The organism is Mesotoga sp. UBA5825 (assembly GCF_002432955.1).
Lineage (GTDB): Bacteria > Thermotogota > Thermotogae > Petrotogales > Kosmotogaceae > Mesotoga.
This window is the reverse complement of record NZ_DJHG01000111.1, coordinates 18488-76158: the sequence shown is the minus strand read 5'-3', so window position 1 is coordinate 76158 and position 57671 is coordinate 18488. Positions and strand designations below refer to the sequence as shown.

At 44.9% G+C, this 57671-nt stretch carries 48 protein-coding genes and 3 pseudogenes (1 of these 51 cut by a window edge); 21 read left to right on the top strand and 30 right to left on the bottom strand.

From position 1 onward, the window contains the following. The 5 genes from B3N33_RS11130 to B3N33_RS11110 all read right to left on the bottom strand — a co-directional run. Positions 1-118: the 5' portion of a hypothetical protein gene (locus tag B3N33_RS11130; RefSeq protein ID WP_214061441.1), read on the bottom strand. It extends 86 nt beyond the left edge of the window; only the first 118 of its 204 coding nucleotides appear in the window; the start codon lies at positions 116-118; the stop codon falls past the left edge of the window. Positions 119-605: 487 nt separating this feature from the next. Continuing rightward, complete coding sequence (locus tag B3N33_RS11125) at positions 606-2453, bottom strand: CehA/McbA family metallohydrolase (RefSeq protein ID WP_292590613.1); 1848 nt, start codon at positions 2451-2453, stop codon at positions 606-608. A gap of 93 nt (positions 2454-2546) precedes the next feature. Further along, entirely contained in the window at positions 2547-3584 is a 1038-nt protein-coding gene (locus tag B3N33_RS11120) for a 3'-5' exoribonuclease YhaM family protein (protein WP_214061443.1), read from the bottom strand. A 73-nt stretch (positions 3585-3657) separates the two neighbouring features. Then, complete coding sequence (locus B3N33_RS11115; protein WP_292590614.1) at positions 3658-3789, bottom strand: hypothetical protein; 132 nt, start codon at positions 3787-3789, stop codon at positions 3658-3660. Between the two features lie 14 nt (positions 3790-3803). Next, entirely contained in the window at positions 3804-4901 is a 1098-nt protein-coding gene (locus B3N33_RS11110; protein WP_099829849.1) for a sodium ion-translocating decarboxylase subunit beta, read from the bottom strand. A 216-nt stretch (positions 4902-5117) separates the two neighbouring features. Between B3N33_RS11110 and B3N33_RS11105 the strand changes: the two genes are divergently transcribed. The 7 genes from B3N33_RS11105 to B3N33_RS11075 all read left to right on the top strand — a co-directional run bounded on the left by B3N33_RS11105 (position 5118) and on the right by B3N33_RS11075 (position 15174). Next, positions 5118-6449 (top strand): GH1 family beta-glucosidase, encoded by a 1332-nt coding sequence (locus tag B3N33_RS11105; protein ID WP_214061444.1) that lies wholly within the window; start codon positions 5118-5120, stop codon positions 6447-6449. Between the two features lie 136 nt (positions 6450-6585). After that, positions 6586-7446 (top strand): DegV family protein, encoded by an 861-nt coding sequence (locus B3N33_RS11100; RefSeq protein ID WP_214061445.1) that lies wholly within the window; start codon positions 6586-6588, stop codon positions 7444-7446. A 392-nt stretch (positions 7447-7838) separates the two neighbouring features. Then, entirely contained in the window at positions 7839-9200 is a 1362-nt protein-coding gene (locus B3N33_RS11095; protein WP_214061446.1) for an MFS transporter, read from the top strand. Beyond that, positions 9184-10422 carry a peptidase T gene (pepT, locus tag B3N33_RS11090; RefSeq protein ID WP_214061447.1) on the top strand — a complete coding sequence of 413 codons (1239 nt, stop codon included), beginning with the start codon at positions 9184-9186 and terminating at the stop codon, positions 10420-10422. The genes B3N33_RS11095 and pepT overlap by 17 nt, the downstream gene beginning before the upstream one ends. 806 nt (positions 10423-11228) lie before the next feature. Beyond that, positions 11229-12881 (top strand): phosphoenolpyruvate carboxykinase (ATP), encoded by a 1653-nt coding sequence (locus tag B3N33_RS11085; protein WP_214061448.1) that lies wholly within the window; start codon positions 11229-11231, stop codon positions 12879-12881. Between the two features lie 455 nt (positions 12882-13336). Next, a complete protein-coding gene (locus B3N33_RS11080; protein WP_292590622.1) occupies positions 13337-14539 on the top strand; it encodes an ATP-utilizing protein in 1203 nt (400 codons plus the stop codon). A 200-nt stretch (positions 14540-14739) separates the two neighbouring features. Further along, complete coding sequence (locus B3N33_RS11075; RefSeq protein WP_214060520.1) at positions 14740-15174, top strand: hypothetical protein; 435 nt, start codon at positions 14740-14742, stop codon at positions 15172-15174. On the opposite strand, the gene abc-f is transcribed toward B3N33_RS11075, so the two are convergent. Then, positions 15169-16986 carry a ribosomal protection-like ABC-F family protein gene (abc-f, locus tag B3N33_RS11070; RefSeq protein ID WP_214060521.1) on the bottom strand — a complete coding sequence of 606 codons (1818 nt, stop codon included), beginning with the start codon at positions 16984-16986 and terminating at the stop codon, positions 15169-15171. The genes B3N33_RS11075 and abc-f overlap by 6 nt on opposite strands. A 141-nt stretch (positions 16987-17127) precedes the next feature. Between abc-f and B3N33_RS11065 the strand changes: the two genes are divergently transcribed. From B3N33_RS11065 to B3N33_RS11040, 6 genes and pseudogenes are all read left to right on the top strand, one after another. Next, the gene (locus B3N33_RS11065; protein WP_099829857.1) at positions 17128-17712 is read left to right on the top strand and encodes a hypothetical protein; all 585 of its coding nucleotides are present in this window, start codon (positions 17128-17130) and stop codon (positions 17710-17712) included. A 142-nt stretch (positions 17713-17854) separates the two neighbouring features. Continuing rightward, positions 17855-19144 carry a hypothetical protein gene (locus B3N33_RS11060; protein ID WP_214060522.1) on the top strand — a complete coding sequence of 430 codons (1290 nt, stop codon included), beginning with the start codon at positions 17855-17857 and terminating at the stop codon, positions 19142-19144. Between the two features lie 40 nt (positions 19145-19184). Further along, positions 19185-19549, top strand: a pseudogene (locus B3N33_RS11055) (SDR family NAD(P)-dependent oxidoreductase). After that, positions 19546-19958 (top strand): annotated as a pseudogene (locus tag B3N33_RS13080) (SDR family oxidoreductase). Before B3N33_RS11055 ends, B3N33_RS13080 begins: the two co-directional pseudogenes overlap by 4 nt. Before the next feature lie 3 nt (positions 19959-19961). Further along, positions 19962-21659, top strand: coding sequence for a DUF4910 domain-containing protein (locus tag B3N33_RS11045; protein WP_292593378.1), 1698 nt, complete (start codon positions 19962-19964; stop codon positions 21657-21659). After that, complete coding sequence (locus tag B3N33_RS11040; RefSeq protein WP_214060816.1) at positions 21656-22351, top strand: hypothetical protein; 696 nt, start codon at positions 21656-21658, stop codon at positions 22349-22351. The genes B3N33_RS11045 and B3N33_RS11040 overlap by 4 nt, the downstream gene beginning before the upstream one ends. Here the strand turns inward: B3N33_RS11040 and xpt are convergent. Continuing rightward, positions 22348-22953, bottom strand: a complete 606-nt coding sequence (gene xpt, locus B3N33_RS11035) for a xanthine phosphoribosyltransferase (protein WP_214060817.1) — start codon at positions 22951-22953, stop codon at positions 22348-22350. The genes B3N33_RS11040 and xpt overlap by 4 nt on opposite strands. 279 nt (positions 22954-23232) lie before the next feature. Here xpt and B3N33_RS11030 point away from each other — a divergent pair, with 279 nt between their 5' ends. Next, complete coding sequence (locus tag B3N33_RS11030; protein WP_214060818.1) at positions 23233-23538, top strand: hypothetical protein; 306 nt, start codon at positions 23233-23235, stop codon at positions 23536-23538. A 64-nt stretch (positions 23539-23602) separates the two neighbouring features. Next, the gene (locus B3N33_RS11025) at positions 23603-23755 is read left to right on the top strand and encodes a hypothetical protein (protein ID WP_214060819.1); all 153 of its coding nucleotides are present in this window, start codon (positions 23603-23605) and stop codon (positions 23753-23755) included. A 26-nt stretch (positions 23756-23781) separates the two neighbouring features. On the opposite strand, the gene B3N33_RS11020 is transcribed toward B3N33_RS11025, so the two are convergent. Continuing rightward, on the bottom strand, positions 23782-23907 hold the full coding sequence (locus tag B3N33_RS11020) for a desulfoferrodoxin FeS4 iron-binding domain-containing protein (protein WP_099829869.1): 126 nt from the start codon (positions 23905-23907) through the stop codon (positions 23782-23784). Between the two features lie 72 nt (positions 23908-23979). Here B3N33_RS11020 and B3N33_RS11015 point away from each other — a divergent pair, with 72 nt between their 5' ends. Beyond that, positions 23980-24414, top strand: coding sequence for a hypothetical protein (locus B3N33_RS11015; RefSeq protein WP_214060820.1), 435 nt, complete (start codon positions 23980-23982; stop codon positions 24412-24414). On the opposite strand, the gene B3N33_RS11010 is transcribed toward B3N33_RS11015, so the two are convergent. The 7 genes and pseudogenes from B3N33_RS11010 to B3N33_RS10980 all read right to left on the bottom strand — a co-directional run bounded on the left by B3N33_RS11010 (position 24415) and on the right by B3N33_RS10980 (position 32468). After that, the gene (locus B3N33_RS11010) at positions 24415-25368 is read right to left on the bottom strand and encodes a 2-hydroxyacid dehydrogenase (RefSeq protein WP_214060821.1); all 954 of its coding nucleotides are present in this window, start codon (positions 25366-25368) and stop codon (positions 24415-24417) included. A gap of 60 nt (positions 25369-25428) precedes the next feature. Next, positions 25429-27816, bottom strand: coding sequence for an ATP-dependent Clp protease ATP-binding subunit (locus B3N33_RS11005; protein WP_292590616.1), 2388 nt, complete (start codon positions 27814-27816; stop codon positions 25429-25431). 56 nt (positions 27817-27872) lie between these two features. Further along, on the bottom strand, positions 27873-28322 hold the full coding sequence (locus B3N33_RS11000) for an Hsp20/alpha crystallin family protein (RefSeq protein WP_099829875.1): 450 nt from the start codon (positions 28320-28322) through the stop codon (positions 27873-27875). 37 nt (positions 28323-28359) lie between these two features. Next, on the bottom strand, positions 28360-30204 hold the full coding sequence (gene dnaK / locus B3N33_RS10995) for a molecular chaperone DnaK (protein WP_214060822.1): 1845 nt from the start codon (positions 30202-30204) through the stop codon (positions 28360-28362). A gap of 241 nt (positions 30205-30445) precedes the next feature. Further along, positions 30446-31645, bottom strand: a complete 1200-nt coding sequence (locus B3N33_RS10990; protein WP_292590617.1) for a threonine synthase — start codon at positions 31643-31645, stop codon at positions 30446-30448. 76 nt (positions 31646-31721) lie between these two features. Then, positions 31722-31952: pseudogene (locus B3N33_RS10985) on the bottom strand (GNAT family N-acetyltransferase); the annotation flags it as partial. Positions 31953-32108: 156 nt separating this feature from the next. Then, positions 32109-32468 carry a hypothetical protein gene (locus tag B3N33_RS10980; RefSeq protein WP_214060825.1) on the bottom strand — a complete coding sequence of 120 codons (360 nt, stop codon included), beginning with the start codon at positions 32466-32468 and terminating at the stop codon, positions 32109-32111. A gap of 119 nt (positions 32469-32587) precedes the next feature. On the opposite strand from B3N33_RS10980, the gene B3N33_RS10975 reads away from it, so the two are divergent. From B3N33_RS10975 to B3N33_RS10955, 5 genes are all read left to right on the top strand, one after another. Further along, positions 32588-32815, top strand: coding sequence for a hypothetical protein (locus tag B3N33_RS10975; RefSeq protein ID WP_099829884.1), 228 nt, complete (start codon positions 32588-32590; stop codon positions 32813-32815). Further along, the gene (locus tag B3N33_RS10970; protein ID WP_292593376.1) at positions 32808-34058 is read left to right on the top strand and encodes a M24 family metallopeptidase; all 1251 of its coding nucleotides are present in this window, start codon (positions 32808-32810) and stop codon (positions 34056-34058) included. Before B3N33_RS10975 ends, B3N33_RS10970 begins: the two co-directional genes overlap by 8 nt. Positions 34059-34071: 13 nt before the next feature. Beyond that, positions 34072-34752: a protease inhibitor I42 family protein gene (locus B3N33_RS10965; protein WP_292590618.1), complete on the top strand. Its 681-nt coding sequence runs from the start codon at positions 34072-34074 to the stop codon at positions 34750-34752. A 59-nt stretch (positions 34753-34811) separates the two neighbouring features. Beyond that, complete coding sequence (locus B3N33_RS10960; protein WP_292593374.1) at positions 34812-36578, top strand: bifunctional diguanylate cyclase/phosphodiesterase; 1767 nt, start codon at positions 34812-34814, stop codon at positions 36576-36578. Positions 36579-36767: 189 nt separating this feature from the next. Then, complete coding sequence (locus B3N33_RS10955) at positions 36768-39929, top strand: S8 family peptidase (RefSeq protein WP_422655910.1); 3162 nt, start codon at positions 36768-36770, stop codon at positions 39927-39929. A gap of 505 nt (positions 39930-40434) precedes the next feature. On the opposite strand, the gene B3N33_RS10950 is transcribed toward B3N33_RS10955, so the two are convergent. From B3N33_RS10950 to B3N33_RS10880, 15 genes are all read right to left on the bottom strand, one after another. After that, positions 40435-42543: a VIT domain-containing protein gene (locus B3N33_RS10950; RefSeq protein ID WP_292593369.1), complete on the bottom strand. Its 2109-nt coding sequence runs from the start codon at positions 42541-42543 to the stop codon at positions 40435-40437. Between the two features lie 200 nt (positions 42544-42743). Next, positions 42744-43706 (bottom strand): ABC transporter substrate-binding protein, encoded by a 963-nt coding sequence (locus B3N33_RS10945; protein ID WP_099829892.1) that lies wholly within the window; start codon positions 43704-43706, stop codon positions 42744-42746. Between the two features lie 36 nt (positions 43707-43742). After that, a complete protein-coding gene (locus B3N33_RS10940; RefSeq protein ID WP_214078519.1) occupies positions 43743-44717 on the bottom strand; it encodes an ABC transporter permease in 975 nt (324 codons plus the stop codon). Further along, a complete protein-coding gene (locus B3N33_RS10935) occupies positions 44718-46211 on the bottom strand; it encodes a sugar ABC transporter ATP-binding protein (protein ID WP_214078520.1) in 1494 nt (497 codons plus the stop codon). It abuts the gene before it with no gap. Positions 46212-46222: 11 nt separating this feature from the next. Then, entirely contained in the window at positions 46223-47215 is a 993-nt protein-coding gene (locus B3N33_RS10930; protein ID WP_103134710.1) for a sugar phosphate isomerase/epimerase family protein, read from the bottom strand. Positions 47216-47230: 15 nt separating this feature from the next. Next, positions 47231-48394: a Gfo/Idh/MocA family protein gene (locus B3N33_RS10925; RefSeq protein WP_292593366.1), complete on the bottom strand. Its 1164-nt coding sequence runs from the start codon at positions 48392-48394 to the stop codon at positions 47231-47233. A 323-nt stretch (positions 48395-48717) separates the two neighbouring features. Further along, a complete protein-coding gene (locus tag B3N33_RS10920) occupies positions 48718-49728 on the bottom strand; it encodes an ABC transporter permease (RefSeq protein ID WP_214078523.1) in 1011 nt (336 codons plus the stop codon). 11 nt (positions 49729-49739) lie between these two features. After that, positions 49740-50777, bottom strand: coding sequence for an ABC transporter permease (locus B3N33_RS10915; RefSeq protein WP_292593363.1), 1038 nt, complete (start codon positions 50775-50777; stop codon positions 49740-49742). Continuing rightward, a complete protein-coding gene (locus tag B3N33_RS10910; RefSeq protein WP_214078525.1) occupies positions 50777-51631 on the bottom strand; it encodes an ABC transporter ATP-binding protein in 855 nt (284 codons plus the stop codon). Before B3N33_RS10910 ends, B3N33_RS10915 begins: the two co-directional genes overlap by 1 nt. Then, positions 51624-52250, bottom strand: a complete 627-nt coding sequence (locus B3N33_RS10905) for a TetR/AcrR family transcriptional regulator (RefSeq protein WP_214078526.1) — start codon at positions 52248-52250, stop codon at positions 51624-51626. The genes B3N33_RS10910 and B3N33_RS10905 overlap by 8 nt, the downstream gene beginning before the upstream one ends. 326 nt (positions 52251-52576) lie before the next feature. Further along, positions 52577-53467, bottom strand: a complete 891-nt coding sequence (locus B3N33_RS10900; RefSeq protein ID WP_292593360.1) for a substrate-binding domain-containing protein — start codon at positions 53465-53467, stop codon at positions 52577-52579. Between the two features lie 27 nt (positions 53468-53494). Further along, positions 53495-54460, bottom strand: a complete 966-nt coding sequence (locus B3N33_RS10895) for an ABC transporter permease (RefSeq protein ID WP_292593358.1) — start codon at positions 54458-54460, stop codon at positions 53495-53497. Positions 54461-54465: 5 nt separating this feature from the next. Beyond that, positions 54466-55959, bottom strand: coding sequence for a sugar ABC transporter ATP-binding protein (locus B3N33_RS10890; protein ID WP_292593356.1), 1494 nt, complete (start codon positions 55957-55959; stop codon positions 54466-54468). Between the two features lie 3 nt (positions 55960-55962). Beyond that, positions 55963-56907 carry a ribokinase gene (gene rbsK / locus B3N33_RS10885; protein WP_214061080.1) on the bottom strand — a complete coding sequence of 315 codons (945 nt, stop codon included), beginning with the start codon at positions 56905-56907 and terminating at the stop codon, positions 55963-55965. After that, positions 56900-57671, bottom strand: a 772-nt coding sequence (locus tag B3N33_RS10880) for a BtpA/SgcQ family protein (RefSeq protein ID WP_292593354.1), incomplete at its 5' end; no start/stop codon positions are given. The genes B3N33_RS10880 and rbsK, both read right to left, overlap by 8 nt.

The following is a 57671-nucleotide window of genomic DNA, read 5'->3' as shown; positions in this document are numbered from 1 at the left end:
GAACGATTACTATTGACATATTTACCCCCTTGGCCTTTAGGAGAACCTGTCCCGTTTCCGGCGGGCGAGGCTGACTGTAACTAATGACGGGCTCTCCTCTCTTCGTTCTTGCATCCATTTGCTTCTCCGTAAAATCCTGCTAACTCACTGACCGCAATTTACTATGACATTTGATCACCTCCGATAGTCAAAAAAAAAAGACCGTGGCTCTTACTTGCCACGGTCCTTCATTATTCCTTTTCGTTATACGATCTTATACCCCGAACGATGGAAGAAGGCGTGGCATAGCGTGGCATCACCGGAAACCCGGTTGAGGAAAACGGTTGCCTGAACTCTGAATCTAATTAACATCAAACTATGCCTCCTTCCATAAGCTGTTTTTTGCTGGCAAGTTATAGCACAACAAGTAAGTATTCTCAACTTCAAAGTCAAAGATTCTCTAAAGCGTATTTTAACTTTAATGACCTTGCTCTGTCATGAGGTAAATAATTCTAGTTCTGCCTAAGATTTCTGAATTAGGAGGATAACGGAATAAGCGGTACGACCGAGAGCAAAGTGAGCCAAATTATTCACTGCAGCTGAGCATTAGACGTCCCGCCCTTCTGTTATTTGAACAGCTGATCAATCAGCTCTCCGTTACTATCAATAACATCGTCTGTAAAAGGGTCGCCAGGAAGTAAAATCACCTCGCCTCGACCCAGGGGGTATCTTCCTGATTCTCCGACCAACCGAGACAGCCCATCAAAGAAGACTCCATCAATCTCTCTTACTTCTTCGGTTATGCGTCCTTCATAGCTGCATGCAATACCCATATCTTCCAATAGCATGTTGTATGTGGACAGAACCTCCTCACTGATCTCTTCACCAGTTCCGGTAATTATTAGTGTCCCCCCATCTTCGACAAACTCTTTAATGATCAGTGCCTGTTGCGGCATGAGCATCTTCAGTCGTTCAAAACTTCCACCAGCACCTGGTAGAGGGAGAAGAAGAACGTTTATAGTATCGAGCTCTCCTGCCTTGAAAATCCTATCGGCAGCAAGAAGCTTATGACCCATATCTTCGAGTGACGTCTGCAACTTGGTTCGTTCGTTACTGGCGAAGTTGACGTGGCTCCTATCCAGTAGAATGTTCAATGAAGATGCGCTCCTGATATTGAGTTTCAAAACTGAATATAGAATTGAGTCGAGAAAGAATGATAACTCTCCATCGTATTCCTCTACTTCCCTTCTTAAGTTAATTATTTTGGATTCAAATCCTTGGAGTGTGACGATTTCGCTGTGTATCTCTCCGCGGGAATTGGTAATCTGCAACAATGAAGAAGCCTCTCCTTGCTCAACATTGGAGAGCTGAAAGGAAAGTGTAACGCTCTCTCTCGGCTTCACGCTCTCAGGATAAGCGCTCGGGTTGTGAAGATGGATCGGGTGAGACCTCTGAATCCAGATTGGTGAAGATACCGCTTCCTCACCGTCTTTTCCCCTTGCGTATATGAAGAAGTACTGGAAACCCGTTTTTATATCAACGGCGAGCTCAAGAACACATTCATTGCCGTCAACCAGAAACTCTGCAAACAATCCTTCCAGAGAATAAATCCTGACTATTTCCAGCGGATCGTCTGCTGTATCCTTTATGGAGATACACAAATTAACTTGATCTGTATCATACACGATATCTCCCATGAAGGCTTCTTCGGTCGAGAAGTGAATCAAGATGTCCTTGTCTTCAGTCGCGTAGGTCCTTCGATTGATGAATGCCTCTAAAATTGCTTCTTCTGTCAGCTCGCGTGCATATACGGCTGTTCTGGAATCGTTTGCTCCGCCCCAGTTAGGTTTGTGGTTGTCTTGACCAAGAGTTGCTCCGAGATGCCAACCCTTGCCAAGTGCCTGAAGGTAAGCTTCGAACATCTCGTCTACAATTGTATCGTTTTCCCACCAGTTTCCGTTTCCTACTTCTATCAGGTTCATATGGAGATCTGCTTCCGGAGAGTACTGAAAATCTTTGAAGTTGTCTCCGAAGACTCTCACCGGGTGGTTGAACTGCCCAACTGCGTTACGTTCGATAATCCAGTCGTACAAATGCCATAGATCAGACTTGACTCTATCAGTCCAATCGCTGGTGCCGTAGACGTTGATGTGTCCGGTGCCAGTAGCCGTCCACTCGAATCCGGCAAGTGCCAGGAAATCGGCAGATGATGCTTGCCGGGCTGCCTCTATAGTCGCTGCCAGCTTATCTCTTCCGTCGGGGAGGTCCTGAACGAAGTAATAAGCGTGATCAGTTATAGCAAGAAAGTCAAGATTGGGTACACCCTTTGCATACGAATACGCTTCTTCAGGGAATCCAGTGCCATCAGAATAAGAAGTGTGAGAATGAGGATTTCCAAAGAAAAGCGTTAACTCCCCGCCAACGAGAATTATATAAGCAAAGACCAGGAGAAACACCAGGATAAAATTCTTCATCAAATCACCCTTTCGCAGTTTGATTGTATGTTGATACGGAAAAAGACAACGATCAGTTGTTAATACAATCTATCTAGGCGGAAGCCTGATTTATCAGAATTCAGACTCCTTTTCGTTCTCTCGTTCACCTAAGTATAGTCTGCTTTGAAACATCTTTGAAAAAGCAGTCCATTTGCTTCCCTTTGAAGCTGTGGAAGCGTTGGTCTCGAAGCTATCAAGCTTCGAATCGAGATTGTCACAAAGCCATATGAGAATTGCTTCGCGGGTCTTTGGAGTAACGGGAGAACCGAACTGCAGTTCCCCATGATGACTCAGAACTATGTGGATCAGTGTCTTTCTTTTTTCTTCAGGAAAACCCTTGATCTTTGAAATCTCAATCTCAATGATTCTTGCGCCGATCGCTATGTGTTCCTCAAGGTAACCCTCATCTGAGTAGTCGAATTCGAATGATTCTGTGGTATATGATATTGTCTTTCCAATATCGTGGAAGAGTCCCCCGGTGATTATGAGGTCCCTGTCGATATTTGCTCTTGATCCAGAAACCTCAGTCAGAGCAAGTGCGTACTTGACTACCGAAAGGCTGTGTTCCGCAAGTCCTCCTATTCTGGCGTGATGATACATTTTGGCTGCCGGCGCTTCGAAGAAGTCTGGGCAAGGCCCGTCCTCTGAAATAAGCTTTTCTGCAAGGGCCTTCAGATAGTCGTCTTTGACAGATTCGATAAGTTCGCGTACTTCCGATACGATTCTCTCAGGATCTTCGACAACCGGAAGTAACTGTGAAATCGAACCGGAACTGTAGTTTTCCATCTCATCTACCGAGAACAGCCTTCTTATTTTAATACTCAACCCGTATCTATCATCCATAAGATAGTCAGCAAGGCCCACATTACCTATCACAGGTTCCAAACAGCCCTGTTCGCTTATCCATGCCTTTGCATCGATTCTGTTTCTGGAGTCTCCGACAATGCAGTCGTAGTAAGGACCTCTACTTCCTTCAACCCTTTTTGAACTGAAAATGAAGAAAAAGCCCTGCTTCGAGTTGACGAAATTCTCTATTCTGTCGAAGGATGTATCGTATTTTCTAAGGATTTCGGTAAGCACAGGGTAAGTGCCGTTTTTTCCATCAATCATGGCAACTCTCCTTTTCGTGCTTTTTGAAGTCCCCAGGCGAGGTCTATTGATAAAAGAAACGTGCTGCAGCGACCTATTTCTCATTCCTTCTTGAGGTAGACTTCATTAGCAATTTTATCATTATGAAGAAGGCAATCGTAGCGACAAATATCGTAGGATAACCTTCAAGAAAAATCGCGATGCTACTAGAGACTGCTTCACTCATTGTCTATGCTCCTTTCATCTTAAAAAGATCGCCAAAACTATGCTGCCGGCTAGAACGGAGCCGATCTGCCCGGCTACGTTCGCGCCTGTTGCGTACATTATTAAGAAGTTGTTCGGGTCTTCTTCGAGTCCCATCTTATGCACAACCCTTGCCGACATAGGAAAAGCCGATATTCCTGCTGCGCCAATCATAGGGTTAATCTTCTGTTTTCTAAATAGGTTGAAAACCTTTGCGAAAATGATTCCACCCATAGTGTCAAGTACGAAAGCAACTAATCCCATTAGAAGAATCAACAGTGTTCTGGAGTTCAGGAATGCGCTGGCCGTCATAGTAGAACCGATGGCGATTCCAAGAAACAAAGTGATGATGTTTGAGAGCTCGTTCTGAGCAGCATTACTCAACTTGTTCAGAACTCCCGATTCTCTTATCAGATTCCCAAACATGAGCATTCCGATCAGAGCTACACTTACAGGGGCGATGATACCGGCAAGAAGCGTAACAAGAATCGGGAAGAGGATTTTAACGTACTTGGGGACTTTTTCGGTTCTATTATCCATTCTTATTCTTCTCTCTTCCTTGGTAGTAAGAAGCTTAATAATGGGTGGTTGAACTACCGGAACAAGAGCCATATAGGAATACGCGGCGACTGAAATCGGCCCAAGCATGTGAATGGCCAATCTGCTTGCGACATAGATTGATGTCGGACCATCCGCGGTCCCGATTATCCCGATAGCGATCGCTTCTCTTATATCAAATCCCAGCAGAGCAGCCACAATTATCGTCAGAAAGATCCCCAATTGGGCAGCTGCTCCATAGAAGAACATGACCGGTTTTTGAAGAAGAGGTCCGAAATCGATCATCGCTCCAATCCCGATGAAGATCAAGGCAGGAAAGAGCTCATTTGCAATTCCAGCTTCGTATAGGATAGTTAGCACTCCATGTTCTCCAATAGCCGATGATCCCGGAATGTTTGTGAGTATTGCTCCGAAACCGATTGGAAGAAGCAACATCGGCTCGTATTCTTTCTTTATCGCTAGATAGATCAGAACTCCGCCAATAGCAAACATTATCAAGTTTTGCGCGGGAATAACGAAATTCGACAGTAGATTCATCAGTGCTGCCTCCCAGAAATGAATTCAACTCCTAGCATGGAGAAATCAAGAACCGACAAATTCGGAACTGCTTTCTTTATCAATACTAATACAAGCCGAAGGCTTTTGATCAGATGGGACAGATTTCCTGGTTCTTACCGACCTCTGATTCTACATGTTGGAAAGAGTAATGTGGTAGGATTTGTAAAGTGAGAAGTTGGCTAGGAGGGGATCTCTTTGCGAGCAAGTTTTCCTGAGGACTTTCTTTGGGGTGTTGCAACGGCTTCTTATCAGATTGAGGGCGCAGACCTGCAAGAAGGTAAAGGGCCTTCGATATGGTCAGATTTCACCCATGAACCAGGACGAATAGATTCCGGGGAAAATGGCGATATTGCCTGCGATCACTACCACAGGTACTTGGAAGACATTGAGCTTATGACTAGGCTCGGAGTGAACTCCTACAGATTTTCCATATCCTGGCCAAGAGTGTTTCCTGAAGGTAGAGGACAGATAAACCAGACGGGAATCGACTTCTACGATAGACTGATTGATGAACTTCTTAAGAGGAGTATTCGGCCTGTTGTTACTCTTTACCACTGGGATCTCCCTCTTAAACTGCAGGAAAGATTTAATGGATGGGAGTCCCGAGAAATAAGGCATTACTTTGGCGATTACTCCAGCAGTATGTTCAGCAAATTCGGTGACAGGGTGAAGCTCTGGATAACTATGAACGAACCGTATTGCTCATCCCACGTCAGTTACCTCTGGGGGGAACACGCACCCGGAAAGAGAGATTTGAGGATTTCACTTTCCGTTGCTCACAACCTTTTGCTTTCTCATGGTGAAGCGGTAAAGCGTTTTAGGGAAGAAGTGAGAGACGGCATGATTGGTCTAACCAATGTATCTGCTTTTGTTGAGCCTGCCAGCGATTCCAGAGCTGATCTTCGAGCGGCAAGACTCTATGATCAATTCGTAAACGGGTGGTTCTTTGAAACCCCAATCACTGGCGAGTATCCTTCCGAACTCTTCTCAAGGTTCGAGATTGCAGGAGTGAGCCCAACTATCGAAGATGAAGATATGGAACTAATATCCACGCCGTTCGACTTTTGGGGTGTGAATTACTATACAAGAAACCTTGTTAGAAGCCAAGAATCAAGCGTGCTTGGCAGCGAAGTTGTTCAGGGAGACCTCCCGAAGACCGAGATGGGATGGGAGATCTACCCAGAAGGTCTAGAAGGTTTTCTATTCAAGGTCTTCAAAGAATACGGAAGGAAACCGATCTATGTTACTGAGAACGGTATCGCAAGCAAAGATGCTTTGGTTGATGGCAACGTTGACGATGGCCCGAGAATTGATTACCTTAGAAAGCACTTTTCAGCTGCTCTTAACGCGATCAAGGGAGGAGTGGATCTTAGGGGCTTCTTTGTCTGGACTATGATGGACAATTTCGAATGGGCACGAGGTTACTCCAAGAGGTTTGGTTTGGTATACGTGGACTTCAAAAACGATCTGAAACGAGTTCCAAAGAAGAGTTTCAACTATTACAGGGATTTCCTTCGGTCTTTGTGAATCAGATTTTGGTAGACATAACTGACTTAGAAACGGTCGTTTCAACGTTTAACTCTTCGAACTGTGAACGCAGCAATCTAGACGCCGGTCTTAAAGAGAGGTATGTAATTAGCTTGTATGACAGGGGGTTTGCCAGATGATTGGATTTATTGTCGATTCAGGTTGTGATCTTCCTGAACAGATGAAAGCAAGAGATAACGTTAGAGTTGTACCTTTGAAGATAGTTCTGGATGGTAAGGAGTACAGAGACAACATCGACATATCCACACCCGATCTGCTTCACTATATGGAAGATAAGTTTCCCAAGACATCTCTTCCAAGACAGTCGGAAATCGGTGAGGCTTTTGACAGCCTTTATGAAAAGGGATTCAAGGAGATGCTTTATATTGGAATATCCAGCGGTCTGAGCGGAACGCTTGGTCAAGTGAAGACTTTTGTCAGAGACTTCTCCGAAAAGCACTCCGATGTGAAGGTCGAGGTAGTCGACTCAATGAATATTTCGATTGGCTCGGGGCTGCTCGCTATGAAGGGGATAGATATGGTTAAGAGTGGTCTTGCCTTTGAAAAGGTTGTGAGCGAAATTCACGCTTCTGTAAAGAAATCTAAGGTTTTTTTCTGCATACCTGTTCTGAAGTTTTTAAAGGCTGGAGGACGAATAGGAAAAGTTACTGCAACTATAGGTGATATTCTTGACCTGAAACCCGTAATAACCGTTGGAGAAGATGGAGTCTATCACAGTGTTTCAAAAGAGAGAGGCATGAAGAGAGCCGTCAGGGCTTCTGTGAAGAATCTCTTGAATTTCATTGAAGGCAAGAGGCTTCTGAACATTGCCGCATATACTTCAGATAAGAGTGAAAAGACAATGGAATTCTTTAGAATGGCAATAGAAGAGATTAAGGCTGCAGGAATAGATGATGTGATAACAGGTCAAATTTCTCAGTCTCTTGTGTGTCATACAGGTCCTGGTCTCGTAGGTGTTGCAGCGATTATTGAGTAGTAAAAAAGAAAGCCGCCAATTGGCGGCTTAAAAGTCGGGATATTCCAGGGGGTTTCAACATGCACGTCCATTCAACAATATGGGGGGTAATTGGGACTTGCATATTGCTTTCAGGTGCTTTGTCTTTTTTAATGACCGGTTGAGCTTTTGGGGTTGCAAGGTTTCTTATCTATTTGAATTAATTGTACCCAAATCGATCGGGTTTGTCAAGATAGTAGAGTGGAATTATCGGCTTTTAGTTTGTAAACATTTCGTTAATAGGCATCTTCGCGGGTCTTCTAAAGATTTTTTAGTAGACAAAGTGATCTCTCTCGTAGTTGTTTTGCCAGTAAATTGCGATAATATGCAGTAGCACTGTTTGTATTACTCTACGTCGTCCGGAGATGTATTGATTGGATAAGAATCGGCAGACTAGGATTCTCTCGGTTTTTGAGGGTGCAATATACAACGGGTTCTTCTTGATAACTCAGGGTTTTCTTGGTACAGGGCTTGCACTCGAATTTGGGGCATCTGAACCGGTGATAGCCTTGATTGGCGTTCTTCCTTCGGTTTCCCAGTTCATTCAGCTGCTGGCTCCATCCTTCTTGAGAATTGTCAAGAGCCGAAAGCGGGCGATGATGATCTGCGCTTCCGCAAGCAGGCTGTCTACGGCTTTTATTCCTATCACGCTTGCTCTTGGAATAAACAGGCAGTCACTTCTGCTGACTATTCTTGCCTTCTTCTCGCTTGCGGCGAGTCTTACCGGAAACTATTGGGTTTCGATTATAAGAGATGTGGCGCCGTTAAAAGGTGCTGCTAGATTCTTCAGCATGAGAAACGTGATATTCACTTTCACGAATATGTTTATAACGTTGTTCTACGCCTTTATCCTTGATTCGGTGCCCGGAAGAATGGGTTTCATTCTGATCACTGCTTTTGGAGTGGCAAGTGCATTAGTCAGCCTCGTGCTCTTGGGGTTTCATAACGATCCTCCCCACGAAATAAGTCATGGTCGAGGTTTGTTCAGGGCCGTCACTAAAGACATAAGGTTCATGCCGTATTTGAGATTCTACTCCTTCTGGAGCTTCTCAATAGCTATTACCTCGCCCTTTTTCGCTTATCATGAGCTAGTCAACATGAAACTGGATTACTCATTTCTTAGTATACTGAATGTCTTCAGTTCGCTCCTAACAATACTGTTTTACTTGTTGTGGGGAAAGATCGCTGACAAAATCGGGAGTCAGGCGGTCCTTGAGTTTGGGGTTCTTGGGGCTTTCCTCAAGACAATCCTGTGGTTGTTTATGGACACCGGGACGGTCTATCTGTTGTATATTGATACTTTTATCGGGACCGCTTCATGGAGCGCCATAAACCTCTGTTTATTCACCACAATGCTCGACTTGCTTAGCGGGGTTGACGCCCAGTCTTACTATGCTTTGCTTTCATTCACCAACGGTGCCTCGGCTCTTGTTGGCTCCCTGGTGGGAGGATTTTTCGCTGCATATCTGAACAGGTTCACTTGGATGGTTGGTGGACACAGGTTTTTCGGCATCCAGATCCTGTTCTTCGTTACTTTTGTTCTCAGAGGCGTCTCTTTGATTTTCTTGAAGAGAGTCAAGACGAGAAAGGTGGTCTCTGTGTCGGGAATGGTTTTTAATTCGGCTGCAGTGTTAGCTAATCGACTTGCGGCAAGACCTAGAGAGCTTATCGAAGTACTAGTACATAAGAACAAGGCTAAACAACGGAAGGAGAGAACAAATGGAAAGAGTGATTGAACGGTTCCTAAGGTATGTATCTGTAGAGACTACCTCAAGTTTTGAATCAGATTCGTTTCCATCAACTGCCAGTCAGCTTGATCTTGCTCATATTCTCAAAACGGAGATGGAGGAAATGGGTCTGAAAGGAGTGACATTGGATGACCACGGATACGTAATGGCGACTTTGCCGTCAAATGCTGGTGATGGACTTCCGGTTTTGGGATTCATAGCCCATATGGACACGAGCCCAGATATGAGCGGCAAAGATATCAAGCCTTCAATTGTTGATTATGAAGGAGGCAAGATAGTCATTAACAAAGACAAGGATATCTTCATCGATCCCCGGCTCTTTCCTGAGCTCGAAGAGTATGTTGGTGAAAGGCTGATCGTGACAGACGGAACTACTCTGCTAGGAGCAGACGACAAAGCAGGAATTGCGGAGATTCTTTCCGCAATAGAGTACCTCATTTCAAACCCAGAGATCAAGCATGGCGAAATCCGACTAGGATTTACTCCTGACGAGGAAGTAGGAAGGGGAACTGAGTACTTCAATGTAGAGAAATTCGGGGCAGACTATGCTTACACAGTTGACGGAGGGGCTTTGGGCGAAATCCAGTACGAAACGTTCAACGCCGCAAATACCGAAGTTGTTGTAAAAGGCAGGAACATTCATCCTGGAAGTGCAAAAGGTAAGATGAAGAACTCGATACTGATAGCATGCGAGTTCAACGATCTGCTGCCTTCAAGTGAAGTACCTGCGGCAACGGAAGGTAGAGAAGGCTTCTTCCATCTGCTCAGTATAAGAGGTTCAGTGGAAGAGACAATTCTGAAGTACATCATTAGGGAGCACAATATGGAGAAGTTTGAACGAAAGAAGAAAATGATTAAGGAAATCGCGGTCTTCTTGAATTCGAAATACGGCGATGATACGGTGAGTTTGCAGACAAGAGACTCCTATTATAATATGAAAGAGAAAATCGAAGAAAAGATGTTCCTTGTTGAAATTGCAGAAAGAGCTATGGAGAGTCTTTCAATTCGACCAAGGATTTCACCAGTGAGAGGGGGCACCGATGGCGCGCGTCTCTCTTTCATGGGTCTCCCAACACCGAACATCTTCACCGGAGGTCATAATTTTCACGGAAGATACGAGTATATCCCGGTAAGCTCGATGGAAAAGGCCGTTATGGTAATTGTGAAGATTGCAGAGCTTTTTTCTAGAAGAGAAAATCTGGATAGTTGAAGAAGTGTTCAGTATTTGGTATTTCTAACAAACGAGCGATTGTTCCACAAGACAGCGAGAAGCGGCTTTGTTTTGGACGAAATGTCGTGGATAACTAAGGATGGGATTAAGTCATGCCTTTTTTTCTCTCAGGAAATTACAGGCCGCGTGGTCTCTTCGAAAACTCTTTACCTGGCTTAGTAAAGTATTGGCTGGAACAATCTCCACTAATCGGTCTGTCAAGCTCTGTACTTCCATATAGTCTTGACTCTAAGTCTCAAACTTGACTTCCTAAGTTGAGAACTGGCGCTAAAAGGATGGAAATGAATGTAAATACTCTCTGGTACCAGGGGCTCCTTCTGAAGACAGATTAGAATCGGAAACATAGTGTCACCAATAATAAGAGGGGATCTCCTCGGATTTGAGAAGACAGATTCGCCGATGTACCGGTGCGAACTATATGGAGAGACTACCGGAAAACGCTAGATAACATAGAGATGAATTCCACTGATCTGCTCAAGCGAGCGGCGACTAGAGCAAGAGCAACGAGTTTCTCATGAGCGATTCAGGAATTGTGTAATCTGTCTTCAAAAAGAAGCCGGTAGATACGGAACTCGTCATCAATAATTGACTACCTTTCCCCATTATAACTGTACATCATTTTTGTGTTCTAGTCTTCCTGAATCTACCCCATTCATGCACAATGATGCAAGATTAATTGTGATTCGCACAGTCAACCAAGACTTTGCGAATCCTTCTAGTTGTTGCTAAGGAAATACCTTTGCCGAGGAATCGGCCGATTTTCTCATGGTCTATGGAGGTGAAAAATGTCAACCAGTTCCAGATTCATCAGGGGTGAGATAGGAAAGAATAACCCCCTATTTTCAATGGCTAGAGTAACGATTGAAACTGCTTTCTACGGGAATAACGTGATTCCGGTTTCTTCCCCGAGTGAAGCCTATAAACTGGCTAAGGACTCTCCTGGTACAATTGTGACGGATCTTCATGTCTTCAAACCCGAGAAGGTCGGACTTGAGTGTGACTCGCGAGTTCTGCTTTTCAACGATGGCGCCGTAACAGGCAGGTGTGCTACTGCGCGGAGAATCTTGGGGGAGCCAGGAGTAGATGAAGCGGAATACGGGGCAAAGATCCGGGAGGCAATCTACAATACAAGAAGTAGGAAAATGTATCATGCACAGGCCTATATAGGATTAGATGAAAACTTCATGGTCAAGGCCCATCTTCTTGTTCCAGAAACTCATGAGAATCTTATCTATAACTGGCTACTGAACTTCCAGCCAATAAACGAATTCTATAATGGGATGTACGAGACCTCTGAAGGATTCGAAGGTGAGGGAGATATTTTCGTATTCTCCGATCCGGAATGGCAACATCCGGATCATCCGCTGGGACTATCGTTCTTTGATCCAGAACATAATTGCGCGGCAATTCTTGGAATGAGGTACTTTGGCGAATTCAAGAAAGGTACTCTAACCCTTGCCTGGGGCTGTGCCAACAGGCGCGGATTTGCAGCTTGCCATGGCGGTCAGAAGAGATACAATCTTCAGGACAGAAAATTCGTGGTCGGGTTCTTCGGACTCTCAGGTTCGGGGAAATCGACATTAACGCATGCCAAGCATGGCGGTAAGTATGATGTAACTGTTCTTCATGACGATGCTTTTGTCATTTCCTCTTCAGACGGTTCCTCTGTGGCGCTAGAGCCTTCGTATTTCGATAAGACCTCTGATTATCCCTTGAGCAGTGAAGACAATAAGTATCTTCTATCTGTTCAAAATGTCGGAGCTACTCAAGATGATGAGGGGAGAATAGTCATCGTGACCGAGGATATAAGGAATGGAAATGGTCGTGCAATCAAGTCGAAGCTATGGTCACCCAACAGAGTAGACAGATTTGACGAGCCGGTAGATTCGATAGTATGGCTAATGAAGGATCCTTCGATTCCCCCTGTGGTTAGAGTTGTTGATCCCGTTCTTGCATCAACCATGGGAGCTACCCTTGCGACGAAGAGAACCTCTGCTGAACGCCTTGCGCCAGGCGTGGATCCCAATGCATTGGTAATCGAACCATACGCTAATCCCTTCAGAACCTATCCCCTTTCTGCTGATTTTGACCGTTATCTAGAGCTGTTCACAAGTAGAAGCATCGATTGTTACATTTTCAACACAGGATACTTCCGTGATGTGAAAGTTCCAAAAGACCTTACTCTTCAGATTCTTGAGTTGATAGTGGAGAGGCGGGCCGAGTTTGTTCCCTGGGGTCCGTTCACTGAACTGGAGACAATGGAGATTAAAGGATTCATCCCCGATCTTACTGACGAGAGTTATAAGAAGCTGGTAAGAGATAGATTGGTTGACAGACTGAGCTTTCTTCGATCCAGAGAAATTGAAAGAGGAGGTTTTGACAAGCTGCCTGCGGAGGCAGCAGAATCGATTTATTCACTTGTTGAGAGATTAAGATAGTCTTGTCTGTTAGTGGAGCCGCCAGAAGGCGGCTCTTTTTACCTTATTCGAATCATAGAGATAAATAAAAAGGATTCCTGACTGGCGTCAGGAATCGAAGGGGGAATTGCTACGAAACGAGGAGTTGTCCGGATTGCGGCTAACTTTGTTATGTGATCGAGTTCATTGTGAATACATAATAAATGAAGTTAACCGTCAACCATTCAAAGACATTATACAACTTCTTTTTAAAGAAATCAAACCGTCTTTATTATGTAAATGGATGTGCAAATTTACATATTTAGGTCTCTGATAACTCCACAGTCTTTCATCAAATTGCCAGTACTGAGCCAGGAGAATTCAGGAAGCGCCATAAGTGAAACACCTTGAATAATGTAATTGTTACGTTCTTAGCATAGTATGAATGTAACTACCTTGTTTTGCTAATTGTCCACGGGAGGTTTCTTAGTTTGAGGGTGTTAATTACTGGCGCGAGAATGTGGTATGCGATCAATGCTATCAGACTTCTGGCTAGAAATGGGCATGATGTTTTTGCTGCGGATAGTAGTAAGTTCAGTGGCGGCCTTTATTCTAGGTACCTAAAGGGGAAGTTTGTCTATCCATCGGTCAGCGATGATAGCGAAGGATTTATCAACGAGATTCTGGAAAAGACAGATGAAATGAAGATAGATGTGATATTCCCGACGTTTGAGGAGGGCTTTGTTATAAGCAAGTACCTGCATCTATTTGAGGGGCGGGTCAAAGTTCTGGTGCCTTCATACGATCACATCAAGCTTCTTCATGACAAATTCACTATGACAGATTACGCGAGGTCACTTGGAATATGTGTTCCTAGAACAGCATTGCTTGGGGAATTTGAGCCTAACGGCAGCTCGTTTCCGCTTATAGTGAAACCGCGTAATCAAAGGTCCGCCGAAGGAATAGTGAGAGTAACTTCTTCCAAGGAGTTCGAGAAGATTTCGAAAGCGCTAGATGGAAAGAGATTTCTTGTTCAGGAGTTGAAGCCGCCTCACCAAATATGTACTACTGGGCTCGCCTACAATGGTAAAATGATAGGAAATGTTATTTACAAGAATGTAAGAGAGTATCCGGAATCCGGAGGGATAGGAACTTGCAGGATCTCCATTGAATGTGATTCGGTCTTGAGAGACGTTGAGAAAATCGTCGGCAACCTCAATTACTCGGGATTCATATCAACGGATTTTCTCTATGATAAGGAAAGAGACGCGTATTTTCTGGTTGATGTTAATCCGAGGATGAGTCCTGGACTCTTGGTGGCATATTGTTCGGGAGTAGATATGGTAAAGGCATATATGGACTTGGTGACCAAGAATAGAGCCGAGCAGATTATGTCGCCAGAAGTGGGTAATGGCACTTATACAACTGCAATGGAAATAGGCTGGTTCTTCAGCGTGCTGTTCAAAGGAAGGTTTGGTAAAATGAAAGGCTTCTTCAAGAGCAGAAAGAGACTGAGAGACGACTCATGGGACATCCGTGATCCGGCGCCGTTCTTTGTGATGCTAATGTCAATGCTTTACACAGCGATTCTTGGGCCTCTTAAGGGTGGCCAGACTAAGAGTTTTTCTCTGGGAGCAACCTGTGATATAGAGAGCCTCTGTGAAGAGGCGGACTCGAATGAAGTGAGGAAAGCCGTTTGACCTTTGATCGATGAAGAGAGCAAGCCCTTTGTCCAGTCCTTCTTCTCGATTTGCTGGTAGGAACCCTGGATCATCGTTATTCCAATATCTGCTATAATGATTTTTGTAGAACAGGCTTGAAAAGTATCCCTTTTCCAGATGCACTTGTTTGTTGTTTTCAGCAAGAAGATCCAGCTGGCAGGTTTTTTGGAGTGATGAGCATGGGAGTGTTCGAAGGTTTTAACAAGACGGTGTTTGTGCTTTCTTATGTTCTCTTGGCGGGTGGGGGACTACTAGTCTCAGTCTTCATGATGCCTCTGCGAGATCCTAGAACTGAAGCCAGAGTACAGGGTTATCTTTACACTTTTTGGGAGACTATTAGAATACCGGCAGTGGCTACTTTGTTTGTGATTGTTGGCACTGCCTTATCTATCATACTGATCAGTTCACTGTCGATTATATGGAGTTTGGTCTTCTTCGGTTCAATCGCCTCTGCCGCGCTCTGTTGGTACAAGGCAGATCGGTTGATAATAAAGGGGGCCAGTGATCCCAGGTCGATGGTAGAGGTCGACAAGAAGAGTTTTCATAGATATCTGATATACTCAGATCTTTGCATATTATTGTCAGCGGTTTCCATCGCGTTCTTGATGTTATGAGGTCTCATCAAGAGTTTCAGAGAGCCTGTCAAGTTCATCATCCAGCATTTCTCTTTCCTGGAGTATTTCTAGGAGTCTTGATTCAATTCTCTCTATGCCAGTATAAAGGTCTTGAAGTTTTTCGTAATCTGTTGAGAAAAGGCCCATCTTCAGCTGTGCCATTTCCAACTTCCTTGATAGTTCGTTCTCTTCAACTTCCAACTGCTGAAGTCTTTCAAGGACTGACTTTTTCTTGTTGGATAGTCTACGCCGCTCCTGAAAGGTTAGCCTCGCATATTCGTTGCCCGTAGAATCGATGTTTCTCTGGTTTCTTCTAAGGTATTCTTCAACAGAAGATACCGCCTTTAACTTCTTCCCATCTATCATCAGGAAGTGATCACATACGTTCTGTACGAATTCTCTATCATGTGACACTAGGATTATGCAACCCTCATACTCTTTCAGAACCTCTTCAAGGCTCTCAATAGACCAGATATCAAGGTTGTTTGTAGGCTCGTCCATCACTAGAACGTTTGGTTTCGATAGAATAAGTTTTGCCAGTGCTAGCTTTGTTCTCTCTCCTCCACTCAAAGATGGAACTGGTTTGAACACATCATCGCCCGGGAAACCGAATCTTCCAATGTACTTCCGCACTTCGTAATCCGGCTGCCCCCGCATCAATTGCCAAATCTCGCTTATCACATCATTAGATGGGTTCAGATCTTCAGTAAGCTGCGACAGGTAGCCCCAGCGAACATTATGACCCCAAGTAATTTGCCCAACATACTCCTCAAGATTCTCAGTTATTATCCTCAGCAAGGTTGTCTTTCCACTTCCATTGGGGCCCAAAAGTCCAATCTTGTCCCTCCTGTGCACTTCTGCCGAGGCGCCGTTGAAAAGTTTCTTGCTTCCAAATCCGAACGACAGTCCTTCGATCTTCAAAACTGAGTAGCCGGTTCTGTCTGGCTGAGGGAGTCTGAACTTAGTTGGCCTGATTTCCTCGTCTGGAAGATCTATAGTTTCAAGCTGATCCTTGAGTCTATCTCTTTGCCTCTCCTTATTAACTGCTTGTTTTATGAACTTCTCTTGACCCCAAAGTCTGTATCTTTTTGCAACTGCATCCAGCCTTTCAATTTCTCTTGAAAGGTTCTCTCGTGTCCTCAATCCACTCTTAACCATGATCTCTCTGTCAGACTGATATTTGTCATATGTTCCGGCGAAATCCCAGAGAGATCCTCCATTCAGCTCCCAGAATCTGTTTCCAACATTCCTTATCAGATACCTATCGTGAGTGACAACCAGGAGCGCACCTTTATAGCTCTTCAGGAAATCAACCAACCACTCCGTTGATTCAAGATCCAGATGATTAGTTGGCTCGTCTAGCAAGAGAATATCGTGGTCGACAAGAAAGAGCTTTCCAAGTGATATTCTTGTGAGTTCTCCTCCGCTGAAGGTTTCCAAATGTCTTTCCCAATCTTCTTCGTAGAATTCCAAACCTACCAAAATGCTTCTCACTCTTCTATCATAAGAATAGAACTCTTCCGTATCCAGAGGGACATTTGATTTGTCTTGCAGGTAGTACTCCATAAGCGTCATTTTCTCATCGGGAATTCTGCTCTGAATCTGATAACCAATCTTTACGTTTGACGAATGGAAAACCTCTCCTTCAGTTGGAGAAAGCTCTCCTGCTATGATTCTCATTAGGGTGGATTTTCCGCTTCCGTTCTTACCGAGAAGGATAATCTTGTCTCTCTTGTCTATTGAGGTTGAGACTTCATCAAACAGGAAGTCCTGACCATAATCATGTCCCACTTTGCTAAGAGTTAACAGCATATAGCTTCCCTTCTTGTTCTTTGTCAGTCATAATGATACAACATCTCCGGCTGTTTTGAAGTTTGAGCTGTTTCTGGGCGATTATGCTACAGAGACTTGTGTTATCTTTGAATATGCGGTGAAACCGGGTGGTGTATTGATTTGAAACTTTGGTTACCTTTTCTCGTTGTCGTAACGGCTTTTCTAGCAATATCGTATATTTGGGGCTTCAATTTCTTCAGAAGTCCCAGCCAAGTTTTTATTCAGTATGAAAGGGCTATGCTTGATTACACCGCTCAAATTCGTCAGCAGCAGGAAGCCGGTTCTAAGGCAGGTCTCAATGAGAGGGAAATCGCGTTCCTGAGAGAGCTGGCGATAGTTGAGCTTGAGGGTGACATGAAGAGTCTGGTGTTTGATTTCCAAAAAGATTGGCCCTTGATGCAGCGTCACTACATCCAGTACGCGCATCGATCCGGCGACTGGTTCATAGAAGGATTGTCCGGATCGCTATATACTCAAGATGATCCTGAGTACAGTAGTTTTCTTGAACTGTACGAGTTGCAGGACGATCCAGATAGTTATTGCCTCATATTCATCCCTGGATCCTCCGAGAAAAACGTTTTCACGGAGTTCAGCGGTGCGAGGGTTTACTATCTGCAAAGAACGATCTGGGGTTACAGAATTGAATGGAGTAGATCCTTGATTGATCTGATTCTCGATGTGGCTATTTCGTCTGCTTCCGTGTAGTATAGGTAACCCATCGTAAAGAGTTCGTTGGCGGAATACCCATAATGAGGAGCCTTTGTGAGAATCTTTCATGTTATCAGGATCTCATTTTCTGGTATCCTTTTATAGAAGCGATTTTATTCAGTTATTGCCGGAGGATATGATGTTCTTGAAGAAGATCAGTCAAAGAATGAAAGATAGGAAGATGTCAAAGATAGAGAGAAGAATAGAGAGATCACAAGGGGACGAAGAGAGGAACAGACTTCTCGCTGAACTGATGAACATGAAAGTAGAAATCGGAGATATAGAAGGTGCTTTTGAAGCTGCGGTTGAGAGACTAAGACTTATCAGAAGCGATGAGTCGTTTGAAGACTTCTCGGCCATCTTTAAAAAGTTTGATAGACCTATGAGAACAGCTGCAACCAGATCTTTGATCAGACTTGCCGGAGAATTCGATGAGAAACTATGGAAAAGAGTTATGAGATTCTTCTTCAGCGAGGAGCCTGATCTAGCCATAGATTTGGCAACTGCTTGCTACAGGATTTCTCGAAGAGTCTTTTTTGTGGAGGTTGCTCTCCAGAATATTGAAATGACCGTTGCTTCTGCAAGTCGAGAGAGGCTTTCCAAGATTAAGGAGATGTACATGAAGACGATTGCAGAAGTGGGAGAGATTTCGAGAGAGGATCAGCTAGCTATTCTCAGGCGCATCGTAGTCTCTGGTGAAATGACTATAAGAGATGAGCTTCTGTATCTGGAACTTTCTATAATGTATGGTCTCGTCACGTCTTCAGAGGAGGATTTGCGTGAAATCGCTGAGAGAATAGTCGAAAGGTTTGATGGCTGTGGGTATTCTTTTAAAGGAAACGAAGCGTCGTTTCTTATCAGGCTTGATCAAATCCTATCAAGGATAGATCGATTTGAAGACAAGAAAGCTCTGCTTGAAAAGATCAGGCTTCTGGATAAATCTGTTCCAGAAAGTGTTAACGAGATTTGCTCAGATGAATCAAATGATATTGAATTGATCAAGAAAAGAATTTCGGTCTCTGAATCAAGATCCAAAAACAGAAATGCGAGCAGAGAAGACCTTGAGGAGCTCGCCAGGGATTACGAAAGACTTATAGAGATTCTCCAACTACCGGAAGATAAGCTTGTTTATATAAGGAAACTGGGGGTTTTGCTCCGAGACCGTCTTGAAGAACATCATAAGGCTCTTGAAATCTTTGAAAAGGGCTTAAGGTTGAGAGGCGATGATGTGTCTCTCTGGCTTGTTAAGGGAATGACTCTCGAAAAGATCGCAAAAACCGAACGTGAACCCGACAGGGCTTCACTATACTGGAAAATGGCTTACAACCATTATCATGCTATTGCAGAGACTTTTGAAGAACAAGAGATAAAGCTTGCAGCAATCGAAAAGTGTGCAATGATACAGTCTGAAAGGCTAACCAAGATCTAGCCCGCTATGGGATAAAATGTGATGCGTCAGGAGGTGCTCTTTGAGGTTCTCGGACAAGGCGGTCTTGATTACCGGTGGTGCTAAAGGGATCAAGAAGGCAATAGCACTTGGCTTTGCAGAATCTGGAGCGCTTGTAGTCCTGATGGATATTGACGAATTGGCCGGTAACGACACAGTGCAGACTATTAAAGGGCTTGGAGGTCAGCATTTTTCATTCAAGGAGATGTCTCTTCGGGAAGAGATGTTAGGAGAGCTGTTGATTATGCCGCAGCGCCAACAAGATCGATCAATACGCTAATAAACAATGCAGGTATCGCTTGGACTGGAACGATTCTAGACAGGTCGATAGATGACTGGAAAAAGGTTCTTGAAGTCAATCTCACTGGCCCTTATATNNTTATATGATGACTAAGTACTGTGTTCCTTATCTGATGAATTCTGAAGCTCCCAGTTTAGTTAACATTGTCTCAACCAGAGCACTAATGTCTGAACAAGACTCAGAACCTTACTTGGCTTCAAAAGGTGGATTACTGGCTCTTACACATTCACTGGCTATTAGTCTTGGACCAAAGATAAGGTAAACGCTATCAGCCCTGGAATGATTGACGTTACAGACAGGGGAGCCAATAGTAGTTCCAGTCTGAGTGAGACCGCTCATAAAAAACATCTCGTGGGTAGAGTAGGCAGACCAAAGGACATAGGGAAAGCGTGCCTTTTCCTGGCAAGTGATGAGACCTCTTTCATTACGGGTGCCAATCTGATTATTGATGGCGGCATGACACGGAAGATGATTTATGTCGAAAAGAGGTGGTGAAAGTTGAACCGAAGACTCGAAGGAGCTAGAGTTAAGTCACTTATTGAGATGCTTTCTGGGTATCACAGAGTGAGTGGAAGCAGGGATTACACCAAATCAATGCATGCCGTTATTGATTACCTTCTTCGTGGGGGACTTCCGGAGGAAAGATTCAAGATATTCAGTTACCCGGCAGACGGAGTTACGAGAACGGGAAATACTCTGTCTACTCTTGCATGGGAACCGATATATGGAGAACTGTGGCTGGAAGATCCCGAAAGGGTTTTCATAACTTCGACAGCAGTCACGAAGGTTTCCCTTGTCTCGGGGAGTGGGAGCACAGAAGGCTGGGAAACGCTTCCTCTGGTTATCTATGATGGTAAAGGAGACTATTCGAAAAAGGCGGTTTTGGCAAATGATGATCCGGCAAAGGTCTTTCAAAACGCAGTAGTTGAGGGTGGAGCGAGGTGTCTTATCTTATGCCACATGAGGAAGGCTTTTGAGGAAATTGGCCGTAGCCTGGATAGTTTACCTGAAATGACCAACTTTCTGACTATTCCACACGATAGAGAATCCGCAAACAGGAATACAGTTGCGTTTTCTGTGTCGAAGGAGAAATTCGATCTTCTGTCTGAACGCGTAAAAAGGAGCTCTTCACTTGTAAGATTCAGGGCCGAAACGAGACTTACAGAGGGCGAATTAGAGATTCTGCAGATAGACGCAACAGGCTTCAACGAAGGTCCTGAGGTTCTTCTGACTGCTCATCTATGTCACCCCTCTCCTGGGGCCGATGACAATGCGAGCGGTGCGGCTCTCGCTGCAGAGATTGCAAAGGTTCTTAATGACAGCGGATTCCCGTATTCCGTAAAGGTTGCTCTGGTTCCCGAGTATCTAGGTAGTGTTCCGTATGCTCTTCAACTCAAGAATGAGAGCCGTCTCCCTGTTTGCACTATAAACCTCGATATGGTTGGTGCCGATCAGGATAAGACAGGTTCAACCTTCATTCTTTCGAAAGTGCCACCATATCTTCCTCAGAGATGGGGAAGGACTCTTGCTTACAACATAGAAAGGAATATGCCGTCTAGTTCCGGTTATCCATTGAAGAGATTTGGCGAGATCCCATTTATGGCCGGATCTGATCACTGCGTATTCACGACTCTAGGAATTCCTTCTCCGTTTATGGGCCATCTGCCAGATAGATACTATCACTCTGATTTCGACACACCTCGCATGATGGACGAAATGGAGCTGGAATGGGTGGGGTTATCAGCTTTAGAAACTCTCGACCAGCTTGTCCAGCCTGATCCTAATGTGCTTCTAAGTGTTAGGGGCAGGATGATTGGCGAGCTATATCAGATTCTAAACAGAATAGCTGGAAGGGAGGGAAGTGACGATATCTATGATCTTCTCATCTCTAATTTCGAGGGAGATTCACTCAGAAAGATTTTCAGCAATTCAGACAATCTCCCCTCGTTAAGCCCTCTAGAACCAACATTCGAGAGTTCTCTGGGCCTAGAATGGATTAAGACATTTCCTCAAGAGCTAAAGGAGGAGCTGGCTATAGATTTCGCCAGCATCGCGGATTTTGTGGTAGGGGGAGCTGCCTTGATCGGAGGTAGGGAATCCGTAGAGCTTCTTGCCAGCATTCACTATGATGTGGAAATTGAAAAAGTCAGAGTAATTACCGGCTGGATGATAGATAAGGGGTTGCTTAGATCATGATATCAAGAAGACTCTGTCTTTTCGCCTTCATGGGGCTTCTTGCAGTTCTCGGTTGTGCGAAATTTGAACTGAAGGCAGAAAGTGGTTTTGCGATGCCTTGGAATGGATTTCTTGAACAAGCTGGTTCGGGGAAAACTGATCTTCTCGACAGAAGCAACTTTCGCGCGTACTTCATTCCGACTGCAGGATATGAGTTTTTCCAGGAACACCTGATCGAAGTGAGTATTATACACTTCTCCGTGAACAGCTCACTCGAAGCAACAGGAACAGAATCACTAATTACTTACGAATCAATGTTTAGGCAAGATGTGCTCTCAATAACTTACGGATATGCTCTCCCCGTTCTGGATCGTTTTTCTCTTCAACTTGGAGTTCAAGGACGTCTGTTATTCAAGCAGATTGATCTTACGGGTTCAGAGCAATACAGCCGCAAGAAGACTGATTTTGGTTTTGGTCCGGCAGCAGATATAAAGTTAAAGATGAATGATCAGGTTTTCGTTGCCTTAGAGGTAGCAACAGGGCTCGGCAAAGGGAACGGCTTTATCGATTTTTATGCAGGGCTCCACTTTGAAGGCCCGTTTTATTACGTGAGAGCCGGTTCGAGATACTGGTCTTTGACCAATTCTTTCGATGGAGACAGGTTGTTCCTTTCGTTTGTAAGTCTTGGCGCTCAGTTTTGCGCGTATTTCTAGGGTTGATTCACAGCAAAAGAAAGTGGATTGAGAGAGGAAATTCTCACAATTCCAAGTACAGGAACGCTGAACTTCTCGAGTAGAGAGCGCCCCTCTTCAAAAGTTTTCTCTATTACTGCCGCGAAGCCTACTAAGGATGCACCAGTTCTTAGAGTAAGCGTTGCAAGAGCCTCAATAGTCTTGCCGCTTGCCAAGAAGTCGTCAACGATTATTACTCTGTCTTCTTTGCCAAGATAATCAAGGGAAACATTTAGTTCCACTACTCCCCCTTTTGTATGAGAAGGAGCCGATTCGCTAAGATAATGTTGCATCGTAATGGGCCTCCTCTTCCGTGCGAAAACAAGCTGAGCTCCCAATTCACAAGCAGCCATTAGAGAGGGAGCTATTCCGGAACTCTCGGCAGTCAATACTTTTGTGACTTCGTAATCTCTGAAAAAGTCAGCTATCAGTTCTCCAGCACTTTTCATAAGTAAAGGGTCAATCTGATGATTCAGAAAGGAGTCCACTCTCAGTATACCGTTTCCCATAACAGATCCTCTACTTTTTACTGCTTCTTCTAGGGAGGAGACTATCTCTTTTCTGGAAAGATTGGATTTGTTCATCGATCAACCTCCAGCAAGTTTATGGTACTATAATCAACTATTTCTGTATCTGTTTCTTGAAGGAGAAATTCCTTTTGTGTAAGGTATGTTTGGCATGAAACCTTTGCCGGAAAGAAATCGAAGGAGAGTCCTCAAGGAGGTCAAAGAAACCTATGTGTTCAGAGTGTCTTCTATGAGAATTAGGGAGACAAAGATCACTTCAATTTTGCTTAAGTCATTTCTCCCAAGAGTGGACGGAATGTATGATTAATAGTGCAAAACTTTTATGGAGATGGTGTAGTGAAGCTGAGAATAATCGTACTTTTCATAATCGTGATGATTGTTGCGTCAGTTTCATTTGGGAGCTATTTCACCGCGAACAATATTGGAGGTTCAGTTGTCTATTTTCCATTGCTTCCAGGTATTTTCTCTGTAAATGGCTACTACAGGTTGGGTCTTGAAGTCTTCGGTGGCTCTCAAACCGGCAGTCTTCGATTTACTCCAACAATACTTTACGCAGGACCTGACTTGTCATATTCGGGTGCGCTCGGGAAAATCTCAGGTCTCGAAGCGGGTATTGGTCGTCGTTTAGTAACCTGGGATTGAAAGCCTTTCTTTCAACTTGTTTGGCAGAAGGTACATGCTTTCCATGGGCCTTAGAGGACAATTTATGTTCTCTTTCTATGAGTCAACAGATAGATTCAAAACAAGACTCTCTCCAGAAATAGGTTTTATTGATGTGACCAAGATGACAGATAGGTTCAAGTTCTCACTTTTCCTCTGGCCTCTTCCCGTCCTCTTGAGATTCGACATGTATTTTTAGGAGAAGAGCCCCTTATGGGGCTCTTCTTATTTCTGAACAAGCTTCATCGGTTCTCCGCAACAGACGAGTTCTCCTCCGCCGGCTTCTTTCACTTCAACTACGTTTCCGCATATCTCGCATCTGTAAACTTCTCCAACGTTTTTTACTTTCATGATCTCACTCTCCCTTCTGATTAATAAACTTTGCAGACCGATCCACAGTCTGATGAATTGGAGGTGCGGACTATGGAAAGAGTCTTCTTTGCTGTTCTAATGACGATATTTATCGTCGCTGCTGCAAGTGCTATGTATCAGGAACCGCAAACTGTTTTTAACACTTATTTGCAAGACGGAACCTTTGTCTATGGCGGTAGTGTGGTGTTGAGCTGGGACGTTGTTATCAGGAACAGCTCCGTTGTGTTGAGCAATCTAGATCTCTGGATATCAAACAGGGATTCCGGAGCAAGAGTTAGTCTTAAGTCATCGCCGTTTATCGATGTCGTCAGTTACAATCTTTACCTTGGAACATCCCCGACTCCGCAGCTTTATGCGACAACGAACTCAAGTACTTACTTCGTAGACAGACTATCTCCAAACACTATATATTACTGGCAAATCGTAGCAGTCGATGCAGCCGGCAACAGATATCATGGTCCGATATGGTACTTCTTGACCAAGTGATCAAACCACAGGGTTAGGTGGCTCCTTTCCTTCAAGAACGGCTGCAACGTTGCGTCCTACAATAATTGCCATCTCTTTTCTTGCTTCACTGGTGGCAGATCCAATATGGGGAAGAAGAACCACGTTGTTCAGTTCTATCAACTCTTGAGGCACATAAGGTTCTTCTTCATATACGTCTAGGCCAGCTGCGGCTAGTCTTCCGGTCTTAAGCGCCTTTATCAGTGCGCTTTCATCGATGATCTCACCTCTGGCAGTATTAACTAGAATGGCTCCTGGCTTCATCAATGAGAGCCTCTTCTCGTTCAGCAAGTGATAGGTTTCCTTAGTTAGAGGAGCATGAAGCGACAGAAAATCAGAACTCTTCAGTAACTCTTCAAGACTCATATGCCTTACATTGAATCTCTCTTCTTCTTGAGAAAGAAGTGGTTTTCTGTTGAAATAAAAGACATTCATTCCGAACGCTTTAGCCCTTTTCGCTACAGCTTTTCCAATTCTGCCAAGTCCGATTATGCCCAGATTCTTCCCGGAGAGAGAAGGGCCGGTTAGCAAATCTGGCTTCCATCCAACGAATTTGCGCTCTCTAATGAAACTGTCTCCCTCTACGATTCTTCTGCTGGTTGCCAGAATGAGTGCCATTGTCAAATCTGCAGTGGCATCGGTAAGAGCTTCCGGCGTATTGGTGACTCGTACTCCTCTCTTTCTTGCCTCCTCAATATCGATGTTGTTGTACCCGACTGCGTAGTTTGCGATAACCTTTAACTTTGGCAGTGAAGATATGACTTCTGAATCAATCTTGTCCGAGAGAAGAGTTATCAGTGCTGACGCGTCTTTGCCTTCACGAATTATCTCTTCTTTCTTAAGAAATCTGTCTTCAGTGTTTCCATAGATATCATAGCCTTTCAGAAGAAGCATACCTTCATCGGGGATCTTGTAAGTGAAGAAGACTTTGTCCATTAAGCACCTCCTAAGAAGATGATATCATTATTAGTTATTCTCAAAAGCCGATAAGTTCACTTACAATGCTTTTTCCGGTCTTATGATAACTTCAGAGGCTCTCAAATCAATTATCACTTTCATTCCTTCAACCAGAGATCCATCGATTATCATATCGGCAATCGGTCCTTCCACAGATTTCTCAATCAACCTTCGAACTGGCCTAGCACCGTATTCTCTGTCATAACCTTCTTTTGCTAGATACCCAAGTGCTTCCTTGCTGATCTCAACAGAAATCTTCTGTTCAGCGAGTCTTTTCTGCATTTCTGCTATCCTCATCTTGACTATGCCTTCCATAGCTTTTTCGTCTAGTGGTCTGAATAGCACTATTGAGTCCAATCTGTTAATGAATTCGGGTCTGAAAGCTCTTCGTAAGATCTCCCCCACAACTGATTTCATTTGGTTCTCATCACTCATTTCAGTTAGTTCCTTAGAGGCCAAGTTACTTGTCATGATTAAGATCGTATTCGAGAATGAGACGGTCTTTCCCTTTCCGTCTGTTAGCCGACCGTCATCCATTATCTGTAGCAGCACGTTGTGAACTTCCTTGTGAGCCTTCTCAACCTCATCAAGAAGCACAACAGAATAAGGTCTCCTTCTTACCGCTTCAGTTAGTTGACCACCTTCTTCGTAGCCTACATAGCCGGGAGGAGCGCCTATAAGTCTGGAAACAGTATGCTTTTCCATGTATTCGGACATGTCAATCCTGACGATAGCATCTTCGCTACCGAATAGGATGAAGGCAAGTGCCTTTGCAAGTTCCGTCTTTCCTACTCCGGTTGGACCCAGGAACATGAAAGAACCCCATGGCCTATGAGGAGCATTGAGGCCTGCTCTGGCTCGTCTGATTGTTTGAGAGACGACGTTCACTGCTTCTTCCTGATCCATGAACCTTTCATGGATTATTGACTCTAGGTCGCGAAGCTTTTCGCGCTCGGATTGAAGCATCTTTCCAGCCGGAATTCCCGTCCACTGTTCAACTACAGAAGCTACCACATTTGGTGTTACGGCCTTTCCAAATGACTCATCTGACTCCCATTTCTTTTTCTCTTCGCGAAATTCTCTGCTTTTTCTCTCGGCCTCCGTTTTCAACTCTGCAGCAGCCTGATACTCTCCCTTTTCTGCAAGTGAGGTTATCTGAGAGTCGAGGTCCTTGAGCTGACGGTCAAGAAGTCTTAGTCTTTCCGGCATGTAACCCGTTTGAAGTCTCACAAATGAAGCCGCTTCGTCAACAAGATCTATTGCTTTGTCTGGAAGATAACGGTCAGTTATGTACTTCACGCTAAGGTCGACGGCTGTTTTTAAAGCATCATCTTCGATTTTTATCTCGTGGTGCTTCTCGTAAGTAGATTTCAGTCCCTCAAGAATTCTATAGGTTTCCTCAGGGGTCGGCTGATCGACCATCACAGGCTGAAAACGTCTTTCGAGGGCTCTGTCTTTCTCGATGTACTTTCTGTATTCATCAAGAGTTGTTGCACCGATGCATTGTAGTTCGCCTCTGGCAAGAGCTGGCTTCAAGAGATTTGCAGCATCCATAGATCCCTCGGCTGAGCCAGCTCCTACTACGCTATGTATCTCATCTATGAACAGGATTACTTCACCAGAGAGTTTTCTCACTGAATCGATGATGTCCTTCATTCTCTCTTCGAATTCTCCTCTGAATTTCGTTCCGGCGACCAGTCTACCCATATCCAGAGCCAGGACGCTCTTGTTATTCAAGTATTCGGGGACATCGCCACTCACAATACGTTGAGCCAAACCTTCTACAATTGCGGTTTTTCCAACTCCCGGTTCTCCGACGAGCGCGGGATTGTTCTTGGTTTTCCTTCCAACAATCTGTATTACCCTTCTGACTTCATCTTCTCTACCAATAACTGGCATAAGCTTGCCTTCCTTTGCAAGCTGAGTAAGATCGATTGTGAACTTCTTCAAGGAAGAAAGATTCTCATCCTCTTCTGCGCCGCTTTTTGTTCGGCCCTTGAGAATCAATGTGTATATATTATCGAGATTGATCCCGTATTTGGACAGGAGTCTGCTTGCAACAGCAGAGGTCTCCCGTACCATCGCCAGAAGTATATGTTCGGTTCCAGTTTTCGAATCATGCATTCTTCTCGCTTCACTTCGGGCATTCTCGAGGATGTGCCTGGCCTCCGGAGTGATATATATCTGGTTTGTTGACTCTCGGCTACTTCCATAACGGCCGATGACTTCTTCAACATCTTTCTTCAGAGAATCTATGCTGATGTTCTTCCCGTTCAGTATCTCGATGGCAATATTATCCCCGTCCTCGAGCATGGAAAGAAGTATATGTTCCGATGCGAGTTGATTCTGCCTGTATCTGGTTAGGATATCCTGGACATCCAGAAGAATCTTCTTCGCCTTTTCGGTGTATTCTTCATAGTTGATCATCACTGCACCTCCAAAAAAAGGGCGCCCGAAAGCGCCCCCTTAGTTTTTCTCTAACGTTAATCGATCTTTACTTGGATAGCTTCTTTCTTGACTTCTTCTTTTTTGGGAAGCTCGAGTTTTAGGACACCGTCTTCGTATTTCGCCTTGACATCATCACTCTTAACGTACTCAGGAAGCCTGAATATTCTCTGGAACGCTCCGCTATATCTCTCGTAGCGATGGTAGTCTCTTTCTTTTTCCTCTCTTTCAAGCTTCTTCTCGCCTTTGATTGAGAGAACATCATCTTCTACCTTGATTTCGAGTTCATCCTTCTTGATTCCAGGGATGTCCATTTCGATAAAAACTGAGTTATCCTTTTCGTAGATGTCAACTTCCGGACTGAACATCCCAGCTTCTTTCGACTGATCATTCAGGCCTCTGAAGGCTTCATTAAAGAGTCTGTCCATCTCTCTTTGAATCTCCTCGAAAGGTCTGAAAACATCACTTCCTCTTCTGATAGCCAACATATTAACACCTCCATTCTTAGGATCTCTATGATTTCTGCTATTTACTGTCTTCCGGCGGTATATACTCGGTACCACTGTCACTATCATTATTTTCACCTTCTTGTGTGACTCCGTCTGCAGGAGTTTGAGCCTGGGCTTTCTGGTAAACACTCTGTCCAACTCTCATACTTTCCTTCTGAAGCTGATCAAATAACAGCTTTATTCTCTGAATGTTGTCTTCGTTGATCGCGTCCCTCAGGTCCTTCACGAGGCCTTCGAGCTTGCCTCGGTCCTCAGAGGATATCTTGTCGCCGCTCTCACTAAGGAGTTTGTCTATACTATATGCAAGCTGATCGGCTTGATTCTTCAACTCAATTTCCTGTTTCTTTTGTTTGTCCTGTTCTTCGTATTTCTTTGCTTCCTCTACCACTCTCTTTATTTCTTCTTCTGACATCTTCTGTCTTCCACTTACCACCATGGATTGTTCTCTATTGGTTCCCAGGTCTTTTGCGGAGACGTGAACTATTCCATCGCTGTCAATATCGAAAGTCACTTCAATCTGAGGAACTCCTCTAGGAGCGGGAGCAATTCCGGTAAGCTTGAAGCTTCCAAGAGACATGTTGTCTCTTGCCATAGTTCTTTCTCCCTGGTAGACCGCTACCTCCACTTCCGTCTGCCCGTCGGCCGCTGTAGTGAAAACCTTCGATCTCTTGACTGGAACGGTAGAGTTTCTCTCGATGATCGGTTCCATCAAACCGCCCATTACTTCTACTCCTAAAGTCAAAGGAGTGACATCTACGAGCACAAGATCACTTTCTACACTGCCGGACAGTATTCCGCTTTGCAGAGCTGCTCCGATAGCAACGGCCTCATCTGGATTTATGTTCTTGTTCGGGTCTTTGCCGAAGATCGATTTGATGAAACTTTGAACCATTGGAATCCTTGTTGAACCTCCTACAAGAAGCACTTCATCTATCTCTTTCGGAGAGAGTTTTGCATCGCTCATTGCTCTCTCTATCTGCTCTCTGGTGCCTTCCACAAGATCCTTTATCAGAGATTCTAGTGTCGATCTAGTTATCTTCATTTCAAGATGCAATGGTCCATCGGCAGTTGCAGTTATGAAAGGCAAAGAAATCTCCGTTTCAAACTTTGAAGAAAGCTCTATCTTTGCTCTTTCTGCGGCATCCTTAAGCCTCTGGAACGCCTGTTTGTCTTTTCGAAGATCAACGTTGTTCTTCTTTCTGAAGTCTTCTGCTATATGGTCAATCAACCTCTGGTCGAAGTCATCTCCACCGAGGTGGTTGTTGCCCGACGTTGACAAGACTTCAACTACACCGTCACCTATATCCAATACGGAGACGTCGAAGGTTCCTCCACCCAAATCATATACTATGATCTTCTTATCGCCGCGTTTCTTGTCGATTCCGTAAGCTACGGCAGCTGCTGTTGGTTCGTTAATGATCCTCTGGACTTCCAGTCCAGCAATAATACCAGCCTCTTTTGTGGCCTGCCTCTGAGCATCGTTGAAGTATGCGGGACAAGTAATTACCGCCTGTGTTATCTTTCCTCCGAGGTAAGCCTCGGCGTCGGCCTTCATCTTCTTCAGAATGTAAGCGCTTATCTCCTGAGGCGTGTATTCCTTATCATCAATCTTCACCTTGTAGTCGGAACCCATTTTTCGCTTCACAGATCTTACTGTTCTGTCTGCATTTAGTATCGTTTGTCTCTTGGCGGGTTCGCCGACAATGATCTCTCCCGTTTTGCTGAAAGAAACTATCGATGGGGTGGTTCGATTCCCCTCAGCATTGGGAATGACCTCAACGTTACCGTCCGGCTTCACCCACGAAATAACTGAATTTGTAGTTCCAAGGTCAATACCAACTGTGTATTCCTTATTTGCCATCTGATTTCCCTCCTTGCCACCAACTCAACATCTACAAATCTATTATAGGTAAGTGGAGTGCACCTGTCAAGAAGAGATAATCATAATTAAGACAGAATATAAGTCTTTTCTAGAGAGGGTAATAGGGACGTAAATAATTACATAATGAAATCGTATAGCGTTCTTAGTATAAGACTGACAATAATTACTGATTTTTTGATTGAACTCTGTCCGGGACAAAGCCGGTTGCTTGCCGATCTCCTTACTGGATACAGTTAGGATTCCGTTCTAGGGTTTCTCCAAGAGAGATAAGATCAGTTATTTCTATCTTCGAAGGATGCTTCTCAAGAATTGTGGGGTACTTCAGCCCTGACCCTGTGAGAACTGCAACAACAACAGCTCTCTTCATATTCACTTCTTTTTGCAGTTTGTTCAAAGCTGCCAAAGGCACAGCGCTGGCTGGTTGGGCGAAGAGCCCCTTTTCAGCCAGATCTCTTTGAGCTTTAAGGATACTCGCTTCATCTACTGCGACAGTTATTCCATCAGTTTCTCTCAAAATCTTCAGTACTGCGTTCCCGCTTGGAGGGAAAGGATTCTCGATAGCGTGAGCGACAGTACAAGGATCAATAAATCGCGAGACAGTTTCAGCCCCTTGTGAAAAGGCCAGATGTATGGGGCAGCATCCCATCGCCTGCGCTACAACAATTCTCGGGAGGGTATTCGAGAATCCAAATTTCTTTAGTTCGCGAAAGCCTTTTTCGATGCCCCTCAAATTGCCTCCAGAACTTGTTGGAACAACAATAAAGTCAGGAACCTTTTCACCTAACTGAAGAAATATCTCGAACGCAATCGTCTTCGAGCCTTCAACCCTCATTGGAACATCTGAATTTGCCATGTAAATCCCGGCTTTCGCGCCAATTTCTACAGACTTGTGGTACAAGTCACCGTAGTCTCCTGTAACCTTGAGGACTCTTGGTCCATATATTGCGATTGGAGCTATTTTCTCTTCTGGAATGGAATCTGAAATCAGGATCGTTGTTCTCAGATTTGCTCTCTTTCCATAGGCGGCGACGGAAGCCCCCATGTTGCCCGTAGAGACTGTGCCGATTTGTCTGTATCCTTGATTTATAGCGTCAAGCGTTGCCAGATAGCTTCCCCGATCCTTAAATGACCAGGTGGGGTTTATCGACTCGTTCTTAACGAACAGTTCCAGTCCATCAAGAGTGGTATTCTCCAGTCTTGTTAGTGGGGTCAATCCTTCTCCCATCGAAAGAAAGTTGTTATCCTTCAGTTCTGGTAAAAGATGAGAAAAGCTCTCCAACATTTCTGATCTTCTGAATTGAAGCTTAATGAGCTTCTGGTTTTCGATTACGATTTCCAATGGTTCTCCGCACGTGCAGCGGAAGTATTCTTGAGAATACTCTTTTCCGCAAGCAGTGCAGATTAGTCTCGAATGTTTCATCACATCGCCTCTTTCAGAGCCTTATTTCATAGACTGAATCCTCTGCCTTTTCTTCGAATCTAAGATCCTTAGCAATTCAAATTGATGGCAAGTTTTCGTAGTTGCAGAGCCAGTCAATTATCAGCCCCCTGGACAGGAATTCATTTGTGTATGCCCGTGATACGGCCAAACCAAATCCCCTCTTCCTATACTCTGCGACCATCTCCAAACCAACTTCAACTCTATCATCGGATCTGTAAACACCTATGCACCAGCTTAGTATTACACCATCCCTGACTATCATGTAGCCATCGCTCTTATCAATGAAGGAATCGAGATCTTCTTAGAATGAATATATCCATCCCTCAACAGCGAGGGAGTTGACCAGTCCTGTCTCAAACGTTCTTTCCGTAATCCTCTGTAGGAAATGATCCATCATGAAACCTGATACATCTCGAGTGTCTAGTTGACGCAACTGAAAGAGCTATCTTTTTATCTTTTTTCTGGGATTCATTAACCCAAGAAGATCTCCAAGTCTCTCAAAAAAATCAGTAGCTGAATAGACGTTCAGTGAAGGTATCCCTCTCGCTTTTGCTTCGGGGATTAGCGTTTCAGAGAAGAACTCAAGAAGTATCGAATCTGCAGCCCCGACAATATCTCCTCCGATTAGTACAGTATCACAGCAGTTCCATACAACAGCCAATTGTGGCTCGTCGGGGTTATCAGTGTAGACCGCTCCCCGGGTGTTTTGATGGAGGATCGAAAGATATGCGAGGTTTTGAGCGAGCTCTCCGAAAAGGTAATCAAGACTCTGAAATCTTCCTGGTTCGGTCTGAAAAAGCAATTCCTTCTCCTTTCATTCACGGCTTTTCTATTCTACTCCGTATCTTTCCTGCAACGCAAGAGAGCACAGTTCTTTGTTTTGCGAATCATAAATGATAGATTATCTCAGGAGGTGATATATTGGAGGTCAAGGGATTTGTCGAAGTCAACGGTATTACTTACAAACTCATTAGCCGACAGAAAAGCGCACACAAGAAACTGAGGATAAGAAGCAAAGGACCAATGGGCATCCGTCTAGTTACTGAAGAGAGTTTTCTAAAGGAGAATGATGAGTTTCTCAAAAAGCTTCTTAAGAACTCAGAGATAGATATCCCGATAGGCAAAGATGATGGAGATATTGATGAATAGTTCTGCAGATCAATATAAAGAGATTAGCGAGAATATGCCCTCGGAAGAACAACGGATTGTTGAGTACAACGAAATCCTGCAATATAGATTGAACAGTGTTTTGCCGGGACTTCTCGAAGAAGAGGAATTTGATGCCTGGATGGTAATAGGAAGGGAGAACAATGAAGACCCGATAATCAAGACACTCCTTCCCGGTTCGTTCCATGGGGCAAGCAGAGTAACCGCGTTCCTGTTCACGAAGGAAGAGAGATTCGTGCTGTCTCCTTACGGAAGTCGAATGGAGGAGTTCTATCAATGCGCTTGGACAATTGAGGAAGGAGATGTCTTCAAATCAATGGCTAAGCTTCTGAGAGATTTGAAGATAAGAACACTCGGTCTGAACTTTTCAGAGGATTTCGCGTTGGCCGATGGAATTACTCATTCGCTTTTCGAGTCTCTAAGACAGAAGTTTGACGATCATATACATCTCGTGAGCGCCGAGAGAATCGCGGTAAATTGGTTGCAAACAAGGAGTGATAGGGAGATTGAAGTCTACAGAAAGCTTGACAGGATTGCACACACAATCATTGGTAACGCCTTCTCTAGAGAGAATATCATTCCGGGGGTTACAACTACCAGAGATGTCGAAATGCGACTGAAAAAACTCGCATCGAATCTCGGTTTGAGAACCTGGTTTGGCCCGGACGTAGACCTTCAAAGGCGTGGCGCAGAAGATCCCAGAAAGACCGGAGTGATTGAGGGGGGAGATCTCCTTCACTGTGACTTCGGTTTTATGTACAGTGGTCTCGCGACGGATACCCAGCAGATGTTTTATCTGAAGAGCGATGAAGAGAACGATCTGCCGGAAGGGCTAGATGATGTGATAAGGAAGACAAACGAAGTTCAGGATATTCTGGCACGGAATTTCATAGAAGGTATAAGCGGAAACGAGTTGCTAAGCATCTCCTTAAGAGATGCAAAGGAAAGGGGTTTGGACGCGACAATCTACTCTCACCCTGTAGGGTATCACGGCCATGGGGCCGGACCGATCATCGGTCTATGGAATAATCAGGAGAAGATCCCGGGTACAGGAGATCTCAAGATCAGGAATTCGACTTGTTTTGCTATGGAGCTGAACTGCCGGTCTCCTTTGCTCTCTTGGGATGACCAGCCGGTCTACGGATTCCTTGAAGAAACGGTCGCTTTCAGGAACAACAAGATCGACTATCTAGATGGAAGGCAGGAAGAACTATTCATTTTATAGGAGGTGAGAATTCGTGAAAAGAATTCTTGTTATTATCTGTATTGTTGCTTTGACGACTGTGCTGGGGTTGTCGAATGAGCTGGTGAAGTCTTCAAACACAATGATGGTATCTCAACTGGCCGTTCTTGAGATCCAGGAAAACCCGTCAACGGGTTATCTCTGGCATGTTTTCGCGGAACCGTCAGGTGTTCTTAGAAACTTTCTTGAAGAGCATAACGCACCGAGTTTTATGCCCGGGGCTCCTTCTGTAAAAGGTTGGATAATGACCGCGGCAAAGGAAGGAAAGACGCTGATCACGCTAAAACTCTTCAGAGAGTGGGAAGGAGAAAAGCAATCGGTAGACTTCAGGGCGTTAACCGTCGATGTCTCTGGAGAAGGAAAAGGGCAAGTTGATCTGAAGCTTCTCATGAACGAAGTGAATATCGGCTCAACCTTCACCATCACTCTAGAAGAGAATGCGAGCACAGGGTACACATGGCATTATGAGATACTCGGAGATGGAGTTAGGGAAGTTGCAAAAGATGTAGTGACAGACACTAGCGGAAAGGTCGGGGCTCCCTCGAGAGTCACCTGGACCTTCCAGGCGGTTGATGAGGGTAACACCTCGATCGTTTTTCGATACTTCCGTGAGTGGGAAGGTGTGAAGTCTTCGATAGACTTTGAAGCGTATAATATCGCCGTGCAGCAGAATTGAGCTTTCTTGACTGATAGGGTTATTTAATGAATGTATAATGCTACTGAGGTGATAGCGAATTGAACATTTCGGGAAGCAAGCTGCAGGTGTATCTTACTTCAGCGGCGATTCTTGTCATATCTGTAATTGTCTTTTCCCTGCATTCGATTGAACCGGTTAAGTTACTGGCGATATTGAGTGAGATGGTTGTAATCGGAGCTTTACTTGTCGCAGCCTACCTTCTTGGAAGCAAGGAGCTTCATCGGGGGATTCCTATCGGCCTTATCCTGTTATCGTTGTCAACGTATTTCGATCTAGTTGAAGCACTAACCGGGATGGCAGCCTACGAATTCATTTCATTGGGACTGCTGGCTGCGGGCTTCCCAATCCTTCTAGTTAACGTTATCTATCACTTAAGGGAGCGTAAGAAGAGAATCTCCGAATTCACCGCCGTTGTAAACAATTCGCTTGATGGAATACTTATTCTCGATCTATCAGATAGGATTCTGCTTACTAATAGAACCGCATGTGCTCTATTGGGATACAAGGAAGAAGATCTAATGAACCGGGCTTTTTTCGGTTTTTTCTCTGAGAGAAGTGTGAAAGCTTACAAAGAAGCGAAAAAATCTCTGTTTGCCGGTCAAAACACAGCTTCGTTTTCAGGTGAATTGATCACTTCCGATACGTCTAGATTAAATGCGGAAATCAATCTAGTGATAGGAAGAGATTCAAAGGAGGATCCTGATTCGATTGTTCTTACCTTTAAGGACGTTACTCATCTTAGAAAAATTGAGTCCGCTCTGAGTGAGCAAAGCAAGTTCCAAAGAGTTCTTAATGAGTTAATCACAGAGGTGCTTGGAAGCGATTTCTACGAAGAGACCTACGAGTACTTTCTTATGAAGTGTGTGAAAGCCTTTCCAAGAGCAGATGCAGCTGCCTTTCTTCTCAAGCAAGATGACGGACGTTTTCACTTTGTTGCAACATACAACTATGACTTTGAAGAATTGAAGTCAGTTTCCTTCAGTACAGAAGAACTAATCCAGAAAGGAAGTGATGAGGTAGTTGTTATAAAGGACTACAGTGTTGACTACCGAATGGAAAATGAACGGCTCAAAAGGATTATTAATGGAGGAAGGCTGCGAGAAATAATGAGTACTCTATCTATCCCGATAAAGATCGATGACGAAGTGAAAATGTATTTCAACCTCGACAGTTTTAATTCGCCGACTGCTTTTGACGACGAGGAGTTAATTAGAACTGCAATGAGTTTTGGAAAGGCGATCTCGGTTCTTCTATTGAGAATTCAGACTGTCAATGAACTCAGAAGGCAAAGGGAGCTAATGGAAAGACTATCAATGGAAGATTACCTAACAGGCCTTCCGAATCGCAGAGCCTTCTTTGACTGTGCAATGAGGCAAATAGAGCTCTCAAAAAGGAATGGGGAAGAAATGGCTATCCTGTATCTCGATCTCAATGACTTCAAAGGAGTTAACGATACTCTTGGCCATGACTTCGGTGACGCGCTTCTTAAAAGCATTGGGAAACGTCTAAGTTCGATCTGCCGTAGAAGTGACTCAACTGCAAGAATGGGTGGCGATGAATTCGTGTACATTCTGCCTTCAACGGGAACAGAAGGGGCCATAAAGGCTGAAGCAAAAGTGCATGAAGCCTTTGATGAGCCCTTTTCTGTAAACGGAAGACGTGTAAAGCTAACTGCCAGTGTGGGTATAGCAGTATATCCGGAAAACGGCAAGACAATAAGAGAATTGCTGATTGTTGCCGATGAAAAGATGTACAAGAAAAAAGAGAGCCTGTCTAGAGAAATAAAGAAAGCAACGATAGTTTGATAAACCATGCTCTGTCAGTTAAACGAAGCTTTCAATCGCTTTCATAACGACCTCCGGTTGGCAATACTCTGCTTCGTCCTAAGAGTGGAATTGGCTGCTATATATAGCATGATTCATGCTAGGATTGTTTGTCGGAGCTAACACATTGTCAAGCAATTCCTAACCTGAAGCCCTCATATACACTTGATTATGCGAAATGTTTCCTTCCATCGCGAGGAGGTATCTATGAAGATCAAGTTTTTTGCTCTTATAACCTTATCCGCAACACTGATCATTATGCTTGCGGGGTGTCCGACCCCTACCAAATTCACATTGACTGTCACGACTGCGCCGGAAACCGGACTGAGCATCAGCATAGCTGGGACAAGTTATGACTCCCCGAAGACGGTTACTCTCAATGGCGGCACTTCAACGGATATTGGCGTTACCGCTCTTCAAGAGAAAGATAGATCGGGTCAGGTTATAGGATCGGATACTCGTTTCACTTTCCTTCAGTGGAGCGATACGGTCACCAGCAACCCGAGAACTATAACCCTCAATTCCGATATGACTTACACGGCAGAGATGAAGGTCGAGTACAAGGTGACCACATCGACCAGTCCAGAAGGCGGAGACGTTGCTGGCGCAGGCTGGTACATTGCGGGGACGGTTAAGAATTTCACCGCACCAACAAGAGCAGGTAATACATTCAGCCATTGGCTTGTAAATGGGACAAACTTGGGTTCCTTGATGACTCTTGGCGTTACAATTAACGAGCCTAAGAACGTTGTTGCCGTTTACACTGCAAATCAAGTTCCGTGTAATTTGACTGTCACCACCTCTCCAGATCTGGCACTTGACATAAGAATCGACGGGACGCTTTTTACTTCACCCAAAGGAATGATTGTGAACAGTGGAACAACGAAGCAGATTTCGGTCGTTACTCCACAGCAGAAGGACATATCACCCTGGCTTACGGGAATAGACTCGAGATACGTATTCAGTAACTGGAATGATGCCAGTACTTCGAANNTCAGTAACTGGAATGATGGCAATGCTTCGAATCCCAGAAATGTGATAGTCAACTCTGATATTACATATACTGCAGAAATGGACACCGAGTATCGCATCACCGTTGATTCCTCACCATCAGAAGTCTCTGAAGTTGCCGATTTCTGGACAGATAGAGGCACTGAATGGCTGTTCGACTTCAGCGGTGATTTGGGTCCTTACAACTTCAGCCATTGGTATGTCAATGGTAAAGATGTGGGAAGTGCACGTCCTCTAGAGCTATTGGTTGACAAGCCATATCACGTAACTGCCGTTTTCGCAGAGCAGCAGGCTCAGTACACTCTTACGGTTACTACATCTCCGGAAACCGGATTGAACATCAGCATAGGTGGTACTAACTACACTTCGCCGAAGACAGTGATTCTCAACAGCGGAACTTCAAGAGCCATCGAAGTTACTTCCCCTCAAGAGAAAGATAAATCAGCTCAAGTGACAGGAACTGATACCCGCTTCACCTTCATACAGTGGAGCGACACGAATACTAACAACCCAAGAACGATTACCTTGAACTCAGATATGACCTATACCGCAGAGATGAAAGTAGAGTACAAAGTGACAACGGGAACAAATCCTGCAGGCGGAACCATAGAAGGTGCAGGGTGGTATATCGCGGGCACAGTGAAGAACTTCACCGCACCAACAAGAGCTGGTTACACCTTTTCACACTGGGTAATAAACGGAGCGAACATGGGAGATGCAAACCCCATAACTGTCAATGTCAACTCTCCCAAGAATGTGATTGCATACTATAATGCTGAGACCACGACAAAGAATGTCTTTGGAATCGTTACTCCGTACACGGGAAACATAAAGACAGCAGACCTGAATGAGATGGAGATACTCTCCAATACGGAAATAAGAACTACGAACGACAAACCGGAATACATCGAGAATGAATATCTATTGAAGGTAGAATCATTCAAGGAGGTAGAGGAATCATTCTCCACCTCCTCTCTTCCCGAGATCCAGATAATTGGCAGGATAGAAGACTATTACGGTGAACTGCAGTACATACATGTGAGAACAACGGCCAGCGAAAAAGAGTTGACAGGATTGCCGGGAGTCGTCCAGGTTTCTAGAAACAGCACTTTCTATGCGCTTGAGACAACACCGAATGATACTTACTACTCGCTACAGTGGAACTACCCGCTGATCAATTTGCCTCAAGCTTGGGACTACGCGGTTGGCTCCAGGAGTGTGGTTGTTGCGGTAATCGATTCTGGATTCAGCACGAGTCATCCCGATCTAGCCGGCATATTCGAATCGGGATATAACTTTGTGAACAACAACACAAATGTATCTGAACCAACCACTTCAATCGACAGTCACGGCACGCACGTCGTAGGAACGATAGCTGCTCTTACAAACAATGGTAAAGGCGTATCTGGAGTTACCTGGGGGGGATTTGGAATCACCTTGATCCCGATAAGAGGAATCAAAGACGCAGCAGCTCTTATGAACAGTATCATCTACGCAGTCGATCATGGGGCGAAGGTCATTAATATGAGTCTTGGAGGACCTTCAGACAGCCCGGCGGTATATGATGCTGTGAAATACGCAGCAAGGAATGGAGTGGTTATGGTCGCAGCTTCTGGAAACAATGGAGACGGCAATATCCTCTATCCTGCTCGCTATCCAGAGACGATAGCTGTAGGAGCCGTCTGGGAAGATAGAGGTACAATCACGAGATCGTCATACTCTTGCTTTGGACCTGCTTTGGACGTTGTGGCACCGGGAGGTTTCATGCTGCCGGGTACTACTGATCCAAATGGAATCTACAGCACCGGTTGGACCCCTACGGGCGACACATATATGTATATGCAGGGAACGTCGATGGCCACGCCACATGTAACTGGCGTAGTTGCTCTTCTTATGGGAGCCGGGTTAACCGATCCCGACGATATCAGAAGCGTTCTTCGCAGTACAGCGATCGATCTAGGTTCTCCAGGTAGAGACGATTACTATGGGTGGGGACTGATAGACGCGGGAGCGGCTCTCGAAGCCATTACCTCGCCGCAGGAGTTCAAAGTCTTCTTGAGGAATCCCTCAACAGGCTCCAACATTGCCAGCACCAACCTATCTGATTCAGGAGCGTATCACTTCAGCAATGTGAGTCTTTCTCAAGTGAAGGTATATGCCTGGAGAGATATGGATGAGAGCGGGACGATCAATACCGGGGATCTCCTCGGATACTACAACTACTCCGGAGGCGAACCTAATCTGAACAATGCACAGACGATAACTCTCTCCGGTGGCGACAACTGGATTGACTTCCAGTTCGCCCCGATAATTGGAGATTGATCCGGTAGAAACGATGAATCTTGCAGGCATCTGATTCAAGAGCCTCACAGTTAAAATAACTGAATGAACGAAGCAAATTGAAAAGGAACGCAACCTCTGCGTTCCTTTTCTATTTTATAAATCTTTCTATCTATTTTTCGTGACAGGCTCGGTTTCTTGAACTCTTTTAACCGCAAAACCTACAGATGCTAAACTTCAAAAGCCGATGATAGAAGTACGGAGACCGTGAAAATCCATTTGATAAAGAAAGTGAGGCTTAGGAGCTGAGGACGAAGGCCGTTCGCCCTCCCTAAAAAGAGAAAATCTCGACATAATACTTTCTCATCCTCTCGTTTAATACTTCGTCTAAACAGTGTTCAGATGACATTGTGTAAGCAACGGCTCTGATCCGAACAAAAAAACTTATGGGTAATAATAACTTGAACCCGGTCAAAAGGAACGCAGTTGTCTTGCGTTCCTTCTAACTAACACGGTCTTTTTGAGGGTTTCTATTAGAAAACAATGCCTATTTCAAGATTTCGTCCAGTTCTTCAACGCTCTCTATTCCTTTGTCTGAGATCTCAAAAAGCATTCCATTGAAGATGAACTTGACTCTTTCTCCAAGGGCGAAGACCTTTTCAACCCATTCGCTTCTATCAGCCAATTCAAAATAAGCTTTGCTGTAAGCAACAAGGCTTATCGGTTCAAGTGTCTTGACCTCTTCGTCGTCCTGAACCCATATTCCTTCTTCGAGAGCAAATCCGATACTGTCTACAAATTTGTAGTCAGAGGCTCCGCTTCCGACAAACTGGTCTTGCTCCATCTCGGCAACAGACTTTGCAGCCATTACGGCATCTACAGCGGGGGAGGCGCTGAAGCCGCCCCTGTCTCCCAGGGTAGAGGTCTGCACTCTTTCAGGGGCAATCAGGTAGGAGGTGAACTCGTTAATTATGTTGAATTTCTTTGAAAGAGCGATAATCTCTTGCTTCACTTCTTCTTTTGCCGCTATTGAGAGAGAGGAATCATACCTGAAGATATTTGCAAGATGAGCAATTCTCTTCTGTGCCCAGATCTTTGCAATAAATGGGTTGTCAGGATTCTTTGAAACTCTGAATAGATACTCGTATCTGTATCTCTCTAATCCTCTTGTTCCTTCTACGATTACTTTCAGATCGCCCTCTTCAAAGTAAATGCCGGAGAGTCTTAGAGCCTGTCCGGAGAATAGAGAATGCGGGCCGGTCGGAAGAACCTTCGCAACCTCCGATCCTTCGATAGATATAGTCACATTCTCTAGAGCCGGCGTCTCGATCGTCCTGTAAAGATCGGTAACCTTTCCTTCAATGTTTTCGCCTTCAACAATGTAACTTACCCTTCCAGCATTTTCCTGAACCAGTCTGTCCAGAAGTTCAGCGACAACGCCCGTTCCTACTCCAAAAGAAAACAGGTGTACATTTCTGGCTCTTGCCTCGGGAGTTGCATCGTTGATTATCTTCCCCGTGTCCGTAATTCCTTCGGTGGGAGCCCCATCTGTGAGAAAGAGGAGCACTTTGAACCTTCCCTGGTCGTCTTTGCTAAACATGTCTATGCTCGTTTGAAGAGCGTCATAGATATTTGTCATGCCATCTGCCTGAATGCGCCTTACATTCTCTATCCAGACAGCCCTTTCCGATGCATCGAGCAATCCTCCCGTGAGATTGTGGACATGGCCATCGAAAGTCACAATCGCAAAGCGGTCGCCAGAGCGAAGCATCTGAAGGACCTGCTCCAGAGCTCTTTTTGCCTGCTCCATCTTCTCGCCGTACATCGAGCCGGAAATGTCGAGAACGAAGACAACATCCTTGGGAATGATTGTTTCTTCTTTCAGTCTAGGAATAATTGTAAGAAGGAAGTATCCTTCATTCATGGCGTCATCCCAGTGAGTTGCAAGGGATGAAGGGATCTCGTCTTCAGATGATGTAAGAACTAAAGCCACGTCCGAACCTGGCACGAAATCGGTTGCGTTAAAGATGTAATCCCTGCCCGATGCGCTTTCCATCTCTCTGAACGGGTGAGTCGGCGAATAGACCTCTGCAATCTCAAACGGGACCGAAACTCTGATGTTGACAGCTCCTATCGGTGCAGAGAGAAAGCTATCAATCTTTAAAGGATAGATCATCGAATAAGAATTAGAAGAAATCTCGAGAGGCTGACTGTATTGGATCAGGAACTGGCGTTTCTCTCCCGGTTCAAAGGGATATATGCTCATTCGGATCAGTTGAGTTCCAACGTATTCGAGCAATGCCGGGTCTTTCATTTTTGCGACAATTTCCTGATAGATTTCTCGGGCCTGATCTGCCGGCAGTACTTCTCCCTTAAGAACTTGATCCCCTATCTTCATAGTGAAGTCGCTAATCACGGCCGAAGAAGGTATTGGAAAGAGATACACCGCTTCAAGCAATCTCATAGATTTGTTCTCAAATTCCTCCTCGATAATCACAGTTGCAATTCCGTCTTCGACTTTTATATGAACATTGTGAGAGTTCATAACAAATCCGCCTAGACCCCTTTCAATTGGATACGGTGGAACCACTACTCCGTTTGAAAAGACAGTTGCACCAGCCAAAACGAAAAGAACCATTGCCCCAAAACCCTTCATTCTATCGCCCCCTCTTTCTCCTTACTACATATGACATGAGAGAGGGCTACAAAGTTTGCTACATCAATGCGATTCAATATATGAGAATTCATGAATAACTTATTATTGGCTCAAAAGGGATTTGACAATGCCTTTTGTCTTTACCAACAAAAAACCCGGAGATCAAAGATCTCCGGGAATATCTTGCTGACCCAAAAAATCTAGAATATCGAATCAGGTTCGTAGTAGAGTTCGGCGTTTTCAGCTGTAATAAGCTCTGCGGCGAGAATTATCTTAGAAGGAATCTGCTGCTGGTAGAATCCTTCCAGTGGATGGCCCCTCATTGCGAATACAGCCATCGAAATACCGGTAGCGATCATTGACGGCGGATATGTGACATCTGCTTTCACGAGAGGGTCATTGTCGATGATCTTCTTTATCATTTCCTTTGATCCAGCGCCACCGAGGAAGAGCTTGATATCATTTCTTCCTGACTCCCTGTAGGCTTGAAGAACTCCAACGAGAACGTCGTCATCCTGTGCCCAAACGGCGTCGATCTTTGGGTATTTCTGGAGATAGTTTTCCATGATTTCCAGTCCGCGGGCTGTATCCCAGTAAGCGGGCTGGGAATCGAGAATTCTTATGTCTGGATACTTAGCCATTACTTCATTAAATGCATCGACTCTTTCGCTGTTTATTACACACGGAATGCCTTCTAGAACCACTATATCGCCTTTGTAATCAAGAGCTTCTGCCATCCACTCGGCGGAGACCCTTCCAAGTCCCGGGTTATCGCCGGCAACGTACACGTTTTCGACAGGCTTGGTGAGACCTCTGTCGACGGAGACAATAAATACCCCGCTGTTGTACGCTTTCTCAACTATCGGCGTGAGTGGTTCGGAGTCATGAGCAAGAATTACAAGAGCATCGATGCCCTTTACCATGAGGTCTTCAACATCTCCAACCTGTTTCGCGGGTGAATCGGCAGTGACCAGGAAGAACTCAACATCGGGATCCTTTTCGTTCCAGTCCTTTATTGCCCTCTGTGCCCACCACACTATTCCACCTGTCCAGCCGTGATCTGCACTCGGGATGGCGACACCAATCTTAATCTTCTCGGCGGCCATTGCAAAAGCCGAGAGTACAAACACTACAAGGATCATGAGAACTAATGCCTTTTTCACAAAAAACACCTCCTATTTCCTTTGGCCCCAACGGGGTTATTGAGCTCTCTTTCTCTGTATCAAGACCGCGCCAATAATTACTACTCCCTTGACCGTTCCTTGCAGATACGGTGAGACTCCTAGCATGTTCAGCATGTTGTTTATTATTCCAAGAGTGATCGCTCCGATTACGGTTCCAAAAATCGAACCCGAACCACCTGTCATAGGTGTTCCACCGATTATGACCGCTGCAATGGCATCAAGTTCATAATTGAGACCGCCGTTAGTGGAACTCATAGAATTCAATCTGGCCGAGAGAAAGACAGCGGAGAATCCTACGGTTATTCCGACTGCTACGTATGACATGAATCTCGTTAGATTTACCTTTATTGCAGAATACTTTGCGACTTTCGGATTGGAGCCTACAGCACAAAGGTACCTACCATAACGTGTCTTATTGAGTATTATGGCAAAGACTACCGCAAGACTTATGAAAACGATAACCGGGTTCGGAATTCCTAGAATTCTCCCCATTCCAAGATCCGGGAAGAGCCTACTCTGCGATCTGAATACACCGGCACTTCCTATATACAACGCCATCGATCTGAATATGGCCATGGTACCTAGAGTAGCAATGAAAGGTGCTATCTTGCCAAGGGTGACCATCAATCCGTTAAGAGCTCCAAGTCCTGCACCGAAAAGCAGCCCGATGAGAAGGGCAAAGAATATGGCCCATGCTTCCCCGCCTGCACCAAACACTCCCAGAAGCCAGTTCAGTGCAAGGATAACAATTCCACCGACCAGTGCAACCATCGAGCCGACCGAAAGATCGATTCCTCCCGAAATTATAACGAAGGTCATACCTAGCGCTATGATTCCAGTATAAGAAACCTGCCTCAAAATATTTAGAAGATTCTGAGTCTGAAGAAAATACGGGCTGGCGAAAGCGGATATCACGAACAGAATCGCAAGAGCTATTAACGGACCAAACTTCTCGTATTCGAATCGTCTACGGACATTCTCTCTTGCCATCTAAGCAACCCCCTTGAGTCCAGTGGCGTGAAGCATTATCTCCTCTTCGTTGATATGTTCTCCTTCAAGGATTCCCATAATCCTCCCTTCTCTCATAACGATCACGCGATTACACATGCCCATGATTTCTTCAAGTTCAGAGGAGATCAGAATACAGGATACACCTTCCCTAACTAGCTCGTTTATGAATCTGTAGATTTCTCTCTTCGCGTTAACGTCAATTCCTCTTGTGGGTTCATCAAAGATGAATATTTCGGGCTCCGGATCGAGGGATTTGGCGAGAGACACTTTCTGCTGATTACCACCGCTGAAGAACTCCAGCCTCGTCTTCAGAGATGCTGCCCTGATGTTGAACTTGTCAACGTACTTCTTTGTCTTTTCCTTCTCCAACTTGTTGTTGATAAGTATCTTAGAGTAGGAAGGCAGTGAAATGAGGGTGGTGTTCTTTATCATGTCGAACGAAGTGAGGACTCCGCTTCCCTGGCGGTCTTCAGACAAGTAAGCTATTTTGTTCTTCACGGCATCGATAGGAGATCTAATCTCGACTGATTTTCCGTTGATGCTGATCTTGCCGGAGTCTTTCTTTCTGATACCAATGATCGTCTCGGCAAGCTCAGTCCTTCCGGCGCCCACCAGACCAGCAAAGCCGAGAATCTCACCTTTGCGAAGGTCGAAGGAAATGTCTTCCAGAAGGCCATGCAAAGATAGACCCTCAACTTCAAAGACAATCTCTTCAGAGGGGGAAACCTTCTCGGGAAAGACCTGGCTCAGTTCACGACCAACCATCCTCTTCGCCATTTCTTCTTCATCTGCCTCGTCAGTTTGGCTGATGCTAATCGTCTTTCCATCCCTCAGAACCATAACCCTATCGCAGATCTCTTTGACTTCCTTAAGTTTGTGAGATATGTAGATGATCGTGACACCGCTTTCTTTGAGATTTCTCATTAGGTCAAAGAGGGTCTCGATTTCATTTAGAGTTAAGACTGTTGTCGGTTCATCCATTATCAATAGCTTAGAATTAAAAGCAATTGCCTTTGCTATTTCAACCATCTGCTTTTGTGCTACGCTTAGCCTTTCAATCTTTTCCTCGGGATGTATTGATTTCTTGAGCTCCTCCAGAAGCGTGACAGTCCTTTTCTTCATCTCTCTCTTGTTAAGAAAGCCCTTACGAGTAATTTCGCTACCTAGAAAGATGTTTTCATAGACGTTGAGTTCGTTGATCAGATTGAATTCCTGTGGAATCATGGAGATGCCTATCGCTTTTGCATGCAAGGGGTCCTTGATATCTACTTCATTACCCTCAAAGAAGACCTTTCCCTCTGTGGGTGTGTAGATTCCACTGAGAATCTTGACAAGCGTAGACTTACCGGCGCCATTTTCTCCGATTATCCCGAAGATTTCTCCCCTGTTTATCTCGATGTCTATATTGTCGAGAACTCTAACCCCTGAGAATTCCTTTGAAATTCCTTGGGTCTTTATTAGGGCATCACCCATTAGGTCACTCCTCAACTTCTCATTGCATCGTCAAAAGCGACGTTTGAAGGCTCAAAGTCAACTTTTCTCACAAAATCGGCTGCTTCTTTCGCTCCGAACTCTCTTTCCATTCCACTGTCTTCCCATTCTACTGATAAGGGGCCGCTATAACCTATGTTATTCAGTTCTCTAATTATCTCTTCAAAATCAACGTCACCGTGACCGAGCGACCTGAAGTTCCATCCGCGTCTAGTGTCACCGAAGGTCATCATTGATCCTAGAATTCCGGCTTTGCCGTCGAGGGTCACTGCGGCGTCCTTCATGTGTACATGATAGATCCTTTCAGCGAAGTCCCTTACGAAAAGGTGGGGTTTGACTCCCTGCCAGATAAGGTGGCTTGGATCGAAATTGAACCCGAGCGTTTTTCTGTAATTGAATACTTCCAGCAACCTCTTGGCAGTGTAATAATCGAATGCAATCTCAGTGGGATGAACTTCGAGAGCGAAGGTAATTCCTTCGGCGTCAAACTTATCGAAAATCGGCGTCCAGAGATCAACTATCTCTTGATAAGCATCTTCCACCATTTTCTCCGTTGTCTGGGGGAATGAATACCAGAACTTCCATACTGGAGAACCCGTAAAGCCGGTCACTGTGTAACAGCCCATGTTCTTCGCGGCCGTTGGTGCGTACATCATTTGCTCGATGCCCCATGCTCGAATCTTTTCGGGACTTCCTCCACAGCTTGCCGGTGCGAAGCCGTCAAGTCTGACATCGTACAGATCACCTACACATTGCCCCATTAGGTGTGCTCCGATGGCCCAGCACTTCAGATTGTGTTTTTCGAGGATTCGCCTTCTTTCATCGACGTACTTTGGATCCTTCGCAGCCATTTCGAGATTCATATGATCGCCCCAACATGCTATCTCCAAACCATCATATCCCCATGAACTGGCCTTTTCACAGATTTCTTCGAAAGTGAGATCGGCCCACTGGCCTGTAAATAATGTAACTGGTCTTTTTCCCATGTCAAAACCTCCTGACTACAGATCTACCCAGACGCTTCCCTTCTCGGAGCTCTCGACTGCTTTTCCAATGAATCTAACTCCTGCCAGACCGTCCTCTACTGTGGGGAAGTCGGCGTCAGACAGATCTTCCCCATTTTTCTTTTTTATAAGAGTCGTTGCGAAATTCCTGTATATGTTCGCAAAAGCTTCGTAGTAACCTTCTGGATGTCCCGCAGGTATTCTGGAGACGTTTGCCGCAGACGGGAGCATGTAACCTCCGCCTCTAGAGAGTATCTGAACCGGCCCTCCTACATATGCTACCTTCAGGTAGTTTGGATTCTCCTGTTCCCATTCGATTGAACCTTTGCTTCCGAATATCCTTATCTTCAGGCCGTTGTCATGTCCTACTGCAACCTGTGATGCCCAGAAGACTCCTCTAGCCCCATTGTCGAACCTGACGAGAATCTCTGCGTTGTCATCCAAAGTTCTTCCGGGAACGAATGAATCAAGACTGGCACAGATGGACTTAAGCTTCAACCCCGTAATATAAGAAACAGTGTTTTCAATGTGACTGCCAATATCACCGACACAGTTCGACTTTCCCGTCTGAGAAGGATCTGTTCTCCAGGAAGCCTGCATATTACCAGTATCTTCCAACCTTGTTGCCAGCCAGTCCTGTGCATACTCGCCCATGACAACTCGGACTTCTCCAATATCGCCCCTACGTACCATTTCTCTGGCATGTTTGACCATTGCATAACCGGAATAAGCGTAGGTGACCGCAAAGAGAAGATTCTTCTCTTTCGCAAGAGCCGCCAGCTCTTTTGCTTCTGATTCATCGACAGTAAGAGGTTTCTCACAAACAACGTTAATATCTGCTTCGAGAAATTCCTTTGCGATTGGGAAGTGAGTAGCATTTGGGGTGCAGATACTCACAAAGTCTATTCCATCTTCTCTAGCAGACTCTTTGGAGGCCATTTCCTTGAAATCTTTGTAGACTCTATCGTCAGAAACACAGAGTTTCTTCGCGGTTCTAACTGTGTCGTCGTAATAGATCGAGAAACAGCCAGCAACAAGTTTTGCAAGACCGTCCATCGCTATTGCCTTTCTGTGAACGTCGCCAATGAAAGATCCCTCGCCACCGCCTACCATGCCATATCTTAACTGACCCGCGGAGGAGACTTCTTTGCCTTCAATCATATTACTCACCTCTCGTCTATATTGAATCTCACCGATGTAGTACGAAGAAAAGGGCGAATTTCCCCTATTCTCTAAAATTATAGCTAAAATGGAACTCAATTCTTGCATGATAATTTGGCAAAGTAGCGGGAGGAAAACGGAAGAATTTTGTGAGAAACAGCATTGGATTCCACTGTTTTCACTATACGGAGGATAATCATCCCAGATCGTTCCTGGAGCGCTTAGAAGAGTGTCGTAACAATAACCGATAGTTGCCTTTAATTTTTTGCCCCATAAAAATATTTAAGTGAAAAATGAAAAACGAGCGGGATGCGAACCCCGCCCTAATTGAGGTAAGTTTGAAGTCCTTTTTTGATTCTGCTCTTCATTAGAATGAATATTACGGCAGTTGTCGCGCAGATCCAAAGGATCTGGAGGGCGAAGCTGGCCCAGTTTGAACTCTGATTCAGAATATCTCTCAACGAAACGAATGACCAATAGGTCGGTGACCAGTAGAATATGATCTGTGCTCCTTCTGGAAGGATGAAAGCAAGAATTACGGGCATTAAAAGCAGCCAACCGCTGATCTTCATGTTTGCAATCCCGCTCATCTGTGATGAGGACATAACGCCGATAAGGAAACCAACTACGACTCCAATTATTGAACTAGTAATGGTTACGATAATCAACTTAAGAAGATCAATGCCGGGTATGTCGAAAATCAGAACGGCAAGCAGTGCATGGACAAGAGGGATCAGCACACCCAGAATGCTTCTACCGAAAATGAGTTCGTTCTTCTTGATTGGAGTGACCATCAGAGCCCTCATCGATCCGGATTCCTTTTCCTCGATAATATTGAATCCGATAACCATGCCGCCAAGGACAAAGGAGATGATAACTACAAAACTGAACCCGAATATCGTTATTGGAGGGACCAGTTTTCCTTGATCACTCTCTTCAATGCTAAACAGATTCCATATGTTGTATTGGACTCCGGACAGCACCAATCTTGCTGCTTCTTCTACTTCTCTTGATTCGTTTCCCTGAAGAACAAGGTTAAAGGATTCTCCGTCTCTGTAAATGCCAATAACATCCCCCGGTCCGCTCACTATCTCTCTTAATTCGAGTTCAGATTCAGCAAGTTTCACACCTCCAAATCTCTCAAGGGCTGTTGCCGTTTGCTCATAGTTTTTGAGGGTAACGAAGTTTATTGAAAAACTCTGGAGACCTGGAGTGATTACTCGGAAGAAGAAAGAGAAGATAATAGGAGTCAGAAGTATATATATTATCATCTTGTCTCTAGTGCCGTTAATGGAATCGATTCGGAGAATGTTCAGTATTCTTTTCATTCTCATCTCTTCACATCCTATACTTTTCTCAGTCTGAGTTTGTAGGTGGTTACTGCTATCAAAAAGGCAGCAACTGCTTCAATTGTCACCAGGACAACGCCGGACGTCTCAACATAACCTAGCTCGGGGAATACAGCGGCCTTCAAGGAGAAGAGAATTGGATAGGTTGGGAGGACTCTCAAGTACCAGGGAGAAAACCCATCCAGAAAATATGAAAGCATTGGCAGAGAGAAAACAACTGTGAGTGCGAGCATTGCTGCCATCGATTGTGAAAGATTCTTGTAGAAACTGGCCGCAATTAGTGAGACGGATGATGAAAGAAAACTTCCGACGGCAACAACTACAATGAGCGGAAGGAAACTCGCTTTTAGGCCTACCGTTAGAGGGGTGAGTATCAGTGTGAAGATCACTCCCAAGATTACCAGAAGAATTACCTTTGCCCCCAGATATTCCCAGATTTTTCCCGGAGTAACTGAGTACGCATGCAGAGTGCTCTGTGATTTCTCACTAAATATCATTGCGAATACCATTATCATACCCATCATTACTGCTTCAAACATGAGGAATACCGGAAGAAAGGATTTGTTCAAAGGAATCTCTGCTCTTGTCTCCTGTATCTCCTGTAGGTATTCAACGTTGCTGTCGGAAATTGAGTTGAATGACCCGGCAAGATAACTCGATACAAGGAGTTTCAAGAATTCTCTTGTCTCAGCGGTTTCGTGACCCTGGAACACGAGCTCTACTGATGGATAAGACCGGTCCCCTCCTATAACAATACCGATGCTATTGAAATTTCTGTTCATCATTTTGTCAAGTTCTTCCCGATCTTTTGCGAATGAAAGCGAAATCTCAGTGTCTTCTTCGATGAGCCCCATAGTAGTAGCCAACTCTTCCTGTTCTACCATTAGGACTAGCTGTGTGTCAGTTGAGAGATCTTCTGGAATCAAGAAAGTCATTAACAGAAAGTAGGCGACTGCCAACCCTACTGTAAGCAGAAAGAAGTGGCTTCGCCAGCCGAGTTTGATCTCTTTCAGCGTGTTAGTGAAGAGTCTCATTACTTCAACTCCTCTCCCGTAGCCTTTATAAATATCTCTTCGAGAGTGGCCTCCTTAGAGTGAATCGTCTCGATTACTTCAGAGTTGAGCAGAGAATTTAGTCTTTCTCTGTCAGCCGGATGAGTCAGCGAGATCTTTTCCTTTCTTAGTGAACCATTCGCTTTGTACTCGACTTCTACCAGACGTTTCCCGTACTTCAGTTTCAGGTTCCTTGGAGAGTCGATGAGGGAGATCTCTCCAGAAACTATAAATGCCACTCTATCACACAGTTCATCTGCTACATGCATGTTATGAGTCGTTAGGAATATCGTGGTGCCTTCCGTGTTTCTTTCTTTGATAACCTTTCTTATTGATGAGGAAGTCGAGGGATCGAGCCCCGATACGGGCTCGTCAAGGAACCAGATCTTCGGATTGTTAATGAGAGAACGGGCAAAGACAAGTCTTTGCTGCATTCCCTTCGAGTACTCCCCTGCCTTCTTTTTAGCAGCTTCTTTGAGACCGACCATTTCCAGTAAATTCATTGGATCTGCTGTGGGTACATCATAAAGGCTAGCAAAGTATTCAAGGTTTTCGAGACCCGTTAGCTTGAGATAAAGATTTGGATTTTCGAAAGATACGCCGATCCTGTTATAGAATTCTGAGGTGGTTTTTGAAACATCTACATCCATAACCCTTGCAGAGCCCTTCTGGAGGGGTAGCAGGCCGGTCAATATCTTTTGGGTTGTCGACTTTCCTGCCCCGTTAGGACCCAAGAAGCCGAAAACTTCACCTTCTTTTACTTCAAATGAAATGCCCTTTACCGCATATTCCGTATTTCTACTGTACGAATAATATAGGTTATTGACTTCAATCATAGTCTTCTCTCCTTTTCATGCCGTATTCGAGCAGCTTGATAAGTGAAAGATACTTATCTCTTGCTCGTTCTGAAAGCATTCCTTCACTGTCGGATCTGACCATTTCGCTCAGCGAGAGCATAAAGGCAGTGATGAGCTTCGCAGCCATTTCTGGATCGACCCACTCAGAGATCTCACCGGTATCTTTTCCCCGTTTAATCAAAGAACTGATCAGGTCGTTGCTTGAGGGAGAGTACTCTCCCAGGATTTTGTTCATCAATGATTTGTTTGCGACCAGATCATCGCTGATTTTTGAAAGCCGGGGATCATCTTCGGCCATCTTGATTGCGGCTCCAACCATAATTCTCAGAATTTCGAAAATGCTTGATCTCTCAAGAGAGTCTCTTATACCGGTCATCATCTGCATCTTCTTTTCGAAAACAATGTCCAGTATATACTTGAAGATATCACTCTTGTCTCTGAAGTACTGATAAAAACTACCTTTAGGAATAGAGGATTTTCTTACTATTTCATTTACCTTGGCGTTTTCAAAACCATTCTCGGCAAATTCATCTACGGCTGCTTCGATTATTCTTTCCTTCTTTTCGTCAGGCAAATTGAAAAATGTCTCTGTAGGCATCTACTCACCTCCTAATGACCAGATAGTCATATGACCGATCAGTCATATTATACATTACCAGACACACCTATCGCTAACATGACTGAACGGTCATGTTAAGTTGAGATTAAAGGAAAGGTCCAGAATCAAGCCGATTTCGCTAGATCTCATGAAGGGCCTCTTATCACACTTGGTACAGAATCTGAAGCTAACTGCACAAGATCAAAAGAAGCGAATAATCAGTTGGCTTTGCTTTGATATATTACTTATCATTCGTGATAGATGAAGAGTCACCGAAGAATAAAAAAAGAGAGCGGCATCTCGCCGCTCTCCAAGGAAATTGCAGCTTACTCAAGAACGTCAATAGTTATTAGTTTCAGTGGAATGATAACCTTTGGTTCGACGCTTGCACCGTTGATGATTCTCTGAGCCGCAATCACTGCCATTTCCATCTGCAGGTAGGGCTGCTGCTGAACTGTTGCAATCATTTCTCCAGCCTTAATTGCAGCAATTGCATCGTCAGTCGCATCGATTCCGACGATCTTGATTTCATTCAGCCTTCCTGCGGCAATCGCCGATCTTACAGCACCCAGAGCCATTTCGTCATTGTGGGCGTAAATTCCATCCAGAACAGGGTTCCCCTGTAGAATGTCGTCAGCGACTCTAGCGCCTTCTTCCCTTGAGTAATTTGCTGTCAGTGATGCGACGACTTCAATACCGGGGTACTTCTTCATCTCGTCCATGAAACCGGCTTGCCTGTCTACTGACGAGGGCGCACCGGGAATTCCCTCAAGAATCGCAACTCTGCCTTTTCCGTCAAGAGCCTCTGCCATGGCGACTGCGGCCAGCATTCCGGCTTCTTTATTATCAATATCAAGATGCTGCGCCACAACTCCTCCATTCGAAGGTCTTGTAACTGTAATTACCGGGATTCCGGCTGCATTTGCTTCAAGAACTGCCGAGACTATTGCATCTGAATCAACTGGATTGATGATAAGTACATCAACCCTTCTCGTTATTAGATCTTGAATCTGAGCAAATTGAGTTTCCGGTTTGTCCTGTGCGTCTAGAACGATCAGTTTCAACCCAAGTTCACTTGCCTTTGCCTCTCCACCCTCTTTCATGGTTACGAAAAAGGGATTCGCCAGCGTGGAAACTGAGAATCCAATGGTCTTGGCCGCAAGGCCAGTTGGTGCCAGCAATCCAACCATCAAAACTACCAAAAGCATTCGTTTCATGTTACTCCTCCTTTTTGATAGGTAATCTTAATCACTACGTTTTGCCAGTACGGCAACGAGTATTATGACTCCTTTAACGATTTGCTGGAAGAACGATGAAACTCCAACTAGATTCATTCCATTATCAATAACACCTATTACCATGGCTCCCAGGAGTGTGCCCAACACGGTTCCCACTCCTCCTGAAAGGGAGGCTCCGCCAAGTATCACCGCAGCGATGACATTCATCTCAAGCCCTTCTGCAGCGTTCGGTTGCGCCGATAGCAATCTGGAAGTTATGAGAATGCCACCAAGGGCGCTCGTGAGGCCGGAAATTGCGAAAGCAAGCACCCTGTACTTCTTGACAGGAATTGCTGATAACCTGGCAGCTTCTTTGTTAGCTCCGATCGATTTAACATATATACCATGTTTGGTTTTGTTCAGTACAAAGAAGGCAAGAGCGAAGACCCCGGCGGCAATAATCGTTGATACCGGCACTGGGCCGAGATAACCAGCGCCCATTATACCGAAATTAACCGGCAATCTAGATATTGGTTTTCCTCCCGTCCACACTAACGCTACTCCTCGCGCAATTCCCATCATTGCAAGCGTTACTATGAAGGATTGAACTCTTCCGTAGACGGTGAGAACGCCATTTGTAAGCCCTATACCGATTCCCATAGCCAATCCCGCAATCATAGCAATAAATATTGAGCCCGTAGCGGTCAGAACCGCTGCGGTTGCAACTCCTACCAATGCCGCGGAAGAACCTACAGAAAGATCTATCTCTCCAGTTAGGATGACGAAGGTCATTCCGATGGCGACTATTAGGGTTATCGACACCTGCCTGGTTACATTGAGCAGATTTCTGGAATTGAAGAAGAAGGGAGATATCACTGAGAAGACTACCATCAGGATCACAAGAATTAGAATCAGTCCCAACTCTCCTTTGAGCATCTTCAGAAATTTTGCCCAAAACGCAGATCTATCCGTTTTCTCGATATTCTTTTCCATCTGCCCTAACCTCCAAGTGCCAGTGTCAATAACTGCTCTGTTGACGATTCTTTACCGACTAACTCTCCTACTATTTCACCCTTTCTTATAACAAGTATTCGATCACAGATCGCACTCATCTCCCTGAACTCAGAAGACATTATTAGAATTCCCGTGCCACGGTCGGCAAGATAATTTATCAGAGAATAGATCTCAGTCTTTGCGCCAATATCGATTCCGCGGGTTGGTTCATCTAGAATCAGGATATCGGGTTCACCGCATAGCCACTTCCCAATAACTACTTTCTGTTGATTACCGCCGGAAAGATTTTGGACTGCCATCTTTATGTCTAGCGGACGTACTCTCAACCTTTCACATGTATCCTTTGCGAGCTGCGATTTCTTCTTGTTGGAAACTACCCCTTTGCTAATGGCAAGATCGATATTTGCAACACAGATATTGTGCTCTACGTTAAGCCTTAGAAAAAGACCTTGGCCCTTTCGATCCTCAGGGATGAAGGAAATGCCGCGTTTCTTTGCATCATCAGGCGACTTCAGACTTACGGCCATGCCTGCGATCGAAATATTACCCTGCACAGACCTGTCGGCTCCGAAGAGTCCAAGTGCTATCTCACTCTTTCCAGAGCCAATTATTCCAGTAATTCCCAGTATCTCCCCTTTTCTCAGAGAGAAGTTGATTGGAGCAAACATCTTTTCTGTTCTGAACTCTCTCACTTCAAAGAGCATCTCTTCTGATGAAGTCCCTTCTCGAACGGGGAACTCCTCTTTGAGCGTTCTTCCCAGCATTGATTTTACAAGCGTTTTCAGATCTACCGAACGAATGTCGAATGTTCCAGCGTTCTGGCCGTCTCTTAATACAGTCGCCCTATCACAAACGCGAAAAACCTCATCTAGGTGGTGAGATATGTAGATCATGTTTACTTCTTTCTTCTTCAGGTCATCCATGATTTTGAAGAGGGTGTCAATTTCCGCTCTGCTCATACCGGTTGTAGGTTCATCCAAAAGAAGAATATTCGCATTGATAGAGAGAGCTTTGATGATTTCTATTATCCTTTTCTGGCCAAGTCCCAAATCGCCCACAAAAGCACTCGGATCCACAGCAATTGCAAAGGAGGAAAGATACTTTGCCGCTTTATCCAGAAGCTCTCTCTTTTTGATGGAGCCAAAGAAAGACTTTGTTGGCTCGTGGCCAAGGAAAATGTTTTCAGCAACCGTAAGAGAGTCCACCAGACTAAGCTCCTGATATATTGCGCCGATTCCTTTGTGCCTAGCATCGACAGGGTCTTCGATCGTCACACTTTTCCCTCTCACTTGAATCGATCCGGAATCCATTTTGTGGACACCGGTAAGGATTTTGATTAACGTTGATTTTCCGGCGCCGTTCTCCCCAAGAAGCGCGTGAACTTCGCCCTCGGCAAGTTCGAAACTTACATCATTCAGTGCGTGTATACCTCCAAAAGATTTATGGATTCCTTCGAGCTTCAGCACAGTTTCAGGCACTTCTTACACCCGCTTTCCTAGCAAATCCCGTACGCTCTCTGACGAAGGGATAGAAGTCTGAGCACCGGAAATTGTTGTACTTAACGCTCCAGCTGCATTTGCCCATGCTAGAGACTGTCTCAGGCTTTCACCTTTTGAAAGGGCTGCCGCCAGCGCTCCGGAAAAAACATCTCCTGCAGCAGTAGTATCAACGCAGTTAACTTTGAAGGGATCAAGCTCTATAAAGCAGTCTTCATCGAGGCCCACGATGCCCTTTTCGCCCAGAGTAACTATCGGCAATCTGAAACCCAGCAGCCTAAGTTTCTCAAGAGCATCACGTGCCGACTCTTTATCACGTACTTCTATACCGGTGAGTATCCTCGCCTCCGTTTCGTTTGGTTTTATGAGATGAACCAAAGATGCAATGGAATCGGGAAATCCCTGTCTTGGGGCAGGCGCAGGATCGACAATGGTAAACATGCCTTTCTCGTGAGCGATTTCTATTGCCCTGTAGATAGTCTCTTCTGCTATCTCCATTGTTAGCAAAAGAATTCTTCCCGATTGGAAGAGATCCGAGTTCCTCTCTACATCAGCGGGAGAGAGTAATGCGTTGCTGCCTGGAGTGAATGAAATCGAGTTCTGGCCCTTCTTGTCAACTCGTATCATTGCTATTCCGGCTGTTCTTTCGGGATCTCTGAGAATTCTGGAAGTGTCGACTCCCTTTTCACTCATCAAATTAACCAACTCTACGCTGAATCTGTCACCGCCGAGTTTAGTGAACATCTGAACCTTGGCGCCATTCATTGCAGCCGCGACCGCCTGATTGCCACCTTTACCGCCCGGATAGGTACTGAAGTTGTCCGTAAGAACTGTCTCACCTGGCTCTGGAAGGCTGTCCATTACCATAACAAGATCCATATTCATACTTCCCATGCACAGAATCTCTCCGTTGAAGTCGAAATCAACCATCTTTAGCCTCCCTTCGAAGAGACTCGACACTTTTCATGAACTTCTTCACTCTGTCGGGATCCACAGGATTCTTCCAGTTGTTGTCTTTCTTGAAGTAACTGCCAACAATCGCTCCATCAGAAAATTTCAGCAACTCACTCGCATTATCTTCCGTTAGGCCGCTGCCGATTATTACGGGAACGCCAACGGTATCGCTGAAACTCCTTACTTTCTCAGCATCGGGTGCTTGTCCTGTTTCAAATCCAGTAACTATTAGTACTTCTGCGCCTTCAGACTCTGCATCGTGGGCCTGTTCCTCCACACTTCTGTCTGAAATGATGAAATGGCTTCCATGCTTGACATTGACGTCGCACATGAACTTGACGTCTTCTGCGCCGAGGAGTTTTCTGTATCTTGCGAGTTCTGCCCCGATACCTTCTGTCAAACCGGCGTGAGAAACATATGCATTCACCCATTCGAAGACTCTTATCCATCTGGCTCCTGCTGCAACAGCCGCTGCAAGCGAAACCTTCCCTCCATTGAGATGGCAGTTCACTCCCACTGGAATTCTGACGGCTTCCCGAACCTTCTGAGTCGCCACTGCCAGGGCTGCCGAGGTTTCATGACCGATCTTCTCACCCTTGAGATAAGGGAAGTCCCAGATATTCTCTATTTGAAGTCCATCGACGCCGCAATCCTCCATGGTTATTGCCTCTTCAACGGCGATCTTGAGTATCTCCTTCATTCCAAACCTGGCAGAATCATATCTTGGCGAACCTGGGAGG

Coding starts and splice junctions, on each gene's coding strand:
- B3N33_RS10900 (WP_292593360.1), bottom strand. CDS start 53,467: ATGAAACGAATGCTTTTGGTAGTTTTGATGGTTGGATTGCTGGCACCA.
- B3N33_RS11015 (WP_214060820.1), top strand. CDS start 23,980: ATGGAAAGAGTCTTCTTTGCTGTTCTAATGACGATATTTATCGTCGCT.
- B3N33_RS10950 (WP_292593369.1), bottom strand. CDS start 42,543: ATGAAGGGTTTTGGGGCAATGGTTCTTTTCGTTTTGGCTGGTGCAACT.
- B3N33_RS10905 (WP_214078526.1), bottom strand. CDS start 52,250: ATGCCTACAGAGACATTTTTCAATTTGCCTGACGAAAAGAAGGAAAGA.
- B3N33_RS11060 (WP_214060522.1), top strand. CDS start 17,855: ATGTTCTTGAAGAAGATCAGTCAAAGAATGAAAGATAGGAAGATGTCA.
- B3N33_RS11085 (WP_214061448.1), top strand. CDS start 11,229: ATGTCAACCAGTTCCAGATTCATCAGGGGTGAGATAGGAAAGAATAAC.
- B3N33_RS10930 (WP_103134710.1), bottom strand. CDS start 47,215: ATGGGAAAAAGACCAGTTACATTATTTACAGGCCAGTGGGCCGATCTC.
- B3N33_RS11000 (WP_099829875.1), bottom strand. CDS start 28,322: ATGTTGGCTATCAGAAGAGGAAGTGATGTTTTCAGACCTTTCGAGGAG.
- B3N33_RS10935 (WP_214078520.1), bottom strand. CDS start 46,211: ATGGGTGATGCCCTAATAAAGACCCAAGGAATTTCAAAGGAATTCTCA.
- B3N33_RS10940 (WP_214078519.1), bottom strand. CDS start 44,717: ATGGCAAGAGAGAATGTCCGTAGACGATTCGAATACGAGAAGTTTGGT.
- B3N33_RS11040 (WP_214060816.1), top strand. CDS start 21,656: ATGATATCAAGAAGACTCTGTCTTTTCGCCTTCATGGGGCTTCTTGCA.
- rbsK (WP_214061080.1), bottom strand. CDS start 56,907: ATGGTTGATTTCGACTTCAACGGAGAGATTCTGTGCATGGGAAGTATG.
- B3N33_RS11005 (WP_292590616.1), bottom strand. CDS start 27,816: ATGATCAACTATGAAGAATACACCGAAAAGGCGAAGAAGATTCTTCTG.
- B3N33_RS11125 (WP_292590613.1), bottom strand. CDS start 2,453: ATGAAGAATTTTATCCTGGTGTTTCTCCTGGTCTTTGCTTATATAATT.
- B3N33_RS11110 (WP_099829849.1), bottom strand. CDS start 4,901: ATGAATCTACTGTCGAATTTCGTTATTCCCGCGCAAAACTTGATAATG.
- B3N33_RS11075 (WP_214060520.1), top strand. CDS start 14,740: ATGGGAGTGTTCGAAGGTTTTAACAAGACGGTGTTTGTGCTTTCTTAT.
- B3N33_RS11020 (WP_099829869.1), bottom strand. CDS start 23,907: ATGAAAGTAAAAAACGTTGGAGAAGTTTACAGATGCGAGATATGCGGA.
- dnaK (WP_214060822.1), bottom strand. CDS start 30,204: ATGGCAAATAAGGAATACACAGTTGGTATTGACCTTGGAACTACAAAT.
- B3N33_RS11010 (WP_214060821.1), bottom strand. CDS start 25,368: ATGGACAAAGTCTTCTTCACTTACAAGATCCCCGATGAAGGTATGCTT.
- xpt (WP_214060817.1), bottom strand. CDS start 22,953: ATGAACAAATCCAATCTTTCCAGAAAAGAGATAGTCTCCTCCCTAGAA.
- B3N33_RS11025 (WP_214060819.1), top strand. CDS start 23,603: ATGTTCTCTTTCTATGAGTCAACAGATAGATTCAAAACAAGACTCTCT.
- B3N33_RS11115 (WP_292590614.1), bottom strand. CDS start 3,789: ATGAGTGAAGCAGTCTCTAGTAGCATCGCGATTTTTCTTGAAGGTTAT.
- B3N33_RS11100 (WP_214061445.1), top strand. CDS start 6,586: ATGATTGGATTTATTGTCGATTCAGGTTGTGATCTTCCTGAACAGATG.
- abc-f (WP_214060521.1), bottom strand. CDS start 16,986: ATGCTGTTAACTCTTAGCAAAGTGGGACATGATTATGGTCAGGACTTC.
- B3N33_RS10895 (WP_292593358.1), bottom strand. CDS start 54,460: ATGGAAAAGAATATCGAGAAAACGGATAGATCTGCGTTTTGGGCAAAA.
- B3N33_RS10920 (WP_214078523.1), bottom strand. CDS start 49,728: ATGAGAATGAAAAGAATACTGAACATTCTCCGAATCGATTCCATTAAC.
- pepT (WP_214061447.1), top strand. CDS start 9,184: ATGGAAAGAGTGATTGAACGGTTCCTAAGGTATGTATCTGTAGAGACT.
- B3N33_RS10925 (WP_292593366.1), bottom strand. CDS start 48,394: ATGATTGAAGGCAAAGAAGTCTCCTCCGCGGGTCAGTTAAGATATGGC.
- B3N33_RS10990 (WP_292590617.1), bottom strand. CDS start 31,645: ATGAAACATTCGAGACTAATCTGCACTGCTTGCGGAAAAGAGTATTCT.
- B3N33_RS10910 (WP_214078525.1), bottom strand. CDS start 51,631: ATGATTGAAGTCAATAACCTATATTATTCGTACAGTAGAAATACGGAA.
- B3N33_RS11120 (WP_214061443.1), bottom strand. CDS start 3,584: ATGATTGATGGAAAAAACGGCACTTACCCTGTGCTTACCGAAATCCTT.
- B3N33_RS10915 (WP_292593363.1), bottom strand. CDS start 50,777: ATGAGACTCTTCACTAACACGCTGAAAGAGATCAAACTCGGCTGGCGA.
- B3N33_RS10970 (WP_292593376.1), top strand. CDS start 32,808: ATGAATAGTTCTGCAGATCAATATAAAGAGATTAGCGAGAATATGCCC.